General features: G+C 67.3%; 57 protein-coding genes (3 of these 57 only partly in view). 24 read left to right on the top strand and 33 right to left on the bottom strand.

Annotated elements, in window-relative coordinates:
• Positions 1-89, top strand: partial view of an aminoglycoside phosphotransferase family protein gene (locus BN1701_RS08920; protein WP_172803219.1) — the 3' portion only. It extends 892 nt beyond the left edge of the window; the window shows 89 of its 981 coding nt (coding positions 893-981); its start codon lies beyond the left edge, outside the window; it ends in the stop codon at positions 87-89.
• Here the strand turns inward: BN1701_RS08920 and BN1701_RS34090 are convergent.
• The 4 genes in view from BN1701_RS34090 to BN1701_RS08905 are tightly spaced (at most 8 nt apart) and all read right to left on the bottom strand, a layout consistent with a single transcriptional unit that may run on beyond the window.
• A protein-coding gene (locus tag BN1701_RS34090; RefSeq protein ID WP_197672067.1) for a hypothetical protein crosses the window boundary here: on the bottom strand, positions 1-714 show its 5' portion. Its footprint begins 9 nt before the window's first position; the window shows 714 of its 723 coding nt (coding positions 1-714); the start codon lies at positions 712-714; its stop codon lies beyond the left edge, outside the window. The genes BN1701_RS08920 and BN1701_RS34090 overlap by 98 nt on opposite strands.
• A gap of 8 nt (positions 715-722) precedes the next feature.
• Entirely contained in the window at positions 723-1,781 is a 1,059-nt protein-coding gene (locus BN1701_RS08915; protein ID WP_054047265.1) for a hypothetical protein, read from the bottom strand.
• 4 nt (positions 1,782-1,785) lie between these two features.
• Positions 1,786-3,069: a glycosyltransferase family 4 protein gene (locus tag BN1701_RS08910; protein WP_054047263.1), complete on the bottom strand. Its 1,284-nt coding sequence runs from the start codon at positions 3,067-3,069 to the stop codon at positions 1,786-1,788.
• Positions 3,066-4,046: an NAD(P)-dependent oxidoreductase gene (locus tag BN1701_RS08905; RefSeq protein WP_054047262.1), complete on the bottom strand. Its 981-nt coding sequence runs from the start codon at positions 4,044-4,046 to the stop codon at positions 3,066-3,068. The genes BN1701_RS08910 and BN1701_RS08905 overlap by 4 nt, the downstream gene beginning before the upstream one ends.
• 251 nt (positions 4,047-4,297) lie before the next feature.
• Here BN1701_RS08905 and BN1701_RS08900 point away from each other — a divergent pair, with 251 nt between their 5' ends.
• Entirely contained in the window at positions 4,298-5,782 is a 1,485-nt protein-coding gene (locus BN1701_RS08900; RefSeq protein WP_054055729.1) for a helix-turn-helix transcriptional regulator, read from the top strand.
• Positions 5,783-5,982: 200 nt separating this feature from the next.
• On the opposite strand, the gene BN1701_RS08895 is transcribed toward BN1701_RS08900, so the two are convergent.
• The 7 genes from BN1701_RS08895 to BN1701_RS08865 all read right to left on the bottom strand — a co-directional run bounded on the left by BN1701_RS08895 (position 5,983) and on the right by BN1701_RS08865 (position 10,602).
• Positions 5,983-6,846: an endonuclease/exonuclease/phosphatase family protein gene (locus BN1701_RS08895; RefSeq protein WP_157367854.1), complete on the bottom strand. Its 864-nt coding sequence runs from the start codon at positions 6,844-6,846 to the stop codon at positions 5,983-5,985.
• Between the two features lie 32 nt (positions 6,847-6,878).
• Positions 6,879-7,133: a hypothetical protein gene (locus tag BN1701_RS08890; RefSeq protein ID WP_157367853.1), complete on the bottom strand. Its 255-nt coding sequence runs from the start codon at positions 7,131-7,133 to the stop codon at positions 6,879-6,881.
• Between the two features lie 19 nt (positions 7,134-7,152).
• Complete coding sequence (locus tag BN1701_RS08885; protein WP_054047256.1) at positions 7,153-7,602, bottom strand: hypothetical protein; 450 nt, start codon at positions 7,600-7,602, stop codon at positions 7,153-7,155.
• Positions 7,599-8,081, bottom strand: a complete 483-nt coding sequence (locus BN1701_RS08880) for a hypothetical protein (RefSeq protein ID WP_054047255.1) — start codon at positions 8,079-8,081, stop codon at positions 7,599-7,601. The genes BN1701_RS08885 and BN1701_RS08880 overlap by 4 nt, the downstream gene beginning before the upstream one ends.
• A 143-nt stretch (positions 8,082-8,224) precedes the next feature.
• Positions 8,225-8,776 (bottom strand): hypothetical protein, encoded by a 552-nt coding sequence (locus BN1701_RS08875; RefSeq protein ID WP_157367852.1) that lies wholly within the window; start codon positions 8,774-8,776, stop codon positions 8,225-8,227.
• Positions 8,777-8,845: 69 nt separating this feature from the next.
• Complete coding sequence (locus BN1701_RS08870) at positions 8,846-9,901, bottom strand: hypothetical protein (RefSeq protein ID WP_157367851.1); 1,056 nt, start codon at positions 9,899-9,901, stop codon at positions 8,846-8,848.
• Positions 9,902-9,912: 11 nt separating this feature from the next.
• Complete coding sequence (locus BN1701_RS08865) at positions 9,913-10,602, bottom strand: hypothetical protein (RefSeq protein WP_157367850.1); 690 nt, start codon at positions 10,600-10,602, stop codon at positions 9,913-9,915.
• Positions 10,603-11,153: 551 nt separating this feature from the next.
• Between BN1701_RS08865 and BN1701_RS08860 the strand changes: the two genes are divergently transcribed.
• The 3 genes from BN1701_RS08860 to BN1701_RS35355 all read left to right on the top strand — a co-directional run bounded on the left by BN1701_RS08860 (position 11,154) and on the right by BN1701_RS35355 (position 13,713).
• Positions 11,154-12,371 carry a helix-turn-helix transcriptional regulator gene (locus tag BN1701_RS08860; protein WP_054047247.1) on the top strand — a complete coding sequence of 406 codons (1,218 nt, stop codon included), beginning with the start codon at positions 11,154-11,156 and terminating at the stop codon, positions 12,369-12,371.
• Complete coding sequence (locus BN1701_RS08855; RefSeq protein WP_197672066.1) at positions 12,368-13,243, top strand: aminoglycoside phosphotransferase family protein; 876 nt, start codon at positions 12,368-12,370, stop codon at positions 13,241-13,243. Before BN1701_RS08860 ends, BN1701_RS08855 begins: the two co-directional genes overlap by 4 nt.
• Positions 13,244-13,485: 242 nt before the next feature.
• On the top strand, positions 13,486-13,713 hold the full coding sequence (locus tag BN1701_RS35355; protein WP_157367849.1) for a hypothetical protein: 228 nt from the start codon (positions 13,486-13,488) through the stop codon (positions 13,711-13,713).
• A gap of 322 nt (positions 13,714-14,035) precedes the next feature.
• Here BN1701_RS35355 and BN1701_RS08850 read toward each other — a convergent pair whose 3' ends face one another.
• A complete protein-coding gene (locus tag BN1701_RS08850) occupies positions 14,036-14,971 on the bottom strand; it encodes a hypothetical protein (RefSeq protein WP_082859735.1) in 936 nt (311 codons plus the stop codon).
• 371 nt (positions 14,972-15,342) lie between these two features.
• Here BN1701_RS08850 and BN1701_RS08845 point away from each other — a divergent pair, with 371 nt between their 5' ends.
• A complete protein-coding gene (locus tag BN1701_RS08845) occupies positions 15,343-15,696 on the top strand; it encodes a helix-turn-helix transcriptional regulator (RefSeq protein ID WP_054047243.1) in 354 nt (117 codons plus the stop codon).
• Between the two features lie 235 nt (positions 15,697-15,931).
• On the opposite strand, the gene BN1701_RS08840 is transcribed toward BN1701_RS08845, so the two are convergent.
• From BN1701_RS08840 to BN1701_RS08815, 6 genes are all read right to left on the bottom strand, one after another.
• A complete protein-coding gene (locus BN1701_RS08840; RefSeq protein WP_054047241.1) occupies positions 15,932-16,366 on the bottom strand; it encodes a PP2C family serine/threonine-protein phosphatase in 435 nt (144 codons plus the stop codon).
• Between the two features lie 74 nt (positions 16,367-16,440).
• The gene (locus BN1701_RS08835; protein ID WP_054047239.1) at positions 16,441-16,860 is read right to left on the bottom strand and encodes a hypothetical protein; all 420 of its coding nucleotides are present in this window, start codon (positions 16,858-16,860) and stop codon (positions 16,441-16,443) included.
• 711 nt (positions 16,861-17,571) lie between these two features.
• Positions 17,572-18,105 carry a hypothetical protein gene (locus BN1701_RS08830; RefSeq protein ID WP_157367848.1) on the bottom strand — a complete coding sequence of 178 codons (534 nt, stop codon included), beginning with the start codon at positions 18,103-18,105 and terminating at the stop codon, positions 17,572-17,574.
• A 40-nt stretch (positions 18,106-18,145) separates the two neighbouring features.
• A complete protein-coding gene (locus BN1701_RS08825; RefSeq protein WP_054047235.1) occupies positions 18,146-18,997 on the bottom strand; it encodes a hypothetical protein in 852 nt (283 codons plus the stop codon).
• A gap of 236 nt (positions 18,998-19,233) precedes the next feature.
• A complete protein-coding gene (locus BN1701_RS08820; protein ID WP_054047233.1) occupies positions 19,234-19,902 on the bottom strand; it encodes a Crp/Fnr family transcriptional regulator in 669 nt (222 codons plus the stop codon).
• Between the two features lie 294 nt (positions 19,903-20,196).
• On the bottom strand, positions 20,197-20,643 hold the full coding sequence (locus tag BN1701_RS08815) for a hypothetical protein (protein ID WP_054047231.1): 447 nt from the start codon (positions 20,641-20,643) through the stop codon (positions 20,197-20,199).
• Between the two features lie 120 nt (positions 20,644-20,763).
• On the opposite strand from BN1701_RS08815, the gene BN1701_RS08810 reads away from it, so the two are divergent.
• Positions 20,764-20,916, top strand: coding sequence for a hypothetical protein (locus BN1701_RS08810; protein ID WP_157367847.1), 153 nt, complete (start codon positions 20,764-20,766; stop codon positions 20,914-20,916).
• A 1,016-nt stretch (positions 20,917-21,932) separates the two neighbouring features.
• Positions 21,933-22,199 carry a hypothetical protein gene (locus BN1701_RS08805; protein WP_054047227.1) on the top strand — a complete coding sequence of 89 codons (267 nt, stop codon included), beginning with the start codon at positions 21,933-21,935 and terminating at the stop codon, positions 22,197-22,199.
• A 155-nt stretch (positions 22,200-22,354) separates the two neighbouring features.
• On the opposite strand, the gene BN1701_RS08800 is transcribed toward BN1701_RS08805, so the two are convergent.
• Both BN1701_RS08800 and BN1701_RS08795 read right to left on the bottom strand, forming a co-directional pair.
• The gene (locus BN1701_RS08800) at positions 22,355-23,338 is read right to left on the bottom strand and encodes a DUF4192 domain-containing protein (RefSeq protein WP_231949831.1); all 984 of its coding nucleotides are present in this window, start codon (positions 23,336-23,338) and stop codon (positions 22,355-22,357) included.
• 157 nt (positions 23,339-23,495) lie between these two features.
• Positions 23,496-24,464: a DNA-processing protein DprA gene (locus BN1701_RS08795; RefSeq protein WP_231949544.1), complete on the bottom strand. Its 969-nt coding sequence runs from the start codon at positions 24,462-24,464 to the stop codon at positions 23,496-23,498.
• Between the two features lie 515 nt (positions 24,465-24,979).
• Here BN1701_RS08795 and BN1701_RS36385 point away from each other — a divergent pair.
• The gene (locus BN1701_RS36385) at positions 24,980-25,363 is read left to right on the top strand and encodes a hypothetical protein (RefSeq protein ID WP_172803218.1); all 384 of its coding nucleotides are present in this window, start codon (positions 24,980-24,982) and stop codon (positions 25,361-25,363) included.
• Between the two features lie 294 nt (positions 25,364-25,657).
• Here BN1701_RS36385 and BN1701_RS08785 read toward each other — a convergent pair whose 3' ends face one another.
• Positions 25,658-25,849: a hypothetical protein gene (locus tag BN1701_RS08785; protein WP_054047217.1), complete on the bottom strand. Its 192-nt coding sequence runs from the start codon at positions 25,847-25,849 to the stop codon at positions 25,658-25,660.
• 388 nt (positions 25,850-26,237) lie between these two features.
• Between BN1701_RS08785 and BN1701_RS08780 the strand changes: the two genes are divergently transcribed.
• On the top strand, positions 26,238-27,572 hold the full coding sequence (locus BN1701_RS08780) for a hypothetical protein (protein ID WP_231949543.1): 1,335 nt from the start codon (positions 26,238-26,240) through the stop codon (positions 27,570-27,572).
• Positions 27,569-27,772, top strand: coding sequence for a hypothetical protein (locus BN1701_RS35345; RefSeq protein ID WP_157367846.1), 204 nt, complete (start codon positions 27,569-27,571; stop codon positions 27,770-27,772). Before BN1701_RS08780 ends, BN1701_RS35345 begins: the two co-directional genes overlap by 4 nt.
• Before the next feature lie 178 nt (positions 27,773-27,950).
• Here the strand turns inward: BN1701_RS35345 and BN1701_RS35340 are convergent, their stop codons facing one another.
• Together BN1701_RS35340 and BN1701_RS38115 are read right to left on the bottom strand one after the other, a co-directional pair.
• Positions 27,951-29,162, bottom strand: coding sequence for a hypothetical protein (locus BN1701_RS35340; protein ID WP_157367845.1), 1,212 nt, complete (start codon positions 29,160-29,162; stop codon positions 27,951-27,953).
• A gap of 1,465 nt (positions 29,163-30,627) precedes the next feature.
• Entirely contained in the window at positions 30,628-30,870 is a 243-nt protein-coding gene (locus tag BN1701_RS38115; protein ID WP_172803217.1) for a hypothetical protein, read from the bottom strand.
• A gap of 831 nt (positions 30,871-31,701) precedes the next feature.
• Between BN1701_RS38115 and BN1701_RS08765 the strand changes: the two genes are divergently transcribed.
• The 8 genes from BN1701_RS08765 (at position 31,702) to BN1701_RS08735 (ending at position 38,971) form a co-directional block, all read left to right on the top strand.
• Positions 31,702-32,814, top strand: coding sequence for a hypothetical protein (locus BN1701_RS08765; protein WP_172803216.1), 1,113 nt, complete (start codon positions 31,702-31,704; stop codon positions 32,812-32,814).
• A 267-nt stretch (positions 32,815-33,081) separates the two neighbouring features.
• Positions 33,082-33,978 carry a hypothetical protein gene (locus BN1701_RS08760; RefSeq protein WP_157367844.1) on the top strand — a complete coding sequence of 299 codons (897 nt, stop codon included), beginning with the start codon at positions 33,082-33,084 and terminating at the stop codon, positions 33,976-33,978.
• Positions 33,975-34,583 carry an AAA family ATPase gene (locus BN1701_RS08755; protein WP_054047206.1) on the top strand — a complete coding sequence of 203 codons (609 nt, stop codon included), beginning with the start codon at positions 33,975-33,977 and terminating at the stop codon, positions 34,581-34,583. The genes BN1701_RS08760 and BN1701_RS08755 overlap by 4 nt, the downstream gene beginning before the upstream one ends.
• A gap of 5 nt (positions 34,584-34,588) precedes the next feature.
• Complete coding sequence (locus BN1701_RS34080) at positions 34,589-36,064, top strand: ASCH domain-containing protein (protein ID WP_197672064.1); 1,476 nt, start codon at positions 34,589-34,591, stop codon at positions 36,062-36,064.
• A gap of 206 nt (positions 36,065-36,270) precedes the next feature.
• Positions 36,271-36,423, top strand: coding sequence for a hypothetical protein (locus tag BN1701_RS35335; RefSeq protein WP_157367843.1), 153 nt, complete (start codon positions 36,271-36,273; stop codon positions 36,421-36,423).
• Between the two features lie 7 nt (positions 36,424-36,430).
• Positions 36,431-36,802 carry a hypothetical protein gene (locus BN1701_RS08745; protein WP_157367842.1) on the top strand — a complete coding sequence of 124 codons (372 nt, stop codon included), beginning with the start codon at positions 36,431-36,433 and terminating at the stop codon, positions 36,800-36,802.
• The gene (locus BN1701_RS08740; protein WP_054047202.1) at positions 36,799-37,809 is read left to right on the top strand and encodes a site-specific integrase; all 1,011 of its coding nucleotides are present in this window, start codon (positions 36,799-36,801) and stop codon (positions 37,807-37,809) included. Before BN1701_RS08745 ends, BN1701_RS08740 begins: the two co-directional genes overlap by 4 nt.
• Before the next feature lie 307 nt (positions 37,810-38,116).
• Positions 38,117-38,971: a hypothetical protein gene (locus BN1701_RS08735; protein ID WP_157367841.1), complete on the top strand. Its 855-nt coding sequence runs from the start codon at positions 38,117-38,119 to the stop codon at positions 38,969-38,971.
• A gap of 323 nt (positions 38,972-39,294) precedes the next feature.
• Here BN1701_RS08735 and BN1701_RS08730 read toward each other — a convergent pair whose 3' ends face one another.
• Complete coding sequence (locus tag BN1701_RS08730) at positions 39,295-40,251, bottom strand: hypothetical protein (RefSeq protein WP_157367840.1); 957 nt, start codon at positions 40,249-40,251, stop codon at positions 39,295-39,297.
• A gap of 215 nt (positions 40,252-40,466) precedes the next feature.
• Between BN1701_RS08730 and BN1701_RS08725 the strand changes: the two genes are divergently transcribed.
• Positions 40,467-41,027 (top strand): GIY-YIG nuclease family protein, encoded by a 561-nt coding sequence (locus tag BN1701_RS08725; RefSeq protein ID WP_054047196.1) that lies wholly within the window; start codon positions 40,467-40,469, stop codon positions 41,025-41,027.
• Between the two features lie 161 nt (positions 41,028-41,188).
• On the opposite strand, the gene BN1701_RS08720 is transcribed toward BN1701_RS08725, so the two are convergent.
• The 3 genes from BN1701_RS08720 to BN1701_RS08710 all read right to left on the bottom strand — a co-directional run bounded on the left by BN1701_RS08720 (position 41,189) and on the right by BN1701_RS08710 (position 44,010).
• Positions 41,189-41,782, bottom strand: coding sequence for a hypothetical protein (locus BN1701_RS08720; RefSeq protein WP_054047194.1), 594 nt, complete (start codon positions 41,780-41,782; stop codon positions 41,189-41,191).
• A gap of 129 nt (positions 41,783-41,911) precedes the next feature.
• Positions 41,912-42,709 (bottom strand): hypothetical protein, encoded by a 798-nt coding sequence (locus BN1701_RS08715; protein ID WP_054047191.1) that lies wholly within the window; start codon positions 42,707-42,709, stop codon positions 41,912-41,914.
• 323 nt (positions 42,710-43,032) lie between these two features.
• Entirely contained in the window at positions 43,033-44,010 is a 978-nt protein-coding gene (locus tag BN1701_RS08710) for a hypothetical protein (RefSeq protein WP_157367839.1), read from the bottom strand.
• 501 nt (positions 44,011-44,511) lie between these two features.
• On the opposite strand from BN1701_RS08710, the gene BN1701_RS08705 reads away from it, so the two are divergent.
• Entirely contained in the window at positions 44,512-46,095 is a 1,584-nt protein-coding gene (locus BN1701_RS08705; RefSeq protein ID WP_054047187.1) for a hypothetical protein, read from the top strand.
• A gap of 301 nt (positions 46,096-46,396) precedes the next feature.
• Here the strand turns inward: BN1701_RS08705 and BN1701_RS08700 are convergent, their stop codons facing one another.
• The 4 genes from BN1701_RS08700 to BN1701_RS08685 form a co-directional block, all read right to left on the bottom strand.
• Positions 46,397-48,955, bottom strand: a complete 2,559-nt coding sequence (locus tag BN1701_RS08700) for a S8 family peptidase (RefSeq protein ID WP_054047186.1) — start codon at positions 48,953-48,955, stop codon at positions 46,397-46,399.
• A gap of 18 nt (positions 48,956-48,973) precedes the next feature.
• Positions 48,974-49,960, bottom strand: a complete 987-nt coding sequence (locus BN1701_RS08695; protein WP_054055725.1) for an AAA family ATPase — start codon at positions 49,958-49,960, stop codon at positions 48,974-48,976.
• Between the two features lie 257 nt (positions 49,961-50,217).
• Positions 50,218-50,430 carry a hypothetical protein gene (locus BN1701_RS08690; RefSeq protein ID WP_157367838.1) on the bottom strand — a complete coding sequence of 71 codons (213 nt, stop codon included), beginning with the start codon at positions 50,428-50,430 and terminating at the stop codon, positions 50,218-50,220.
• A gap of 35 nt (positions 50,431-50,465) precedes the next feature.
• Positions 50,466-51,164 (bottom strand): hypothetical protein, encoded by a 699-nt coding sequence (locus tag BN1701_RS08685; RefSeq protein WP_054047182.1) that lies wholly within the window; start codon positions 51,162-51,164, stop codon positions 50,466-50,468.
• A 371-nt stretch (positions 51,165-51,535) separates the two neighbouring features.
• Here BN1701_RS08685 and BN1701_RS08680 point away from each other — a divergent pair, with 371 nt between their 5' ends.
• Entirely contained in the window at positions 51,536-53,638 is a 2,103-nt protein-coding gene (locus BN1701_RS08680) for a hypothetical protein (RefSeq protein WP_157367837.1), read from the top strand.
• A gap of 798 nt (positions 53,639-54,436) precedes the next feature.
• Here BN1701_RS08680 and BN1701_RS37805 read toward each other — a convergent pair.
• Positions 54,437-54,562 carry a hypothetical protein gene (locus tag BN1701_RS37805; RefSeq protein WP_255364621.1) on the bottom strand — a complete coding sequence of 42 codons (126 nt, stop codon included), beginning with the start codon at positions 54,560-54,562 and terminating at the stop codon, positions 54,437-54,439.
• 439 nt (positions 54,563-55,001) lie between these two features.
• On the bottom strand, positions 55,002-55,394 hold the full coding sequence (locus BN1701_RS38110) for a zinc-binding dehydrogenase (RefSeq protein ID WP_369800509.1): 393 nt from the start codon (positions 55,392-55,394) through the stop codon (positions 55,002-55,004).
• Positions 55,395-55,460: 66 nt separating this feature from the next.
• On the opposite strand from BN1701_RS38110, the gene BN1701_RS36370 reads away from it, so the two are divergent.
• Positions 55,461-55,676, top strand: coding sequence for a hypothetical protein (locus BN1701_RS36370; protein WP_054047179.1), 216 nt, complete (start codon positions 55,461-55,463; stop codon positions 55,674-55,676).
• 5 nt (positions 55,677-55,681) lie between these two features.
• Positions 55,682-57,671, top strand: the 5' portion of a protein-coding gene (locus BN1701_RS35330) for a hypothetical protein (RefSeq protein ID WP_054047177.1). The gene runs 143 nt beyond the window's last position; only the first 1,990 of its 2,133 coding nucleotides appear in the window; its start codon is at positions 55,682-55,684; its stop codon lies beyond the right edge, outside the window.

The raw sequence follows: 57,671 nt of genomic DNA, 5'->3' as shown, positions 1-57,671 counted from the left end.
CCGCGATGCGGGAGGACTACCTGCGCAGGTTGCGGGCGTGGGTTCGCTCCGATGGCGCTGGTCATGTGTGGCCCCAAGGGGTTCGGTGATCAGTTCGGCCACCCGGCTGGCGAGGTCGTCCCAGTCCTGCCTGTCGACGTCGATGATGTGCGCAGGCATTGGGGAGGTGTCCGCCCAGGCCAGCAGCCGGTCCTGTGCCCGTCTGATGTGCGCGGCTCTCGCGGCGTCGTCGGCGCCGAACCGGTCGAGGTAGACGCTCCACCGCTCGCCACGGTGGCGGCGGGTGCCTTCGACGCAGTGACCTCGGATCAGCTCGTCAGGAACGTGCAGCACCACCAGGTGCAGGCCGATCGCGGCGAGCCGTTGTTCATGGTCGAGCAGGGTGTCGCGGTGGATGGGCGGCTCGTAGACGGGCACGTCGAACCCGAGCCCTTCCAGGACGGCTGTCGGGGTCCAGGCGTGGGCGAAGCGGTGTCCGGGCAGCGTGCTGTTCTGGAACCGGCGGTCCAGGTCGGTGAGGAAGTCGGTCAGGGCGTTCAGCCAGGACAGGATCGCGGTGGCGTGATCGCCGCCGCTGCCGGGGGTGTAGGTGTGGGTGGTGATCGTCGCGGCTTGGGGCATCGCGATCAGGGACTGGCAGCCGCCCTCGGCCAGTTGCGCCAGGACGCGCTGGTAGATCGAGGTTTTCCCGGCTCCCCACACTCCTGCCAGCACACAGCCCCTCACGAGCGGTGGCCCGAGGCTGCTCCGGCGACGGCGGCGGCGACCCGGTCCAGCTCGCACGGGTGAGTCCAGGACAGCACCCGGGTCGGCATGGTCGCTGCGAGGTGCGCCCACCAGTTCTCCTGCTCGACCGGCGACGCGGTGGCTTGCCGTCCGGGCAGGTGCGCTGCGATTCCGAGCCAGTCTTCGGCGAAGAAGTCCGATACGCCGAAGTCCAGGCGTTGGCGGACGAACCCGATGTCCGGTGGGCCGGCCGCGTCATCGGGGAGCCGCGCGAGGATGACCAGCCGGCCGATCATGGTCGTGGCCATGGCGCGGCAGGCGAGGGCCTCGTCGACCTCGTGCGGGGTCAGCTCGATCTTGCCGTCGATCAGGCGGTGGCCGCGCTGCGGGGTTCCTCGGCTGATGCTGGTGGCCAGGCCATGTGAGGCGTGCAGGCCCTCGGGGGTGAACCGCCACGCCAGCGGCACACCGACCGCGCGCCAACCCGGCTCTCCTGGGATCAGGACTGTGCGGTCGTTGGAGACAGGGCGCGCGTGGTGGGTTTCGAGCAGGCGGGTCACCACGGAGGATTTGCCCGCGCCGGGGTAGCCGCCGATGAGGATCCCGGTGCCGTCGAGGTCGACCGCGGCGGCGTGCACGGCCCGTCCGCCCCGGTTTTCGCCGCCGCGCATGATCAGTTGCCGCACGATACGGACACCAACAGTCGCCGCCACCTCGGCCCGCTGCGCGTGCACGAGGATGTGGTGGCCGTCGACGGTGATCGTGTGGTCGCTTGTCCGGGCGGGAAGCAGCACGGTGGCGCTCTTGTCGGTGGCCCAGGCCCGGTAGCGGTGACCCGGGTGGCTGCGGCGCATTTCGCTCGGGGGCACGCTGGCCCATGTCTGCCGTGTCGCCGCGACAGCGGCTGGGTCGACGCGGACGCTCACCTCGACGTCGGCCTTTCCCGGCTGCGCGGTGGCGACACTGGCGAGGTAGTGGTCCATAGCCGCGTGGACGGCGGTGTCGGCGCTGATCGAGCACGCGCCCACCGCGAGGTCATAGTTCCGAGTGTCCATCGGGCTACCCCTTCCTCGACGCAGTTGGTGACGATTCGCGCAGCCAGCGCGGGTGCCCCGGGCTGGTGGTGTCCGGGTCGCCCAAGGCGTTGTGTCCGGCGTGTTCGGCCAGCCACCGCGGACCGGACACCCCGCCCACAAGGCCCAGCGGCGGTGTGGTCGAGGTGGCGGCCAGCCAGGTGTGGGTGTTCCTGAGCAGGTCGGTGCCGATCTGCTGCCAGGACAGCCCCCGCTCGACGCACTCCCGACCCGCCTGGCCGACCTCGCGCAGCGCGCCCGGGTCGCGCAGCAGTGTGGTGATCAGCGACGGCCACGCGTGCAGGTCGTCGTCGACCAGCACCCCGGGATGATCCAGCGGGAGGCCGGTGACGGCTTCGCTGGTGCCCAGCACGGGAAGCCCGGCCGCGAGGTAGTCCAGCACCTTCATCTTGGCGCCGGAACCAGCCTCCAACGGAGCCAGCGCAAGCGACGCCCCACGCAGCGCCTCGTCGATGGTGTCCACGCGGCCGGTGAACTCGATCCCCTCGGCTGGCCGGGTCAGCGCGGCCGGGCCACGACCGACGACACGGACGCGGACATCGGTTCCGGCCGCGTGCAGGGCGGGCAGGATCGTGCTGCGGATCGACGCGAGTGCCCGCGCGTTGGGTTCGTAGAACAGGTTGCCCAGGAACACCAACGTGCCGGCGTCCGGGTCGGGTCCCCAGCAGGTTCGCTGTGTCGGGTCGGCGCCGTTGGGCAGCATCGCGGTCCGCTCGGCGGGAACGCTCGCGCTGGCGGCGAGGGTGGCCTCGTTGCGGGTGGACACGATGACGTGATCCGCGCCGGCCAGCGCGACCCGCTGGGTGGTGCGGTATTCCTCGACGACATCGGCGGGTTCACCGAGACTGGCCGCGACCGCGGACTCGTCGTCGTGGACGTCGTAGACCAGCCGGGCACCGAGTCGCCGCGCCAGGTCGCGGCCCCGGGCGGCCAGCGATTCGGCCTCACACAACAGCAGGAAGTCCACCGACGGCTCACCGAGAACCGTCACCAGGGCGGGCGGGGTGTAGAAGTCGGCAGGGTGCACCAGCACCGTGTCCATCGGCCAGTGCTGCTCGGTGCCGTAGTCGGCGCCCCGGTCGCATAGCACCAGCGTCACCTTCGCGCCCGCACGGTGGCTGTGCTCGGCCAGGGCCAGCACGCGGGCCGGTGTGCCCGCCAGGGCCTGGCCGCGCCAGATGTTCGGGGAGTCCAGCAGGAACATCAACGACGGTGTCACCGTCGATGTCAGTGTTGATGTCGTTGTCATGACGCCCTCGCTTCGGTCGTGGCCGTGCCGTCGGCGAGGGTGAGCGCGACGCCGCCGCGCAGCGTTGTGTGGGGCCACCACGGCAGGACCTGCCGTAGCCGATCCGGGACGGCGTACAGCACCGGCCGGACCCGGCGGCGCAGCCGTTCGGGGTCCAGCTCAACACTGATCTTCTGGCCGATCGTGTCGGCGACCAGGCCGACCAACTCGCGGCCGGACACCGCGTGCCCGGTGCCGACGTTGAACACCCCCGAGTGCCCGGTGTCGAGCAGCGCGACCAACGCCTCGGCGACGTCATCGACGTAGACGAAGTCGCGGGCGGACTCCAGGTCACCCAGACGCAGCACCGCTGCGTGCTGGAGTTGGCGAATCACCTCCGGCAGCAGGTGCGGATTGGGGTCGCCGGGGCCGTAGACGTTGAACAGCCGGGCGATCACGACGGCGCATCCGGGCAGCCGGTGGGCCTGGTCGCGCAGCAGCCGCTCGCCGAGCAGCTTGGAGCAGCCGTAGACGCCCAGAGGGCCGATCGGGTCGTCCTCGCTGTGTGCACGGAGATCCGCGGCGTACACGTCGGCCGTGGAAGCGAACACGAACCGCGCCGGTGGATGGGCGGCGCAGGCGTCGAGCAGGTTCTGGGTGCCGATGACGTTGACGGCCAAGGTCTGTCCGGGCTCGCGCTCGCAGTCGGGGATGAAGTGCCGAGCAGCCAAATGGATCACGGCCCACGGCCGGGTGGCAGCGACCAATCGGGCGAGCTCGTCACGGTGACGGATGTCGACCACCCGGATGGCGACATCCAGGCACCCAGTGAACTCCCCCAGCCTGCCCAGCGTCCCAGCGCTGCCGTCATCGACCGCGACGACACGAAATCCGTTGCGGCGCAAGCACCTGAGAACCGGCACGCCGATCAGACCGGCTGCACCGGTGACCAACACCGTCCGGGTGCCGCGCTGCTGATGATCAATCAACAACTTCACCTCCGATATCGACTGCGGACAAGCGATGCCTTGGCCGCTACTGCTCAACCCAGACCGGGTGCGGCATGGTCGGAGCGTCAACAAGCTGGCGAGACGGCCGCGGCCCTTCAGGCTGGTAAAACTGCGACAGAGTGAGTCCACCAGCCCGTACCATCGGAAACGACCACGCCCGGAACCCACCCTGGCCCCAAAAAGGGGACATTCAGAGGACAAACCGGGACGGAGCGTGGTTGAGCGTCTACCGTGTGCGCATGGTGCAGCGTGTCGACGCCCGCATTCCCAATGCGGCCCTAATCCGGCTCCGAGAAGACGCGGGGCTCGCCCAACAGGACCTCGCCCAGGAACTCAACGACCTCGCCGCGAGCAAACACGCGAAGCACCCACAGATCACCAAGAAGACCGTCGGCCGCTGGGAACGCGGCGAAGTCGCCCTGCCTCAACCGTTCTACCGTCGCCTGCTGGCCGAGTACTTCGACGTCGCAGTCGATGAACTCGGGTTCCGCCGAGTGCGCCGAGCCGCGCCCATCCCCGCCACCAGTTCACACGAACTGCTCACCCTGGTGGCTGTACCTGGCCGCCTCGAACCGCGTGTCCATGATGATCAGCGCCAGTGGCGCCACGTTCGGACCGGGCTCAACGCCCACCGGCACGGCCTGGCCGTGCTGGCCCAACAGCTCTACCCCGACCACCAGGTCCCCGGCCTGGAAGCCACCGGTGTCATCGCCCACCCCTCGTGGATTCCCGAGCAGCCGGTCCCCATCGGCCGCGTCGCACTCGAACTGGACACCAGCGCGTTCGAGCCGGTCATCGTCGGCGACGAACGGGAAACCGCCGCCACCCGGCCGCTCGCGTCGACCGAAGCCCGCTACCGCCGATACCACCACGCCGTCCGCGACCTTGCCACGCCGAGACTCTTCGAGAACCGGCTCTGTTTCCGGCTACTCGGCCTCGACTGGGCTCACCCGACGCTGCGGATGCAATTCGGGCAGATGGGATTCTTCGACTCCATCGACATCAACGAAGCCCTCGCCCACGAGACCGCCCTGCACCACCTCGGCACCACCGACCAAGACTCACTTGCCAGCAAGGGGTCCTGGCGTCGGCTGGCATTCCGCAAACTCATCGGCGACCCCGCAGACCTGTCCCGCAGGCCACTCATGGGCGCGATCGGCACGCTCACCATCCGCGGCGGCGACTCACCCAGAGTCGTTCTGCACCAACGCGACGGCACACGCGTGGCAGGGGGAGGCGGCATGGCCCACCTGTTGCCAGCCGGAATCTTCCAACCCTCCAGCTACGTGCCCGCCGCAGTCGACGCCGACTTCAGTCTCTGGCGCAACATCCAACGCGAGTACGCCGAAGAACTCCTCGGCCACGACGAATACGACGGCAGCGGACGCCCGATCCACTACGACCAACTCGAACCGTTCATCACGATGGACACAGCCTTGGCCGACGGACACATCCGCGTTTGGTGCCTCGGTGTCACCCTCGACGCGCTCACCCTGTGCGGGGACATCCTCACCGTCGCCGTCATCGACCCCGACCTCTACGACGACCTATTCGGTGCCGCCGTCAACAGCAACGCCGAAGGCACCGTCCCCGCCCACGCGTTCCCGTTCGAGGCCAACACCCTGCTCCGACTCCGCGAACTCGGCCAACTCTCCCCTGGAGCCGCAGCCGCCCTCCACCTCGCCTGGCACCACCGAGCCACCCTGCTCCACACGCAGTCGTGAACCCCGGGAAATCCCCTGACTATCGAAAAGCCCGTTGGGTGCACGTGCCCGCGGCACCGTGGTCAGCCTGGACCGCGTGGTTGACGACGAGGCCGCCCCGGAGTCCGTGAGTGCTAATAGCCGTCTCGTTAGAGCAGGTTCATCTACTAACGATATGCGTTAGGCCCGGAAATTCCGGGAGGGCTCGCCGTGTTTCCAACCTATACGAATTCCCGCACATTGCTCGTGTCGATCAAATCCGTGTCGATCGTGACCTCGATCCCGTCATGGTCGCTGGCGTCGTCCGGGTCGGGATGGCGAGTGCAGTCCCGGACGGCCGAAGTCACCGGCTTGGTCGCCCACGCCTGATCGACCCGGTCCATGCGCGCGGTGTGCGCCAAGTAGGACTTGTCCCCGGTGCGCTTAGCCATCTCCGCAGCGACATCCGTGAACCCGTTCCGCATCAACGTCCATGCCACGCCGCGGTACGGAGTCGGCTCGATCCCGGCGCCGGGGTCGACCAGTTCGGTGCGCGATGCCGCGTTGTACGGGCGCATCGCCCTGTAGTCCGGCTCCACTCCATCGGCGGGCGGGAAGTTGATGTCACCCACGATCAACGCGTTGCTGGTCCGCATGGTTGCTCGGGTGGCCATGATGTTGGCCTCGTCCGCAGGGCCGTAATACCGGTACGGATCAAAGTGCGCCGAGGCCACCGCCAGCGGTCCGCCTGGCATCCCCAGGTCGAAGAACGCCACGCCCAAGCCGTGCAGGTTCTCGTTAACGTGGCCGGTGTCCCATCCGACCCACCGTCCCATTGTCTCCACCCGGTAGAGGATCAGCGTGCCGTTACCGGATCGGCCGGGTGTCAAGGGCATCGCAGTCAACCCCAGGTCGTGCATAGCGCGGGCGACGCGTTTGTGGTTGTGCTCATCCCACCTCCACGCTTCCGACAACAGCAACAGGTCTATCGGTCGGCTGGCGCGGTCGAATCGGTCCAGCAGTTTCGGCCACCGGTCCCCATACCCGGTGGCCGTCTCGTCCAGGCCACCGCGCTTGAGGTTCTGCGCGAACACGGTCAATAACACTATCGAGTACCTTTCTCATCGTGGGATCGTGGCTAGATCTCGTGCTGATACAGCTCCAACGCTTCGCGGGCATTTTTGAGATTCTGAATGAGATGGAACAGCAGCGTTCGCTGCTCGGCTAGTATTCCCGCGGCCTGAAGTAGGATGTTGCTCTGCGTCTCATACGCCAGCGGAGCCAGCGCCGGTACCACCGCGGTTTCCAGTTCGGTGTGAATCTGCTTTGCCAGTTCGAGTGGAACCAAATCACGCAAGCGCGCCACCTCGGCGCGTAATTGTTCTACCGACATCTCAGTGCTGACTCCGAGATCACGCTGATCGACTCTCGAACTCGCAGGCGGCGGCTTTATCAGTGTCGACGACCGGGATGATGGCGTGCTGTTGGGCGAACCAGGCGAGCAGAGCCAGCCCGCGTTCGGTGAGGGTGATCAGGTGTTGGGTGTGGTCGTCGCCCGCCGCGACCGGGTGAACGCGGTCGAGGTAGCCGCAGTTGTGCAGTCGGCGCGCGGCGTCAATTTCGCGGGGACCGAGGCGACGAAGCCGGTGCTGCAGAACGAAGTGCTTGTGGACGATGTCCTTGTCCGCGGCCATGCGCAGCACACGGTGCGCGCTGGCGTCGTAGGGCTCGCGTGCTGGGTTCGGTGCAGCGTGCAGGCGGGCGAGTCGCTCGGTGAAACCGTGTGCGCAGTTGATGCGGCCCGCGTCGTGGGTGTAGATGCGGCAGCGGTGACCTTTGGGGAAGACGTGGTGGTGGTTCACGCGATCTGGCTTTCGGTGGGCTGGGTGGCGCGGGCCAGCGGCCTGATCATGGACCACATTGATGGCCCACTCGGGGGCAGTTGGAGTGGTGCGCTGGTGCGCCATCCGGCGGTCGTGCAAAAGGCGACGGCGGCCGAGCTGCCCGCGTACAGGTACACGGTGTGGTTGCGGGCGTCGAGGGCCGGTTCGGCGGGTGCGGGGCCGGTCATGTCCAGCCACACTGCGACACCGGCGAGGTCGCCGTCGATGGCGGCCATCGCGACGAACCCTGGCGCGAACAGCACCAACATGGCGCCTACGACGAGAAACGCCGCGGCCATCGCGGTCTGCCTCGTGGTCGCCACGGCGGTGGGCACCAGCGCGACCGCCACCGTCAGCGGTGTCGCCGAGCTGGCGACCGCGAACGCGATCATCGGCGCGCCCAAGCGGGTGGCGGCCACGGCCGTGGCCGTGTCGGGCCGAGCGTGCAGGGTTGACATCAGCGTGGTTCTCCCTCATACGACGGGGTGTAGGGGTCAGAACGGGCGGGGTGCGGCGACCCGGGCGGCGCTGCGGGCCGGCAGCGCCACAGCGAGGTGGTGGTGATCGGGTAGAACCGCGCGGGCCAGGTCCACGCCGTGGATCAGCCCCCACAGCAACAGGTCCTCGCCGTGCAGTGGGGCACCGCGGTCCAGTGCGCCGGAAAGCCTGGCTGCGGGCGGCTGCCCGGTTGGGATCGACCGGCACGGCACAGCCTGACCCGAGACCAGGGATGCGCCGCCGACGCCTCGCGGCGCCGATTTCGACGAGCCGTCGGGTCACCTCCGCACTGCTGCCGGGTGCCAGCGCCAGCAGCCAGCAGCCAGCCGCGCACCGACCGCATCGAGGTGTCGGCGTGGATCCGGTCGTGCAGGTCCAGGACCGGCTTGTGGCGGGCGGGGTCGGCGGCGATGTCGACACGGCCGGTGGACAGCAGCACACCCATCCAGGCCGAAGCCATCAGCAGGTCGAAGCGGTCCCCGGTGAGGCGCGGGCGGCCGGTGAAGTCGTCGACGGCGCGGTACCACGCGTCGTCGACCAGCGTCGCCGGTGCGCGGCGCGGTGCGGGCGGGGTCAGGGCCTGAATGATCTTGGTGTCCTGCAGCGGATCCGCCGGTGACCGCACCCCGCCGCTCGGTGCCCACCCGTTCGTCACGGGCGCCGCCGCGCCGGACGGCGAGCCGGGGGTGTCTGAGTGCGGGGCGGGTGGGCATGAGGGTGGAGGTCACCGGTGGCCGGTCCACAGCAGTGCCGGGCCGGTGGTCGCGGCCGGGACCGCGCGGGCCAGCACCCAACCCATGGCCGGGTCACCGGCGAGGTGTCCGAGGTTGATCCGTACGCCGTCCGGGCCCGCCAGCACGACCCGGTTGCCCGGGTTCGCGGTGGCCGGGACGCCGCTGAGGCGACCGTTTCCGTCGATGGTCAGGGGCTCGCCGGTGATCGCCAGCTGCGCGCGCAGGGTTGCGGGCAGGGTGGACATGGCGGTGTCCACCTGGTGGCCTTCGCCGACAACGCCGAGCCAGCCGGTCCCGGTGATCACCCAATCCCCCGGGCTGCCGTCGCTGACCTGCGGGCCCGTTCCGGTCGCGGTCACCGTCACCGTCAGTGTCGCCGGATCGCGAGTACCGGCGGCGACCGGATCGACGTGGGTGGCCTCGCCGCGTCGACTGTGCACAGTGGAATTCCACGCCGCGACCCCCGACTGGACGACACGCGTCGCGACCTCTTCTCCCGCGTCGGTGTCGACCAGGCCCATGTCCAGGGCCGAGGACACCAGCCAGGATCGGGTATCCGGCGCGGCGAGCACGATGCTCACCGCTCCTCCGCCGCGGATCGCCGCGTCGCCAGGAAGTGGGGCGGTCGCGACGAACCCGATCCCCCAGGCGTCGTCCGTCACCGTCGTGACCGCGCGAAGCAGCAGCGGGTCTTGCACTGCGGGGGCGCCGGTGGTGGTGGGTGTGCTCACCCACGCCACCTGTCGTCCCGCCGCCAGCACCACCGAGACAAGGTTGACCGTGCCCGGGGTGGAGCGGTCGGCGTAAAGGACCCGGGGATCCCCTACAGGACGCGATGTCGGATCCGGCGCCTGCCGCCACGCCGCGACCGCGCGTTCGATCAACCCGGTCGACGAGGCCAACACGCCGCGCGACGACCACGACGCCGGCCACGACCCCAACCACGTGCCCGGCTGGTCGCCGGGCACAACTGCCGAGGGCCGCATCACGGCGCCTCCCGCACTGGCCGCCAGCACGGCCAGGACCGCCGCCACGACCGCTCGCATCCACCGCCCCCTCATGCCGTGCCCGCTCCCCGAGTGGCCCGCGCCGCGATATCCGAAAGGAGCGAGGTCCTGGCCGGCTGGCGCAACATCGGGACTACCGGCGGCCCGCCAGGCGCCGGAAGCGCGACGTCGTCGCGCGAGCACCAGCCGTGCCGGGTGTGGGTCGCCACGGTCCGCGAGTCCCAGGCCACCGTGTGCACGGGCAGTTGCCACTGGTCGGCGTAGCGGTGCACCTGGTCGAGCAGCGACAGCCCGACGTCGTCGTGGGTCGGGCGCACGGCGACCGCGAGCAGGTGCAGGTGCAGGTGCAGGTGCGGATCGCAGGGCACCGTGCGTTCGATTTGCTCGTCGAGCGCGGCGAGCCTGGTCACGGTCGCCGACTTCAGCAGCGAGGTGTCCATGTCTGGGAGGGCGAGGAAGTCGGTGCCTTGGCGCTCCAGAAGAACCGCGACTCCGAGTACCCGCTCGTCGTTTGGATCGGTGGCGACCAGGACCTGGCCGTTGGCGCGGGCCTGTGCCAGGCGCGCGGCGAACCACGCGGTCAACGCCGCCTCCCGCTGCTCGACGTCGCCGTCGACCCATACTGCGGGCTGCAGCTGGACATGGGCACGGGCAAGCAGCTCCGCCAGCACCGCGTCCCGGGGATCGGCGGACTCGGGAGTGGACGGCGGGAGGGGGCCGAGCCGGGAATGCAAAGGCATGCGGGACTCCGACAAGTCGAGAACGCGACGGGCAGGGGTGGTCGGGGTGGGTGCAGCGCCGGTCACCGCGTACGGGTGCTCGCGCGGTCGTGGCGGCACCGCTGTTGCCGTCATCGGCGTCATCCGGCGCGTCACAGCGCCGACCCAGCGAGACGCCAGCGGCGGCCCCGTGCTGTCGCGATTCGATTCACGGGCACGACAAATCCACCACCAATCGCGCGTTGGGAATGTGGGTCCGCCTCGGGACGCCCCTGGGGGAGGCGCGTCCCGAGGCGGCGATGGGCCACTTCGCATGCGACAACCGACGCGTCTAATCGGCAGGTCTCGCGGCCCATCGGGTGCATCCGTTCGAGTTCGACCCGGATGCACACGTCGGCGCCGACATGTGTTGTCGGTTCGCCCGGACGATGGGGTCCAGACGGGGCACTGCCAGCGCCGATGTGACGGACAACAGTCTGTCGTTACCGCGAATGGGTGACCACGGCGTTCCTGACGCGTTTCGGCCGCGCATACGCCGCATTTCGCGGCGGCGGCCCGCCACAATGTCGGCTATGGGGATCACGCTCGCCGATCTGCGTCTGCGCCGCGGCCTGAGCCAGGAGAAGTTGGCCGCCGAACTGGGCGTCGAACGAACCACGGTGCAGAGGTGGGAGGCTGGGAACAGCACGCCGCGGCCGAAGACGATGTCGGAGTTGGCCAAGACCCTCGAGGTCACGGTGGCGGACCTGCGCGAGGTTCTCGGCGACCAGGGTGACATCGGGCGCCTCGACTCGCGGTTCGCCTCGTATGGCGACGGCGATGACCGGTTGGCCATGCTCGCGCGGGCCAGCAACCTTCACAGCGGCCAGGTCGAGCAGTTGTACTGGCGGATCAGCGCCCTGGCAGTGGACTACGTGCACGAACCCGTCGATCGAGTGCTGCCGGACCTGCTGGCCGCCCGTGACACCATCACCGACCTACTCGCCGGCCGCCAAGCCCCACACCACACCCGCGACCTGTACGTGCTCGCGGGCACGACGTGCCTGCTGCTGGCCCATGCCGCTCAGAACCAAGGCGACCACCGCGCGGCGCTCACCAGGCTGGCCACCGCCGCCGACTGCGCCACCGCCGCCGACCACGACGCCCTGCACGCCTGGACCCGTGGATCGGTCGCGCTCATCCACGAGTGGTCACTGAACCCGCGCATGGCCGTGGACATCGCCGCGCGAGGCGCGCAGCACGCCGCCTCGGCGCGCTCGCGGATCCGCCTGGCGGCCATCACCGCCCGCGCCGCCGCCCGCACCGGTGACACCGGGGCCGCCGCGCAAGCGCTCCGCGCGATCGAGACGATTCGCGACGGCGCCGACGACCGCGACGACATCACTGACTTGGGCGGTCTGTTCGACTTCCCCGCGGCCAAGGTCGACTACTACCTGGGCTCGGTGCACGGCCTGCTCGGCGACCACACCCGGGCCCGGGTGCACGCCGAGGCCGCCATCACCGCCTACGAGACCGGTGACCCGGCCGCGCGCTCCTACGGCGACGAGGCCCTCGCCCGGGTCGACCTCGCCAACGCGCACCTCGCCGACCACGATCACCGCGCCGCTGCCGACGCGCTCGGCCCCGTCCTGGCCCTGCCGCCCGGGCTACGCATCCGCCAGTTCGGGATCGCCCTGGGCCGCACTCGCCGGATGCTCGCCGCGGCCACCGCACCGACCGAGACTGCGCTGCGGAAGCGGATCACCACGTTCGTCGACCCGCTCACCACGGCGCTAGCCTCGACGCGGTGAGCAGCATCCCCATCCCTCTCCCGCCCGCCCTCATCGACGCCGCGACCGCCGCCGGACTCGACCACCGCGACGCCCGTCTCCTGCACCACCACGCGACCAGCGTGTACCTGCTGCCCCACGCCGACGCAGTCGCCCGGCTCTCCCCCGCGACGGCCGCCGAGCGCGCCCACACCGCGGTTGCCATCACCCGCTGGTTGCGCGGCCACGACTTCCCCGCCCCCGAGCCTCTCAACGCGCCACACGTGACCGGGTCGGCGCTGATCACCTTCTGGAGCTACTACCCCACCGTCGACCAGCCCACGGAACCGGCCGTCCTCGGGCACCTCCTTCGGGTCCTGCACCAACTCCCCCACCCGCCCGTGACGCTGCACGAGTACCGGCCGCTCAATGACCTGCTCGCCACGCTCGCCACCACCGCGGACGCCGTCCTCGACTCCGACGGCCGAGACTGGCTCACCGACCGCGCCCACACACTCCTCGACGACTACCAGCACCTGCAGAGCGCACTCGGATCCGGCCTCATCCATGCCGATGCCTACCCCGGCAACCTCATCCGCACCCCCAACGGCACACTCCTGGGCGACTGGGATGAAACCTCCACCGGACCCCGCGAACTCGACCTCGCCAACACGATCCAGGGCAACCTCCGCTTCGGCCGCCCCGCGCAGCACCTCGACGCGTTCACCCACGCATACGGCCACGACCCTCGCACGTGGCCAGGGCTGACCACCCTCGTCGCCATCCGCGACCTGCACACCCTCGGCAGCTACCTACGCCGCGCCGCCACCGGCGACAACGCCGCGCACACCGAACTGCACCACCGCATCCGAACTCTGCGCGGGAACACACCGGCAAGGTGGCACACGGTCTAACCCCACGATGCGCGAGCGCAGTCCCAAGAACGGGACCGTGGTCGAGCTCGGCCTGCCGGAAGGCCAAGAGCCCCGCGCCCGCGAGCACACCCGAAGCGGTTTGATTGTCTACATCGGCATGGCTGGTGAACGTCGCGGCAGCGAGGCAGGTCGGTCGAGATGCCCGAGCACCACGGGGATACTGTTGGTTGCTACGCGACCACCGTCCAGTCCAAGGAATGAGCTGAATGCAAGCTTCCCGCTTGACCAAGTTGGCTGCGCTGGTTGCCTTTTGCGTCGCGGTTGGATTCGTGTCGGTCGCCGCTGCGATCCTGCTCGTCGATGTTGTCGGCCTCGCCGGCGTGGCCTGGGACGTGGGCATGTTCACGGTCGCCAGCGCCCTAGCGATCGGAGCGGGGCAGGCGTGGCCTCATCTGCCGCGTTGTGCATCGACAATTCTGCGTGTGGCCCGTCCTGGCCGTGGCGCCTGAGCGGGCGATGGACTGAACCGTTACTCACCGGGTACGTTCTTGACGACTTGCTGTCCGACTTGTATTTGCAATCAGCTCGAACCGACTGTGCGTCTCGATGGCGGCGCTTAAGAGTCCAATGTGGACCATCAGTCGCGGCACGGACTCGCAGTTCGAGAGCACGAGCGCACACTGCCGGCCCTGGCCGCTGGCGGGTATCGCAGCCGATGTACCTTACGGCGACCTACCTTGAGCTGGCCGGGTAAGCGCGTCCTGGCACCTGCGCGATCAAGGCGTACAGGCTCGCCGAAGCGACCAGCCGGAACGACTCATTGCGAGGGCGTCAACCGAGATCCTCGACGGTCGGGTCGGGGCGGGGCGGAGCCGATGCACGCGCGGGCGGAGCCGGGAGGTGAAGTTCTGCACGCTCGCCTCGGCCTGGACCTCGACCACCAGGGTCGGCGTGGACCGGCAGGTACTCGGTGCTCGGCTGGCCGAATCCGCCGCCGGACACCCGCCGCGGCGATTCCCCCGTCGACCTCACATGCTGTCCGGCCTGATCGCGCAGCTTCGGCGGCAACGGCTGCGACAGTCCGATCCACCGCCGCTCGCCGCTCTCATCAGGGCGGGCGAGCACCAACTCCAGAGGACGCGCGAGCGAGCCCGTCACACCGATCACCACCGCGTCGACCAGCCTCGTCTGCCGCACCTTCAGCCAGTCCCCGGTCCGACCGGGCCGATACGGGCGGCGCACATCCTTGATGATCACGCCCTCGATACCGACGACCGCCTGCTCGGGCTCCATCCACGCCAGAGCCTCGGCCATGCCGCGCACGCTCGGGGCCAGCTGCAACGGCGGAGCGGCCCCGGCGAACAGTTCCTCCAGTCGGGCGCGGCGGTCGCCGTAGGGCAGGACGCGCAGATCGTCCTCGCCGACGGCGAGCACGTCGAAGGCGACGTAGTAGATCACCACGCCCAAGTCCGCTCGCCGGGCCGGGGCCACGGTGAGCGATCCGAAGTCCAACCGGCCCTCGCGCAGGGCGACGATCTCCCCGTCGAGCACGACGTCTCCCAGCCCAGCCCCCGCGCGGATGATCTCCGGGAACCGCGCCGCGAGATCGTTGTCCCGGCGCGACTGCAGCACCCCCGCCATCGCGAATAGAGCCCCGCGCCAGCCATCGAATTTTGGTTCGAGTGCCAGCCGCGCCGGGTCAGGCGCAGGCAGCCGCCCAAGCGAGCGAGCCAGGGCCAACCCCACCGGGGGCCCGAGCACCGCCATCCGCGTCACACCTCACCCGCGGCGCAACCGGCACGGGCCGGAGTGGCCGGCATCGGTGGCGCCGACGGCGGCGACTGTCCCATGAGGACACCGTCGCCCCGCATCCGACTTTGGGCCATTCGGGTGATGCCAGACAACGCGGCTCGACACCCCGCCATGCCGCGTCCAACGCGGTGACCTGCCATGTCGGCGCCCCGGCCGAGAGCGCAGTACGGAGCCCCGGGAGTCGACCGCGCCAGCGATCGACCTGGTCGCGCTGGTGCTCGCGTGGCTCGATGGCTGGCTCGGAACTGTCCTCCTGACCGGCGACACTTGGCCCCTCGGAATCGTGGTTTACATCGCCGGTGACATGGCGGAGAGATACTCGCTATATGACGACAACGACTCATCACGAAATTCACGAGCCAGCTGATGCCGCGTGGCCGTTGAACGCGTACCTGCGGGAGGCGCGGCTCCGCGCGGGGATGTCGATCAAGCAGACCGCGCGGGCAGCGGGCCTGAGGGTCCGCGACGTGGAGTGTTTGGAGACCCGACCTGCCGCGTTGAGGTCGCGGGTCGAGGCGGTCGTGGCCGCGCTCGGCGCCGATGTCGATCACGCGCTCGCGCTGGTAGGGCTCACCCCCGAGGTGATCGCCGACGCCGAGCAGCGGTTTGGTGGCAGCGCGCCCGGCTGCGACCGGCCGCCAACGCGCGGCGAGCGGTCCCCCACAGCGGAACAGGACTGAGACGCCTGGAGTCGTTATCCGGTATCGGCGGCGTGCCGGCCCACGGCGATCGTGACTTAGGCAGCCGGGGCGGGCGGTTGTGGTGCGTGTTGCCGGGTCACCGCGTGTTCTTCCAACAGGCCACCTCGAACGCGAGCGCCCTGCAGGCGTGCACGCCCGCCGAGGCGCTGCGGAACTCTGGCGATGCGCCCCGGACGATCGCTGTCCGACGGACGCCGTAGCGTGGGCAGCCAGGTCAGGCGCGGGTGTCGATGACGAGCGCGGTGGAGTTGTCGGCCGTCGGGTGGGCGGCGCCGAGCTCGACGAGGCGCTGCGCGCAGCGTTGCGGGCTGTCGATCTGGGAGAGCGTCTCGAGCAGTTCAGCGGGCTTCAGCGTCATGCCGACACCGTCGCTGGTCAGCGCGAGCCGCCCGCTCGCGGTGGTGGTCGTGGTGGTCCCGAATTCAGAGGGGTCGGCGGTTCCGACCGTCGTGAGCACGATGTTGTCCGATCCTGCGGCGACGTTCTCGGGCATCCCAAGGTCCCGCATCCACTGTCCTTGGGTGTGCGGCGTTGTCAGCGGCGTCAACTGGTTGTCGTCGACCAACCATGCCTGGCAGTCGCCGACCCAGACGAGGTCCCAGGTGATGCCCAGGCCCGAGGTACGCGGGCGGCTGACCGCCAGAACCATGACGGTGTCCCCGTTGACAGGTCGTGGCGTTCGAGTGCGTCCCGCGCGGCCGCCATGCCGGTGACCGCCCGGTTTCACAGGCCGCGAGCGCGGCTGACAACGCCGTGGTCACCGCGACCGCGGCGGCTTTCGCTGCGTCCGGGAGGCTGCCGATGCCGTCGGCCACGGCGAACGCGGCAACTCCGGTGGAAGTCCACGGCGGAGCCGAAACTGTCGGCGTTGCGGTGTCGGGTACCGATCGCGGTGTGCGCCCCGACGTGGTGGACCGGCAAGCTGGGGTCACGCCGGAGGTGGCTGCCTGCGGCGGCGATCAGGTCGACTGCGTTGTGGGTCCAGCCACAATGGCAGGCGGCGAGATCGCTGGCGGGCGGGTCGATGCCGAAGAGGCGTCGACCCTCATAGCCGTCGAGTTCATCGGCCGTAGCGAATCGCACGTCGTGCAGCAGCGCCCCGGAAGCAGCGGTGAGTTTCATCCGATGCGAGGTGTCGATCATGGTCTGTGCCTCCGCCCGTCGCGGTGTGTGGACGCGCTGTGCGCAGCGCGCCGGGGCGGGGCCCGGAGGGGCGGCGGGGGTTGCGGCTGGTCGGGGCGGGTGGCCCGCAGCGCAGCGAGGACTGTCACCCGCGCTGATCGGGCCGTGTTCATCGCCGCGAACCCCACCCCGGCGTGCTGGCCTGGAGGAGTCCACGAATGCGCGGACGGGAGGCCTGCATCCGGTCGGCGGACGGCCGATTTGCTGGAGAGCGCCGATGCGGCGGATCGACATGCTCATCGTGCGGGCTCAACGTCGCACGGCGAGCGACGGCGGTCGGAGCCGACGCACCAGTGCAATCCGGCGAAGCCCACTGCGCCAGCCGGGTGGGCCAGCACCGCCATCTGCAGGCCGGGGCGGTGAAGGTCGCGCCGCAAATGCCCGCCGCCGAACGTCAGGACACACGCCCGTTGCCCTCCGGGCGGCGACGACAACGACTGTCTTATCAGGATGCGCTGCGAACATCCGCAGGATGCGTTCCCCGTCAGCGCGGCACAGTGGGACGGCGTGAGAGTGGGCGGGTCCGGTCTGCTCGGGAGGGCTGGAGCGATGGGCGAGCGTGCGAGAGCAGACCACTGTGCGGGCGCGGCGGAGCGGTGAGCCCACGGGGCGTGGTATTAGCTGGAGCGCTTGCCCCCTCATGGCTGAGGTGACGGTGCGGGTGTTCTCCGTTCACGGGTGTGACGGGGTTGGCTCCTGGTCTTGTGTGGTTGGCCTGGCATCGCGGCGGTGGAGGTGCATGTACACCTGGAGTGCCAGGAAGGGCAGCGTCGGCGGGTAGCGGTGAAGGCCGTGGAGGGCCGGGTCGTCGGGGTGCGAGGGGGTCTCGCCGTCGATCGTGAGTTCCCAGTGGTCGCCACGAGGACCGTGGGGTGCCCATTCCGCGCGGGAGACGATGGTGAGCGAGTGACCGTCGCCGGTGCGCAGGCGGGCGGTGACGTGGTTGCCGACTGGAAGGTGCGGCGGCGCGGTGAGTGGGTCGTGCGGGTGACGGGCGAGTAGTTCTTCGTAGTGCAGCGACACCAGGGTGCCGCCGAGGCGGCGGTGCAGTTCCACGAGCAGTCCGCGAGCCCACGCCCAGGCGCCGTGCTCGCTCTCGGTGCCCCAGCGGGGGATGTTGCAGTCGACGTTGTCGTAGAGCACGTAGCAGCGGCTGGCATCGTGAGGGGTGATCCAGCGTGGGCGGGTGTTCCAGTTCTCCGACACAGTTGGCTCCTGGTTGGTGGGTGGACGGCTTGCAGTCGGGTCAGCGGACGCAGATGCGGTAGAGCTGCGGAAGGCAGCTGATGCGGCCAGCCCAGTACCAGGCGACCGGACGATCAGCGGCGCGTTCGTAGAGGCGGACGGATACCGGCGCGGTGCGGCGGGCGTCGGGCTTGATCCAGGTGTGCACCTGCCTGCCGCCGTCGGAGTCGGGATCCGGGACGCCGTTGGCGTCGCAGAGGCTGCTGGCGGTGAGGGTGAAGCCGTAGGTGTGCAGGTAGGAGGTTGCCTCCTCCCAGGTCATGTCGTTGGTGGTAGCGGTGTCCTTCCCCCGGGGCCACTGGAACGGGACGTGCAGCGGGCCGGGGGTGTCGCGGGAGGTGATGGCGGCTTTGACCTCGCGGGTGTCGCGCAGAGGGCCTCGGCCGCTGAGCGCGGCCGCGGCCAGGGAGGTGGGGCTGGTGAACCACAGGTTCAGCACGTGGGCGCCGCGGTGGAAGGTCCGCAGCCAGCCCCGCTCGTGTCGCACCGACGGGTTGGCATCAGCGGTGGAGCCGGGCTGCTCGGACCAGTGGTGGCTGTCCAGCTCGGCGGTGATGTCGGGGTAGACCATGTCGCGCTGGTTGAGGCCGGTGTAGCCGTCGGCACGGTGGACGAGGTCCCGTGTTGCCGCGAGCGGGCCTGTGAGGGCGGCCGTCACCTTGTCCGCGGTCGCTGCCGGGCTCTTGGCGAGCAGCGCGGGCAGGTCGTCAACGGCTGCCAGCAGGCCTGCGTAGACGCCGCGTGCGGCGTCGCGAACGTCTTGGAGGGCGTCTTCTCGCCCGTTGGCGAGTCCGCTGGCAATGTCGAGGTCAGCGCGCAGTGTGGCAGAGGTGGTGTGGGTGTTCTCGGGCATCATGTTGCTCCTGGGTGTGGGCCGGGCGGTTGAGGCGCGCGTTGCAGCGCCCCCTGCCCCCGGCTGTGCGCGGTGTTTTGGTGCGAAGCCGGGGGCAGGGGGTGCTTGGCTTGGCGCGGCGGCCGCTCGGGCGCTGCGGCGAAGGCGCTTTTGCCGCCGTGTCGCGGTCCGGGCTGGTGTTGGTCCGCCCCTTGTTCATGATTCGTCGGCGCTGGCACCTCCGCGTTGCGGGTCGGTCAGCGCACTCGCCGGGCGAGGCGCTCCGGGTCGAGGATGAGGACGCTCTTGCCTTCCAACCGCAGCCAGCCACGGTTGGCGAAGCCGGCGAGCGCCTTGTTCACCGTCTCGCGGGATGCTCCGACGTACTGGGCGAGTTCTGCCTGTGTCAGGTCGTGGGTGACCCGCAGCATGCCCGTCTCGCGGCTGCCGAAGCGGTGGGCGAGCTGCAGCAGCGTCTTGGCCACCCGGGCGGGCACGTCGGTGAAGATCAGGTCGGCGACCATGCTGTTGGTGTGGCGGAGGCTGTGGGAGATGAGGCGCAGGAGCTGCTCGGCGATCTCCGGCTGGCCGGCGATCCACTGGTGCAGCGCGGGCCGGGGCACCACGACCGCGCGGACCACGGTGAGCGTGGTCGCCGTGGATGCGCTCGGACCCGGGTCGAAGATCGACAATTCGCCGAAGATGTCGGACGGGCCGAGGAGGTTCGACAGGTACACCCTGCCGTGAGGCGACGTGCGGCCGAGCTTCACCTTGCCGGACTGGATGAGGTAGAGGCTGTCCCCCGGCTCTCCTTCCTTGAAGACCACGTGGCCGCAGGGGAATTCGACGGTCGATCCGCCCACTACGTCGAGGAGGGCATGTGCGAGGTCGGCGGCGAGCGGGTTGGTGGATCCGGTGGCGGGCATGGGTGACTCCCTGGTGTGCCGGGTGCTTGCGTGGTGACGCACCCGCTGGAGCACGCCGCTCGCGCCCGCCTGCCCCCAGAGGGTCTGGTGTGTGCAGAGGCGGGCGGGCGCGAGTGGTGTGCTGGGCTGAGCGCGCCCGCATCGCATCCCGGCGGCGGTGATCAGTTCGGTGGTGGCGTGGGTGTCTGCGACGGGCGTCGTTGAAGTCGAACGCGGCTGCGGCGCGGCGTGACGCCGCGAGGGTTCGCGCGGCGAGCGCTTCGTGGTCCAGCGTTGCGGCGTCGGAGGGCAGGATCACCCATCGGTCCAGCGCTGCGGAGGGAATGTGAGCATGTTGCGCCAGGGGTGCACGTCGAGCATGGTCAGCGTGAGCGGCCTGTCGGGCCTCACCATCAGTACGGCCGGATTGGGGGCGGGGTTTGCCGCCAGGGCGTGCAAGACCGCCGCGTGGTGCAGATCGCGCGGTCCGGGTCGGCGGCGGCCGCGGGTGTCGGGCCGGACCTCGAATACGTGGTCGTCGTCGCGTGTCTGTGGGCCGCGCCAGCGGCCGATCTCGACGTGCAGCTCGGCCGCCGCGGTGGCCCAGTCGACGGGGGCGCCGTGGTGGCCGGGCGCTCGTTCGAGGGCGTCGACGTAGTCCATGACCGCCTCGTGGGACAGGTCCAGCTCGGCGTTCTTGGCAGCGGTGCTGCCCTCCAGCCGTAGGTCGCCGAGCCGGGGCAGGTGAGTCGCGGTGGCCACGTGGACCAAGTAGGAACGGTGCGGGCGGTTGCGGTGCGTACGTGAACGAAAGACGAGGAAGTGTGCGGCTGGGAGAGTTGCACGTCGTCGGCGGAGTGGATGACGCTGAGGGTTTCGCTGATGACGTCGCGCCACGTCGCCTGGTTTACGGCGGTGGGTGCGACGGCGGCGCGCAGCGCGCGCAGCGCCGTCTCGGTCGTGTTCCAGGTCGCGGTTGACGCGGCGCGGGATGCCGGGTCGCGGCGGGTCAGCAAGGGCGTCTGGTTGGAGTGAAAATTGGGCATAGGCATCGTGGGTTCCTCTGGTGTCGAGTGTGGCAGTCGGCTGCCGTGCGGATGGGTCAGGAGTTGGCGATGGCAATGTCGAGGTCGCCGGGTTCGAAGTGCTGCTGTGGCGGCCGGGGCGGATCGCGGGGAGGCGGACCGGCGCGGCGAGCGGGATCGCGCGAAGCGCGGGCTCGGAGCGGTCGCGGCGGCGAGTGCGCCGTGACCGCCGGGTAGCCAGCGGTGTGTGCTGTCCGGCCACAGCGGAGTGGCGAAGCCTCGGGTGCGCTCCGCCGCCGTGATTCATGGTGTCTCAGCCTCGGCGCGCAGACGGTCGATGACCGCGTTTGCGGTGCGCAACGCCTCGCGGAGGAAGCGCACGTCCTCGGTCCACGCCTCCTGGCAGACGTCGCAGGCGATGTACGAACCTGCGGTGTCGTCGTAGTAGCGGCGAGTTGCCCCGACACACGTCGTAGTGGGCGCGCCAGCAGCGGCACGCCGGGGAACTGGCGCACCAGCCCTCGCTCTCGCAGCTCGGGCACCAGCACTGGTGCTGGCCTCCGGCGGTGTGCGGGGCAGGGGCGTGGGGTTGGCTGCCTGGGGATCGAAGAACTGTGCGTAGGTCAAGCCCCCGAAGGAGACCAAGAGTTCGAAGTGGTCTTTGCACTGTTCGGACTGCGGTGGTGTGAATATGCGGTGGGGTCCCTCGTCGACGTGGCTTCCGCGGCGGCGTGACCGGCTCGCGGTGCTGACGGGCGCGTACTGTGCTGGTCCACCTCGATGCGGCGCCAGGGTTATCGCGTCAGCGCCTGGCGCCGCATCGAGGGATCTGCTCCGCTCCGCGCAACTCCGCATCCGACGCGGGGCACATGTCCGGCGGAAAGGGCGACATGCTTGGCTGGGGCAGGGACGGCGAGTTGCGCTGGATTCTTCAGCCGCCGCGCCATCCCGGTGATCGGGCCCGTCGCACCTGCCCACAACGGGAACGGTGGCCTGCGTGTTCTCGCTGCCAGGAAGGACAAGGCCGTGAATGACATCGATAGCATCCCCAGCGCACACGAGCTGCGGATCACCGACCTGGGAACGCCGCAAGCGGCGTGGGTGGTGGGCGCAGAACACGATGAGACCGTCGGGTTTACCGCCGAAGGGTCCCTGCCGATCACGGGGGAACAGCGGGGCGAGCCCGACCAGGCGGTGGCTGACTGGGTCTCCGACGTCATCGAGGTCGAAGCGGTGGTGTTCGTGGCCGATCCCGTCCGTCCGCTGGTGTGGCTGATTCGCTACACGGCCTGACCCGCGTCGCGGACAGACCGAAAGAGGCGGTACCCGGGTTCATCAATTCGACCGCGTCAGCGACGCCCGCTTGGACGTCGCCAGCGTCCGGCATGAATCTGCGGCACCCGCCCGCCACACCGCAGTGCCAGGTGGACCAGCCGCCAGGACCGCCGCTACGGGGTGAAGCGCGAAAGAATCTTGTGCAGTTCTCGGGGGGTGACCCCGTACTGGAAGGCTGTGCTGAGCAGTGTGATCAGATGGTTGCTCGGATCAGCGGTCCCGGCGACTCGCAGTGCGCGGTTGGCCTGCACGCCGGCTCCGGCGAGATGCTGCGCGACCGCCAGAAGGAGCGCGGGACCTGTCCGTTCCGGGCCGTCGGGCATCGCTTGCACCAGTCGCGTCCACAGGACTGCGGACTGGGTGCGGGCCTCCTCGCTGGCCAGGTCGAGGAGCCACTGGCCCAGGACACCTGGGCCCGTCAGCGCACAGCCGATGCGCACCAGGGTGTCATCGTCGAGATCCTCGGCGCTGGCGCCGGCCGAGATCGCCTCGATCGTTGCCGTGATCAGCTCGTGGCAGCGATCGGCGCACGCTGCCACCTGGCGAAGAACGGTGATTCGGCGCGCGCGCCGTTCCAGGTCCTCCATTGGGTCCTGCGCGAGAGCGGCGTCCAACTCCGCAATAGACGGGTAGGGCTGCAACCCATGAAGTTCCCTGGCAGCCGCCACGGGCGTGGCGGCGGGATCAGGAAGGAAACCGTGGCAGTCGCCCACGAGGCAGGTCCACCGTTCGCCCTCGGCGATGGCGAAGACTCGCCATGCCCCTGCGGTCTCGACTCCGGCATCGTGCAGGTCGCGGATCAGCCGGTCAATCAGTTCGCGCAAGGGCATGGTGGTGTCATCCTCGTCGCCGCCGATGGCGGTCAGGATGACCTGTCGCCCATGGCGTGAGACGACATCTGCGGCATGTCGGGTGAAACCGCTGTGGCCTGCGATGCCCGGCAGATCGACGCGCAGCGTCGGGCCGTCAATGACGTGCAGAACAAGCGAGTTGGACGGCGTGAAGCCGAGGAGGGCAGGGATGCTGGCGATGAACTCCCCGGGTTCTTCGATCAGGATCGAGGCCGCGGTGTCGGACGACCCTGCCTGGCTGAGCATGGACACTGTGTTCTCCTTTGGGCTGGACTGGTTTGAGCGGAGGCGGAGCCTCGGTTGGGAAGGCACCACTGCGGGCCAAATACTTCGAGAGTTGGAGACGCGTCGTACCGGCCGGGTGTCTGGCCGGTACGACGCCTATGTGGCTACGGCCGAGCGCTCAGAGACGGCTCAGGACTTGTGCGGCGGAATCCACGACTGTCGCCGTCCCGTCACGCAGCAGGTCGTGGCACCCCTTCGACATGGCCGAGGTGATTGGGCCAGGTACCGCCAGCACGGTCTTGCCGAGAGCCTTCGCGCTGCGGGCGACGTTGCGGGCACCGCTGCGAATCCCCGCTTCCACGATCACGGTTGCGGCGCTGGTGGCAAGCAACCTGTTCCGGACCGCGCACCGGTGTTTGGCCGGAGGTGTCCCGGGCGGGTACTCGCTCACCACCGCTCCGGTCGAGGCAATGCGGTCGAGCAACAAGCTGTGGGCGGCCGGGTATCGGACATCGACCCCGCATGGGAGCACCGCGATGGTGGGGCCCTCCGCGTTCAGTGCGCCGCGATGAACCGCGCCGTCCACACCGTATGACGCGCCCGACACGACGGTCACTCCGGCAGTGCCGAGATCAAAGCCGAATTCGCCGGCGACATGCTCGCCATATCCGGTCGCCGCCCTCGCGCCGGTCACCGAGACCGCCCGCTGCAACGCGACTCCGATGTCGACCGGGCCACGAACCCACAACGCCACAGGCGCCGCCGCCCAGTCCAATCCAAGAGCACCGCCGCTGTGCAGGGACAGCGCCATGGCGGCAGGCCACTCGTTGTCCTCGGGGATCACCAGCCTGGCGTCGACGGCAGCCGCGGCGGCGAAGTCGCTGTCGGCCAGCTCCGCTGTGGCTCCCTGGGCGAACGTCGCGTCCAACAACGATGTCGGCGCCTCACCCGAGCGCAGAAGCTCGGCTGCCTCAACTGGACCGTGAACCTCCACGAATGCCACCAGCGTGGGTGCTGGCGGCTCAGCGACACGCAGGAGATACGCACGGGCCCGACGCACGGGATCGTCTGTCGCGTAAGGACTCATCAATCGAACTCCCTGTCTGGGATGGCGAACGTCGATGCCGCACAGGCCGTCGCCTGCCATCAGCTGGTGCCCACGGCCTGCGGCGGTCCTGTGGACGCGGCACTGCGAGCAGGGACACCGGCGGCGGCGTCGCACTTAGCCAGAGCCGATCCGTAACCGGCTCGATCGACGCCGTTGCCGGTGTCCCTGCTTTGCTTGGCCGAGCTATGGACCCGACGCAGAGGGGTTGCTGGTGGTGGCCCGCGAGGCGTGCGCACTGCGCTGGACGAGGTGCATGCACTGGCCGATGAGCCAGCGCCGGACTATGCCGTCAAAAGTAAAGGTGCCTTGGTGAACTCATCCGGATCGTCACGGCGCGGTGAGGTTCCACCCTGTGCCGAGTATGTCGCCGGACGTGCGCCGAAGCGGATGGTCGCCGGGCTGCTGTTTCGTGATCGGGCGGACCGGGTGCTGCTGGTGGAGCCGTCATACAAGGCGGTGCGGGGAGATTCCAGGCGGGCCGTGGAAGCTCCCCGCAATATCGCCCGCCTCGTGCGCGGGTACTTCGGCGACCCGCCACCTTCGGTGTGCTCACCATGCGCACCGACACACTGCCGCCCGAGCTGCGCCAGGCGCTCGACGACTCGATCAGCGCAGGCCCGGAACCGGAGCCGGTCCGCGCCTCGTGGCGACTGTTCACCCTGCAGCAGGCCCTCGCCGAGAACGCCGTCGCGGCTGGTGTTCGCGGCGGCTGCTGGGCGCTGCGCCCCGAACCGCACTACCAACTCATCGAGGAACACCACGAACCCGACCTGCTGCGCGGCGACGACGTCGACGACATCCTGCGCCTAGCCAGGCACGCGCAGAGAGACCTGCCCGCCGAGCTCGCCAACGGCGCGATCCATGACCGGGCAGTGACCTTGTGGATCGTCCGCGGCGACGGCATGGGGACCCGCGGCGTTCCTGCTGCAGACCGATGACGGGCTGCTGACTCCGCTTCCTGTGGACTTCCGGCAAGGGCGCAGAATTCGGCTTGGTGGCTCGCGTGAGTCGCTGCCGACCAACCGCCGCTATTCGGGCCCGGCGACACCCTTCCGGCGAGTTCGCCGCTCGTTGACGTCGTGCGCAACGCGATCGACCACCCTGTCAGCGCGATCCCGTGGTCGCGGGTCGTCAGCCTTGCCGCTCAGCGCGAGATCACCTGAGGTAGCCCGCACGCGCGGCGACGCCTCCGTGCGCCCTCGGGGACCGCAGACGTGTCCGGCCCACCTTGGCTACAGGGTGGGTAGCCCAGCGGCGTGCAGGACATGCACTGTGCGGTCGTCGAGTTCCTCCACGGTGTAGTTGACGGCGTAGAGGATCGCACCCGGATGCTCGTGGCACCAGGCCGCAGCCTTCGCGAACATCGCGGCCAGGGTGGCGGTCTCGAAGGTGAGGAGCGTGACGTCCTCGGCCGTGGGTGACATGGGAACGACCGTAGCCAGCCGGGGCATGTTGCGGATATGGGAACGTCGCGACCGATCGGGTGTTGGTCGGGGCGTTCGCCGCGGGGGTGGCGGCGTCGGTCGCAGGAGCGCCGCTCCCAGGCGATCCAACCCGTCCTGGATCTTCGCGGTGCACGCACCTGCTCGGCGGTACATCCTCGGCCGGTGCACGTGGCATATCCCATGATCACCCCCGGAACGGGCCGCCGTGTTGGAGGCGCCCCCAGCTTCCAGGGCTTCCCCCTCGCTCCGCGCGCCCTAGTCACCGTGAGCCGCCAGCGGCACTACCCTTGACGCCACTTGACCGACGGAAGGACAGACCGTGGCGGTTGATCTGGAGGCATTGGTCGCTCAGGTCTGGAGTCCGGACGTGCGCCCGCTGGTGGACGAGGCATGGCGCTGCTACAACGCTGGCGCGATCCGCGCGAGCATCGCGGCGACGTGGTCGGCGGTCAGCGCGGACATCATCGTGAAGCTGATCCGCCTGGCCGATGAAGGCGATGGGGCCGCGCAGGGGTTCCGGAAAAAGATCACCGACGCGCAGAAGGATGGCCTGAAACCCACTGGGGTGAGCGCCATGCAGAAGATCGAGGCCTCGCTGGTTGACGAGGCGGTGGTGTTCGAGTTGATCGACACGATCGGCAAGCGCGACCTGGACCGGGTCCGCGAGGACCGCCATCTGTGCGCGCACCCGTCGCTGCGCAGCGGCGGCGAGGTCTACAGCCCCCGCCCGGAGACCGCTCGCGGGCATCTGGCGATCGCGCTGTCCACCTTGCTGATACATCCCCCCACGCAGGGCGGAGCCCTGGTAGAGGAGTTCAAGAACTTCATCTGCGACCCACTGTTCGCCGCGTCCCCGCTCCACATTCGGGCTGCCTTCCACGACCGTGTCCGGGCCGCGACCCGCCGGAGCATCATCAGGCTCGCGGCGAAGGCTGCGATGCTCGAAGTCGACCCTGAGGGTCGGATGCCTGCGGACTGGCACGCCGACCGGATGGCCATCGCGCTGCGCGCCTTCGCGGAGACGGCACGCGACGCGGTCCGTGACGCCGTGGGCGAGACACGCGAACGACTCCGCGTGCTCGACGGCACGACCCAACTGCGAACCCTGAGCCGCATGGCCGAGGACGATTATTTCTGGGCGTCTGTGGATCAGCCGCTGGCCGACCTGTTCGACACCCTGCTCACGCCACCGATTCCGGGCGGCGAGTGGGACCCGTTGCCCCCGGAGATCGCCTCGAATCTCGGGATGGTCGGCAACGACATGGCCAGGGAACACCTTCCCAACCTGTCTATCCGCTTCGATCAGTTGAGTGAGTTTCACCAGCAGCAGGTCATCGCGGCTCGTCCGAGCGAGTTTTTCGTGCCGAGAGTGATCGAGCTCCTGCGGGCCGCTTGGGGTTGGCGTACCGGCGAGCAGATCGGACGCCTGCTGGTGCAACACGCGTCGTTCCTATCAGTCGAGACACTGGGACAGGCTCTGACCACTTGGTACGGCAACGATCAATGCCGGGAAGCCGCTGCCATGCCGGGCATGGCCGTGGAGTTGGCCCACGCCACCTCGCACCTCGGTGCGGCCCGCGGTCCACTACTGCTGGACTTCGTCACTAAGTGCGAAGCCAAGGCGGGCCCGGGCACGCACTACAGCTACACCGAGCTCAAGACAGCGCTGAGCACCCTCGGTCTGCACCCCGCCGCCGGATGAGCCATCCCCGACGCAAGAACTATGTCGGAACGATCTCCTCGTCGCACCTGGTGAGCACGGCCCGGTGGCCCGCCGACGCGTTCGCTCGTGGCGAGGGCGACAGCCGAGGGCAATTCGACGTACTGCGTGATCATCACCAGGCCCGCCGCGACCTGGAGACCCGCACGGAGGCTTTCCTGAGGCGGTTCGGCAACCTGTGACCATCCCGCCCGACACGATGCCAGGGTTGGACGACATGCCGCGGCATCGCCGCGAGGCGATGCTGTGGCTGTACGCGAGAACGGGCCTTGACGGTGATGTCATGGCTCAAGGCTCGGGTGTCGTTCGACAGTGGATCGGTCTAGGTCATCACAGAGGATTGGGCCGCCCTCCTGAGACCTATTTCGATCGTTCAGCTTTGTCAGGATCCTCTGCAAACGCTCCTGGGTTCAGCGCACCGCGCACCGCCGCAATGGTCAGGCCGAGGACCGCCTCGACGGGGTCACAGCCTACGTCGGGGGCCAGTTTCCGTACCCAATACAGGAGATCGAACGAATCCATAACGTCCCACGGACTGCGTCGACCGACATGTTCCGCTTGCTGGGTCATCAGACCAACAGCGAAGGCGACGCCTGCGGGCCACAACTGATCAACCAGGCCATCCGGCGTCATCACCGCTCGAGTTCGAACCTCGGCGCGCAGTTCAGGGTATGCCGTGTCGATTGCAGTGATGATCCGTTGCAAGGAGGCGCCACAGCCAAACTGAGCCAGCACCGATGGCCGCACACCTGGAGGTAGCCATATCCACGCCTTCGCAGGTTCGGACCACCATTCCATGGGCTCGTCACGAATACCTGCGCGGCGCCAGGCCCTTAGCAGGCGGTCGGCAAAGCCAGCTCCTGCCAGGCACGACAACAGCGTCTGCGGTCCTACCCAGCCCGCCGAGACCGCCAGGTTCTCGATGACAGCGAAGTTCAGTTGCAATGCCAGTTGGAAAGGCTTCACGTCGAGCAGCTCACCGCTGAACACGCAGCAGGGGCAGACCCGGATCTGCTGTGAGGTGGGCTCAAGGAGGTCGCGCGCGCTGAACTGATCGCCGCAGATGGCACACTCGGCGTTGGTGGGCATCGTCACTAGTTCGTGCCGGGTGGTGGCGAGAACCGCATCGATGGCGGCGACGATATTGCAGACAGGTTGGTCGAGGGAGACTTCGTGGCAGTCCAGACCTAGCAGACGGCCCACATGATCTATGTCGACCAGACGTGGAGCGGTTACGCCAACCGATATCGGAGAGGTCAAGTCGAATACCGTCGGATCGTCCGGATGCGCGTTGCTAGCTAGGTCAAGCGGCGGTCCATCAAGCCGGCAGGTTTGGATGACTGCCGGTCCTGCGTAGCCGAACAGGACTCCAGCAAGGGGATCATGCTCGAAGTCGACCGGCCATCCCGCCGCGTCAAGTGCTTTGGCCAAGGCTTCGTGCAAGGGCGCTGCGAGCATCCCTTGCGGGTGGCCCGCATCTACGGCGATCTGACGGGCGGCGTCCAGGTACGTTCGGCCGGTGGCAGACGCCTCAGCCCGGATCTGCTTCTTGCGGAAGTAGTTCTTGGTCATGCCGGATCTCCACGTCGGCGCAGTTCCCACGCTCTGCGCCTCGGATCACTGACACGATGCAACCTAGCGCGATCAGCAGACCTTGACCGTATTCAATCCGGTGCAGCGTGGGCACAACCGGGCCGGTTCGGGCCAGCGCTTCGGCCCTCAAGGCATAGTAGCGCGACGAAGTCAGCGGGCGCGAAAGCTCGGCCCCCTTCCGCCCAGGTCGATAGGGAACCCGGCGGCCCGATCTCTAGGCCGTTCTATACAGGGCACACTGGCCTGACTGAAGTTGCTCATGCCGGGTCTAGTCAATCAGACATCTTGATAGTTGATACGAAAGAATTGATTTCACCCGATCGGATGTCAGCAATCATGACATTATGAGCCTCATGCGGAGCGACTGGAGGCTAGACTGTCGACTAGAGCAACATTCAAGACAGGGCTCGACGACCAAGCGCTACTGCCGCGCCGCAGCAAAGTGGGGGATCCATGAACATGACATCACGTTGGGGTGACGCGTTGTGACCGGCCCGGGCGTTACCCGCCCAGGTCCAGAACACCTTCGTGGCGCAACTTCACGGATCGCTCGTGGCGTCATCGACGCGCTGATTCCGGGCCACAGTGCTCGCGGCGGACTCATCGTTGAACCGTCCCCCCTGGCAGCGATGCATTTGCCGTTACTGTCTGACGACTCGTTGACTTACTCTGCCGGGCGCGTAGACACCTCCGGCACCATCCCAGCCACCTATGCGCTGGACGCCCTCCAGTGGAGAGCGGGCGACCGCTTAGCGATCACCACATCACACAACGTCGTTGTGATCCGTTTCGACTCGGCGGGACTACACGTCGTTCCCAAGAAACGATCATTGGTGATCCCCGTCTCGGCGCGGCGGGCGTGCGGAATTCGCCCCCGCGACACCCTCTTGCTTGTGGCAGCGCCCCAGTTCCAGGTCCTTCTAGTCCATCCACCCTCCGTGCTGGACCGGATGATGACCCTCTACCACAGCCGGGAGCGTGGGCAGTGAACCCGCCAGACGATCCGGTTCGACTGGCCGCCGCCCGTCTTGTGCTGGAAAAACTCGGATTTGATCCCGCTGAACTGTTTGCGGCCAGCCCGGCCGGTCCGCAAGTACCAACCTTCGAGGAGTACATCCCGGTCGTGACAGCAGCTGTCAGTGTCGGGACTCGTCGAACCTACGAACCGTACTGGAGCAAGATCCGGTTGGACTGGGGCAGCCGTCGCTTGGATGAGCCGACTCCGTCCGAGATCAAGCAACTCGCCGAGGTCGTGAAAGCAGGCGTCGTCGTTCGCCGAAACTCTCGGAACGGTCGCGGCGCGGTGGAGCTATTCGTCTCAGCTCTCCGGTGTCTCTACAGTCACGCTGTCGCTGACGGCTTGGTGGACGACGACAATCCATCCACAAAGGTCCAAAAGCCAGCCCGATTGCCAAGCGGCCGACACGCACTACCCGCTCATCGCCTAGTCGAGATTAACCACACCGCGGCCACGACTGGCAACGATCCAGAGCTCGACACTCTGCTGCTTCGGTTCCACACCGAGACGGCGGCGCGACGTGGTGGTGCTCTCGCTCTGCGGACACCAGGCGACCTCGACGCAGAGCAGTGCCTGGTACGTCTGCATGAGAAGGGCGAGACGGTCCGCTGGCAACCAGTTTCGCCGACGTTGATGGCCCATCTCCTCGCGCATGCCAAGCACCGTCAAGCGCCGCACGGTGGGCAACTTCTGCGCTACGAGAACGGGAGGCCGATCTCGGGGCGACGCTACGACTATCTCTGGACTCGACTTGGGCAGCATCTGCCTTGGGTAGCCACTCAGCAGGTCACGGTCCACTGGCTGCGATACACCACGTTGACATGGGTCGAGCGAAACTTCGGCTATGCTATCGCCCGGGCATACGCCGGGCATTCCAGCAACACTGGAGCCGTTGGCGCAACGGCAACCTACGTGCAAGCAACCCTCCAGGAAGTGGCGGCCGCACTTCAGGCTCTGTGTGGCGAGGCCCATCCTCTAGCCGCACAAGGGGGTTCTGTGGACCACCTTGGAGCGCGGGGCACATAGCTGGTACGGTCCCAGCCATGAAAATCTCCCGGATTCCGGGGGATTTCCACTGCTCTGGGTTCCTCCCTCTAACAGGGAGATGTCCCACTTGTGGGGGTTCCCCCCTCGGACACCACTCTCGATGAGAACTCACCAGTTCAGTCACATTACACAAATCCCTGCCGACGATCAATTCGTCCGCGGGATTTGTGCGTTGATGGCTGCCGCGTCGCCTGCCGTCGAAACTCGCGCCTCCGCGGTGCCAGCGTGTCATTTCGGCCTACATAAGACTGCGCCTCCGTGAGTACCGTCGGTGCGCGGCGCCGGAGTCAACCGTGTTGGTCGCTTGCCGTGCGAGCGCCGCCCCGTGGCGCTGAAGGGTCGTGCGGGTCGCAGAGATCTACGCCTGGACCGGGTGCATGGTCAGTTGCTCTGCCGGGACAGAGCTGCGATCATCCCGCTCATGACTGAGAGAATCGAGTCCTCCGTCCGCCGATGAGCGAGACGACCGAGCCACAGCCGCTCGGATCCCGGACCACTCTGTTCCAACACGCTCTGCGTCTACACCAGCAAAACCCCGACGCACCCCTGCCGCATGACGGCGAGCCGTATCCAGACGACGAACATTTCCGCGGCCGTCGATCGCGGCCCCAGAAAGACACACGGCTGCGCGGCGCCGATGTGGCCGCCATCCTCGACCGCCACTTCGGCGACCCCGATGCCACACCACGCGAACTCGCCGATGCGTTCCACGACGTCGCCGTCCCGATCCATCAGAACGACCACATCGCCGCCGCGGCGCTGCGCGCCGACCGGCGACGCGTACGACACACCGGCCGATGGCTGGTGCGACACAGCACTGATCGCGGCGCAGCCCTCGTCGGATTGGCGCTGCTCGCCACGGACTGGGCCGAAGAGGACATCCCGCTGATCCAGACCATCGGACTGCTGTCGAACACTTTCGGGCCGCTGGCCGCCAAGGCACTGCGGCGTCGCACCGGCGGAGGGCAGGCCCTGCTGTGGCTGGCCCAGCGCGTCACCGGCTGGGGCAGGGTCTACATCATCGAGGAACTGTGCGAGTACGGGCACGGCGCGGGCCGTGCGTGGTTGCTGCGCCACGCCTGCGACGGGGACTACCTCAACGGCTACTTCGCAGGCAAGGTCGCCACCGCGACCCACCTACACGAAGCGATCACCAACACCGGTGGGATCGACGACGACCTGATCGACCACACCGGTCGACTACTGCACACCATGGCTCATTGCAACGGCATGGGGATGACCCTCGAACACTATCCACCAGCCCCCATTGTCCTCGCCGCGCACGTAGCGCACCTCAGCAGGCAGACGCCGACCGCGAACAGATACGTCAACGCCGCGCTCATCGTCGACCGCCTGACGACCAAGGCCCCAGAGCAATGCGGATGCACCACCGAACAACGTGACGAAATCGTGCGCCAGTACCTCGCGGTACTCAACCGCCAGGACTGGTGCGCCGCCATCCAGGCGAACGACCGGGACGACGACTTCGCCTCCTGGTTCGCAGGCAACGTGGCAAACCGACTGCACCTGCGGGCGTTCCCCAACCCACCGGGCGATGACCGATGACACCGACAACACCACTCACTCGCTCATCGACGCAAAACACAGACGAGGTCGCGTAGGCCATCGACGTTCTGCAGCCCTACCGACCTTCCCTGGCTCGAAGTGGTCCGCAGAACGCTCCGCAGGCACCTTTGCCGGAACACACACGATTCCGGCGAGCAACCGGGCGAACGACGCATTGAGCCGCCCGGCCCACGCGGCTCCGTCAGAACACCATGTGCGCGGGCTAATGGGCTGGGCATTTTCTGGGCATCATGGTTGACTACAGCCATGCCCACAAAAAGCCCAGTCGAGGACGAGGTGGTCACGGCGGTCACCAGACTGCTGCGGCGGGGCCTGCCGGTGACCCCGGCAGGCGCAGATCCGGTCCTGCTCGACCTGCGCGGGATCATCGCCAGGGCAGCCGATCCGGCCGACCCGACCAGCCGGACGGCGGCGCTGGACGGCACGCTACGCGGGCTGCTGGCCCGTTTTCCGGACACCCGCTACGCCACCGCTGCGCGGGCATTGTTCGGGTTGCCGCCCGCCGGGCCGGGTCTGAACCTGACCGCGCGACGAGACCTGGCGGCCGAGCACGCTGGACACGAAGTCCACCACTTCCGCAAACGGGTCGAGCCCAAGCTGGTCGAGCGAGTGGCTTGGGAGCTCATCGCCGACGCCGAGCGGTTCACCCGGATGCCGATGATCGCCCCACGGCTGACCCCGGCGAATGCCCGGCAGCTGGTACCGGCGGACCCGTTCGCCTGGGAGGTCACTGAGCACGAGGAGCAGCTGATGCGGCTGTGGTCGGCGCTCTACGCCGCCCGTGCCGAGCTGCTCGCCGTCGAGCGGCTGGTCAGCCTCGAGGCGGATCGGGTCGACCTGATCCGCGCTGCGGTGACCGCCGCCTGGCGGTGGGCCGCGGCGCGGGCCGAGGCGATCAGCTACACCGCCTACGCCGAGGACGATCTACCGGTCAGTGAACTGGTCACGTTGGCCGGGTGGACGCCCGCGCTGACCGATGCGCATGCCTCTCGGCTCACCGAGGCCGCCGCGGGCGGGGTCTCCCGCGAGCAGTTCGTGCACAACCTGCACAGCGAAACCGGGTTGAGCGAGATCTGGATCGACGGCCTGCTCCGCCTCGACCCTCCTCCCAACATCACCACCGAGAACGGACCTGACCAGTGACCGACATCCACCCCGACCCTCTGGCCGCCGCTCTCGCTGCCGCCGCGGACGGCCCACCCCGCCGCCACGTGATCACCGGCGGCCCGTCCTCGGGCAAGGACGATCTCATCGAGGCGATTCACCTTGCCGGGATTCCGTGCATGAAGAACGAACCGGGCCGGGAGATCTACCGCAAGCACCGACAACGCCTCGGCCGTCATCTACGCAAGGAAGACCGGCGCGAGTACTCGCTGGAGGTCCTTGCGGCGTTCGTCGCCGAGTTCGCCGCGCATACATCCGGGATCAGGTTCTACAACCGCGGGATCCCTGACGGCTTCGGCTGGGAAGGATTCTTCGGACTCCCACCGACGCCGCAGCTGATGCAAGCCACGCGGGAGCACCGCTACGACACGATCTTCGTCCTGGACCCGCTGGACACCTTCGAGGACCCCGACGACATCGTCTGGGCCAAGGACCGCGAGATCCGCCGAGTCCACGAGCTCGTTGTCCAGGGCTACTACGACGCCGGATACGAGCCGGTGTTCGTCGCGCCGGATTCCCCGGCCGCCCGGTTGGACTTCATCTGCGCCAACCTTCGTCTGCCCAAGCCCAGCCGAGGAGCGTGACTCTGTTGAGCCGCAACGGGAAATCAGGACGGTCGCAGCTGCTGCTGTCACCGAACAGTATCCTGGCCAATGCCCTGCTGCGCACCATCGACATCCTGCGTCCACGAGTCCACGCCGCTCGGCCCAAGCGGATTGAGTTCGTCGTCGGAACCCAGATCAACGGCGCACCCCACCTGGGCACCAACCTCGTCCAGACCGCCGCGTTCCTACTCGCCAAGACCGCCCGCCGCGAGTTCTCCATCGACACCGTCGTCCGCTTCGGCGCTCTGGACAACGCCCCGCACGACGTCGTGCTCGACCCGGAAACCCACCACGCCTACCAGCAGACCTACTTCCACGCCCTCGGCAAGGACCGCATCGCTGAGCTGATCGACAGCTACTACGTCGCGTTCTTCGACTCCCTGTCCGAAGCCACCGGCACCGCCTATCAGATCGAGACCTACACCGACCAGCAGGCCACTCCCGGTTTCCGGGCCGAGTTCCTGCGCACCCTGGTCCACCTGGAGGACATCCGCTGGTGGATGGCCCCCTCACATGGCACCGTCCACATCCGAATCCCCTGCCCCGATTGCGGCTGGGCGGAGAAGCGCGCCGACCGCACCAAACTGGTCCGCCTCGACGAGGACGGCGCTACCTTCGCCGCCGTCTGCCTCGACCACGGCCCCTACGAGACTCATATCGATCCCGAGGACGACGAGCCCTACCTGGACCTGGCCACCCTCTACCGGAACCTGGTCAAGGAACGCGCGCTGGGCCGCGACACCTCCACCTTGCACGTGATGATGAAAGGTGGCGACTGGGCTTTCGGCTGCCAACTCGTCGACGGCGCACTCGGCGCGCTGGCCACCCCGGCCGCGCAGATGCCGGTCCGCATCTTCACCCCGCAGGTCCTCGCCCCCACCGGGGCGAAGCTGTCGAAGTCGCTGCTGCGCGAGCAAGGCCGCGGCGCCCTCCCCGACGACGTCGAACCCTGGATGCTCGACACCACCACCTGGCCAGGCGACACCGACAACTACGTCGACACGCTCGTCTGGCTCGTCGGGGAACTACTCACCGACCCCAAGCACTTCTTCCGCTCGTTCACCGTCAAGGAACTCGGCCGCCTCATGAACTCCCGCCCCATCACCCTGCCCGTCCGCGCCCACGAAATGGGCATCTACAAACGCTACTTCGACCTCATCGCCACCGGCCGCAAAACCACCGAGATCCGCGTCAACGACTCCAGCCGCAAAAAGATCAAACCCGGGTCACTCATCCGGTTCCGCTGCCAAGGCGACGAAGTCCTCACCCGCGTCACCCGCGTCGCCCGGTACACCAGCTTCGAGGAGATGTTCGACCACGAGCCCATCGCCTCAGTCAACCCACTGGCCACACGCGAGGACCAACTCGCCAACATCCGACAGATCTATCCACCCGAACGCGAAGCCATCGGCGTCGTCGCCATCGGCATCGAACTCGTCGACCCGCCCAGGCCCACCTGACCGGTTCGCAGGCCAGGAGTCCTTCCTCAGCGCTCGACCCGGTCCGGGCAGGCTGCCACGCAGCGACGCGGCAACGGGCTGAGCTGTGCCGCAACGGGTGCGGACACATCACAACCGGGTGATCGTGGGTTCTTCCCCGCTACCGCGGTCGAGACGACCTCGAGGATGAGAGTTGCGTTTCCGCCATACAGGATCACCATGGCCCCATGAGCCGCGTCAGAGATGTCGCCTGGCGGCCAGGACGAGTACACGAGCGCCTGATCGCCGCCCTGATCCCACAGCCCCGCGACGACCACGGCACAGTCGCCGCTGCGCCACTGCCGGTGCTGCCCTCCCTGAGCAGGCTCGCCGGCCATTGACTTGCTGGTGTCGACGACGCGAATGGACCGCTCAGGCCGCATCCACGAACGCCTTCTGCTGCGCGAACTCGGATGGGAACCAGGCCGGCGCCTGGAGATGGACACCCTGAACGGCATGGTGCTGATCGCCGCCGAACCCCACGGTCGCCACCTGGTCGACCCGCGCGGCGCGATCGGCCTGCCCGCGCCACTGCGGCGGATGTCCGGGATCGAGTTCGGCCCGCCACTGATCCTCACCGCGGCCGTACCCGAACAGGTGATGGTCGTTCACCCTTCCGCCACGGTCGCCCGCCTGCTGGCCACCCACTACACCGAACTCATCAGCACCAACCCAGCCCACACCGGCTACTCCCCCGCCGCTGAGCCTCAATCGCCATGACAACCGACACCGACCGCATCGCCCAAGCCCACCAAATTCTCGCCGACCTCGGTGTGACCGTGGCCGACCTACAGGCACTCGAGCCCGGACCACGTCCGGTTCCGACCCTCGCTACATATCTGCCACACGTCCGCGCCGCTGCGGGGCCCGGATCCCGCCGCACCTACGGCTCCTACTGGGACCGCATGGCCACCGAATGGGGCCAGCGGCCACTCGACCAGATCACCGCCAGCGACATCGAAGCAATGCACCGCACCGCCGCGGCCTCCACCGTCAAACGCCGCAACGGCCGCAATGGGCGCCATGCCGGAGAACACGTCATCGCCGCCGCCCGCGCCATCTACAACCGCGCCATCGCCGACGGCCACATCGCCCCCGACGCCAGCCCAGCCCACCGCGTCGCCAAACCCCGCCGCCTGCCCAGCACCCGCCGCGCCCTCACCACCACCGAACTCCAAGACATCAACGCCGCAGCCCGACGCAGCGGCAACGACGTCATCCTCGACGCACTCCTCCTACGAATCCACACCGAAACCGCGTGCCGCCGCGGCGGTGCGCTTGCCATCACCCTCGACGACCTCGACCACCACCACTGCCTCCTCAGACTCCGCGAGAAAGGCACCACCCTGCGCTGGCAACCCATCACCCCCGCCCTCACCAACTGCCTCACCGACCACGCCGCCGCCCGCGGCGCGGTCCTCCCCACCGACCAACTCCTCCGCTTCCGCGACGGGCACCCCGTCACCAGCCGCCGCTACGACCACCTCTGGCACCGCATCGGCCAACAACTCCCCTGGGTCGCCACCCAAACCATCTCCACACACTGGCTCCGCCACACCACCCTCACCTGGGTCGAACGCCACTTCGGCTACGGCATCGCCCGCGCCTACGCCGGACACACCGACAACACCGGACCCGCCACCACCACCTACATCAAAGCCAACCTCCAAGAAGTCGCCACCGCCCTCACCGCAATGACCGGACAACCACACCCCCTCGCCGACTAGACCCAATGCAGCACAACGAAAGTCCGGCACGGTCGCCCATGGACGGACGGAGCCGTCGTCACCGAACATCACTCACCCCGCCGTCGACGCACATGAACCGCCGTTGGGCACGCGCGCTTCTGCTCCACGACACGGTGCTCAAACTGCCGACGTGAGGCACCGCTCCTCAGCACCTGCCATCGCTGACCCTCGGTTCCTCACTAAGCTCACGACCAAGATCACGGGGCACCTGCCGAACCGACTGCGAGGCACGATGGCGGAACACGAGCCGGATCCGACGCACATGTCACGGTTCTGCGAGGACGTCGTGCCCGACATGCTCACCGAGGTGTGCCAGGTCGACCCCAATCTCGCCCGGACGATCGGTCAAGACATCCACAATCGCGCCACAGCGTTCGCCGCGCTGGACAGCGCCACGCGGGACATACTCATCGCCCCGTTCATGGAAGAGGTCTTCGACCACGAACCACACGGCGCGCCCATGGAACTCAAGGGCGCGGTTACCGTCGTCGTACGCAACAGCATGCTCGAACTCGCCCACACCGACGGCGAACTGAACGAGGGCGGCATCAAGGCCATCACCGGTATGGCCACCGGCCCACTCTCACACCTACTAGCGGCGGCACGACGCCATGGCGTCGACGAGCCCGCAGACAATCTGTTCCACGGCGTCGATGATCGGTACCCCCGCGCTTGGGCGTGCCTGAACGCCGTCGTCGCCGCGTTCAAAGACGGCGGCCGGCACGGCTACCGCCTGCCACACGCACCCATACCGGAACTACCCGCCGACGACCAACTCGTCGACGCCAACGAATCACGATCAGATCCAAACATCAAAGTACTCAGCGCCATCGACGCACGCCTCGACCGCACCCTGGCAGAACAGCTCCGCGTCATCGCAGCCGAGAAGGCAGTCCTCGCCATCTCGGCCCTCAGTCGAATCTCACGCAACCAAAACAAGCTCCTGTGGGTGATGGAGTATGTCCTAGCCCATGAGTCCACGATCGTCACGACGAACTACATGCTGCGCCCCGGTGACGTCTGGGTTCGACGCGGCGCCCTGATCAAACCTAACAGTGAGAATCCATACCCTGGGATCTTCAATGTCGACGGGCTAGCCGGTGCGCACCGCCAGGTCGTCCGAAACCTCAAGCTGAGCTGATCGTTCAACGCTCCGCTCGGCCAGTTCCACGATGACGGCCTCGTGATCGAGGATGCGGCCGGACTGTCAACTTCGGCGCAGCCGACGGCGACATGATGCACTTCGACATGAGCCACTGAGTCTCAGCCGGGCGCAACGCACGAGGTCGAATTTGGCGTCGTTGACGGCGACACTTAGACCGAGCCGGCGCCGCGCAAACCCGCCTCCGTGCACCGCCGACACCCGATCTTACGCGTGATCACGGACAAGCTGGACGCGCAGGAGAACCCATAGCGCCCGTCCTCGTCGTAGCCGACAGGGACATGATCACCAGCCGGCCATACCTAAGCAGACATTCCCAGGCGGTCCGCGCCATCGGAGGAGTCGACAGTCGCGGTGATCAGACCCACGATCGAGTCGAACGACAGGTTGTCCTCGACCGCGTTGTGCAGATACGTGAGGATCTTGATCCCGGCCGGAGACATGATCTCGCCCGAGGACGCTCCCCACGCCTCAAGTTGAGCCACACTGCCCGCCATCCGTGCGTCGTGGATTGCGTTGCGAAGCACCTGGAGTTCTTCCTTTGTGGCGCGACGGCGCTCGGCAATCAGGCGTCGGACGATCTCGCGCACCCTCGGATGATCGCGGATGAGCGAACGACGCCCGGCGTAGTTCGCCGTGAGTCGATTGTGCCCGTGCTGGATCCCGATCTCGGCGATTAGCTCTGATGGATGCGCGGCCTTGATTGATGTGCTACCTGGCAGCACTAGCCGGTCCATGGCCGCGTCGATGGACGCTTGCTTGTCGCGGGACCGGTTGATCCGTGCCATTGGGTCGTTGTTGGCGCTACGAGCTCGAGCACGAGCCTCAGCGCGCGCCTGTTCTCCGTGCTTGCTGAGCGGACGATACTCACGCTGACCCGACTGCCGTTGATTGCGTCGGTTGATGCGATACCACTGCCCAAGACTCTGCCCTGGGCGTGGCGGTTTCCGTACCGCGATCACGCTGTCGGCGTCGGGATCGTCGTCATACCACGCGCGCAGCCGGTCGCGGACATAGCTGGCGAGGTCCTCCCCTGTGCGTTGAGGGGGCTGTCGGGTGTTGTCCGGGAGCCGGTCGAGCGCGACAAGTACCGCGTCGGCGCTCCAGTCGGCGTCGAACCACCTGACCAGTTCGCTTGTGACATCAGTCAGCACGGTGCCAGTCCACCCGCAGCGCTCAGCGAGCGCCCGCACTGCCATCTCGACTTCCTCGGGCTCACTGGGGATCACGTTCATCGGCCATTTGGCTAATTTGACCATCCCGACCGCCTATCGGATCGACATCGCGATCGTCAGACCCTACCGGGCACAAGCGGGCGATTGTGGCAATACCAGATCGACACGCGGAGCGACGGGTCCCTGTTCGGCTGCACCCCAGGATTGTCGGGGCGAGTCGCTAGCTTCATCGAGTGCCACGACCATCCCACCGCAGGCGCACGGCCGCTCCGGCCCGTGATGCGCACGGCCACCTCTACGTGCTCCAGTTCGACAACGGCGTCATCAAGGCAGGCATGACCGCGGACCTCGCGACCAGAAGCAACGAACACGCCAAAGACGCAGGGCGGTTCGATCTCACCATCGTCAACCGCTGGAGTTCCGAGGCGCAACCTCGAGTACATCAACTCGAGCGACGGCTCCTCGCCGTGCTGAGCATGATGGGCACACGAACACCGGCTGGACGCGAGTACTTCCGCGACATCCCCTTCACCATCGCCCGTCACCAGGCGATCAACCTCCACCACACATCCCGTGCCCAATGCTGCTGCGGCAACTGCGTAGACCCCATCGACATTCGCCGCATGCAGGCGACCGTCATCAGCGACCCCGACATCTCGGGGTCCCATGACTTCACCGAGTACAAACTCGAACTTGGCTGCGGCAGCCGGATCCGGACAGCCATTTCCGACCCGGACTTCGCGCCGGACAGTGCCTACGCACTACGACCTGACGACGACATAGAGATAGACATCGACTGCAGGCCCTGGAACCGCGTGTGGACCACCTACGTCGCCCAACTACCGACACGACTGACATAGCCCGCGACGGCACGCCCACGCCGACCTCCACCACCGCGACGCGACACAACGCGGACCCCCATTTGAGCGGGTCATTCTGAAAGTGACGACTGACGGTCAGGTGCGCCGTGGGCGAGGAACTCAAGCGGGCCTTGGCAAACCTGCGCGATCGGTACCTAAGATCAGGTCGGCCATAGAAACCGACGGGTTTTGGTGAACACCTGCTGCTTGACGTACGTGCGGCGGCCGACCCGGTAGGCCGGTGCCACCGCAAATTCGATCACCGTGATGGGGTCGCACTGGCCCCACGGCTGTTGCAGCTCGGGATCCATGACTCGTCCTGGCACTGCGTGGAGGTCCCATTCGACGTCAGGTGCGCGCTGGCACAGAACGCTGACCTTGCCGATCAACTCCCGCATACCCCCACCCCGGTCCGCAGGGTCCATCCCGAGTCGGCGACACACGGTCGCCGGGTCCCTGCGGCCGTCTACGAACAGGTCGCGAGGCAGCGAATGAATCTGTCGAGCCAGGAGCTGCGGGGTCGACCGGCCGATGGTGGTCCGCTGGTGTTCGCGCAGCAGGTGCTGTACGTCTTGAGCGATCAGATCGCGGAACTGGTCTGCGAGAACCGTGTGCTCGGCCTGGTCGAGCGTCACGGCGTCGTGCGTGGTCGCGGACCGTTCGCTGAGTGCTTTGGCCAACCGGGATCTCAAGTGCCGGTTGACTTCACCAGCCTGCTCCAGCTCACCGACCAGGCGATCGCACTCCGTCCGCACGCTTCACCTCAGCGGCCAGCCATGTCTCGCCCATGGCGGTGTGCTCGAGGGCAACTATCTCCGCGTCGGAGAACATCGCGGCCAAGAGAGCCGTCGGCCAAGGGTCGGACGGTGAGTCGCTGTACCGGGTCACGAGGTGAGAAGGTCGAACGAGTGCTCCAGTTCCTGCCCAGTCGCCTCCAGCACGACGCGGGATCGGACCTCGGTCTCACCGAACCTCATGTACACGCGGATCCCTCGATCCTGCAGGTGCAGGTGCATCACCGGGGACAGGTCAACCTTGACTCTTCCCAAGTACTCGCACTCTGGCTCGTCGACATAGCGTGGCACCGTGCCACGGGCGGCGAAGAACTTGACGTTGATGAACTTCTGGTCACCGTGGATGGGGTGGCCGTCGACCCATACCTCACTGCCATTGGGAACCAGGTCTCCCTTCGCCACGAGCACGGCGAACCGGTCGGTGCACCGGTCGGTTCCATCCAGGGCATCGTGCTCACGTTTGGATTCGAGGTCCACGCCCTCCTCGAACTCCATGCGCATGGCGATCCCATAGGTTCGCCGCGATCGACGAGCCCTAGTCTCAGGCCTACACGCGAAGTGAACCGCACCGGCTAACACCGCCACCTGCGGATCCGGCGGGACCAAAACCACAGCCTCGCCGCCGATGTGGTCGATCAGCCGTTGCCGCAGATAGGGCGAGGCGGCGAACCCGCCCACCAGGAGGACGACGACCGGGCCGTGATCGGGTTCGGCCTCGGCGATCAGGGACCGCAACTGCTCGGAGACCAGGGCGCAGATGCGTTCGACCACGGACTCGAACGCTGTCGCGACCTCCGCCGGGGTGATCACGATGGCGTCGTCGACGCCGTCCTGGCCCGCGGCGAGTGCTCGCTTGACTCGGGGAGGGATCTTCTTGGCCAGGGCCATGGTGATCGGCAGGTAGACGGGCCCATGGCGCTACAAAGGTCGGTGACCTGTTCGCCAGAGTCAGTGAGTTGCTACAAGCGCGTGGACCGCTGGTGTGGCTTGACGTTGGCGACGTCAACGAAGGGACCGCCTCGAGCATGACGTGCGCGCGGTGCCAGACCGTGAGTGCAGAGGCTGCGGCGAACCGCACGCCGGGTCAGGTTTGCTCGCACGACCCACTGCAGTGGCGCCGCGGCGAACCTCGGCATCGCCGGACAACGCTGGAGGAGGCACGTATGGGGACTCTCCGCAGCAACTCAGCGGCAGGCTTGTAGGCGTTGACGTCAATGTCCATCAGATCCGAGGTTCGATGTCGCTGACGTCGCGTGCCAGCCGGCACGGTCAGCGGACCGGATATGCGGCCCGTCAAGTTCAACGCTGGCCCGTTCGAGTGTGAGCACGCAACTGTCTTCGTGGCTTCGACTGTCGTCGATGCGGGCGCCGGGGATCCCGACGACGTGATCGGTGAGGTGTCGGGCGACTTCGACGGTGGAGCGGCCCCGACGCCAGCTGATTCGTGTCGCACAGTCACTGCGCTTGGAGTGAGCGACCGTCGTATCGTGACGGAAACCTGTCCAGAACAGTGTCGCGCGGGCCATCAGTGCACTGAGGATTGCGCTCTCGCGGCGAGGGCTCCACCGTGCATACATGGCGGACTCGTCGACACCCATGTCGCCGGTCGTGATGTGCTCTGTGCCGTCGGTTTCGGAGGCAAAGATCGCCCGCAAGGCGTACGCGGACGTTGCGCCGCCGCCATGGCGTAGATCCAAACGTCCGCCCGTGGGCAAGTGGGTCAGTTCGACGACGGCCTTGCGGTAGCCGGTGATCCGCAAACCAGGGATGCCTCCCATGATCGTCGCGCCCGCTGCAAGAGGTTGGGTATGGGGTAGCAAGTGCGCGACCACCCGCGGAGCATGGGTGCACTCGATGACCAGGCGGTCTGGCTGTGGCGCAACCCAGTTGACGTAGAGCCGGAGCTCACGCATCGAGCGACCGCGCACTCCGTCCCACGGATGATCCCCCTCGCTGTTGAATCCCGCGAACAGCAGTGCCTGGAACGCCCGCTGGCCAGGCGCGGCGGCGTCGAGCACCATCCGCCCGCCAGAACGGCAAGGCACGTACGCGGTGATTGGCGCCCCGAGAATCCGCGCACACTCACGCAGCCGGGCACGATCGTTGACGTGCGGCACAATGACGCCTCTCCAGGTCACGCCCGGGGCCGCGCCGACAGAGGGTTCACACACCGTGATATGCGCGAACATGCCTTGGGAGGAGGCTGGGCATCTCACCCAACAGCCAACCAGTCGCCCCGGGGGTGTCGTCGACGGTCAGCCCAGGGTCCGCCTCCGGGACCCACAGCCGACGGTATAGGCGTGCAGAGCGGAATCGCAACCGCAGCGCACTCAACTCGGCCACGTTCACCGGACCGGGTGATCAACAGCCAATCGCCGAGTTCGTTCGTCTTGCCGCTCGGTTCGGGCGACATGTTCCCGACGCCCACTCGGCTCGACCGAGGACTGGGATGGCCCGTTGCGACTGTTGAAGGCTGACGTAGGTCGGCGACACCCATGCGCGCCCAGCGGGCGTGCCAAGGCATCCCGCAGCCAGCCACCTAGCCAGCACTGTCATCACCCGAATGCAGGGCACACCGGTCACTGTCCGCGTCCCTCTACGGTGACCACGTGTCGATCTCCGCGCAGCAATGCCCGACGTGCGCTGCCCACTACGATGAACGATGTCGAGGCAGGCAAGGCTCTCCGCGGTTGGCCCACTTCCGTCGGGTGCTCGCCGCCATCATCGTTCCAGTCGTTCCCATCATGGTCGGCTGGATCAGTGCCGACGACCGCGAAGAGCTGACCAACCATCTGATTGATGACGTGCTGAGTAAGTCGCTGTCCGACGCGGACTCCGGCTCGCGAGATGACGGTCGGGAAGACACCGGCTCAGACACGAGGAGCGTGGACGTCGAGTACGTCTGGCGGCGGCTGTTGTACGCGGAACGGGTCGCGTGGCGCCTGTATCGCTTGATCACCGACAAGCACTTGGGCCTCGACCTGTCAGATGCCGGTGTCGATGCCGACCGACTCGCCAGGAAGGTCGGCGACCTCTACGGCCTCGTGTGCGACGCGAATCGCACCCAGGCACCGATGAACCCGGGCGACACGCCAGCGGTGATCACCACAGCGATCAACCGGGTCCGCGGCGCAGCCGTGGACGCCGAACTCCCGCCCGCGCCAACACCAGCTCCCGACGCCCCGACCTGGACCATCCGCTACCACCCGCACGGCGGGTACGCCGCCACCCTCACCGCCGGGCGCAGCGACACGGGCCCGCACCGCGGATGGGGATACGCACCGACACCGCGCTCCGCGGCAGCTACCGTCGCAGGCTTCACCCCGCACCACTCCCCCACCATCGTGCTCTCCCCGCAACCACCCGTCCCAGTCCACCTGGTCGACCCGTCCACCGACTCCGATCTGTCCACACACGGGCAATACGTGCGAGACCTGCTGGAGGAACGAGGAACGATCTACGACCAGCACCTCCACGCATGCGAGGACGCCGCTCGACTACTGCGCGCACGCGGCGTCGACGAATACCTGGCTGAACGCGTGGCACTCCTCAACGCCACCGAGCCGCAACTCGAACACGCCCAGATCGTGTGCGAAGACCAGGATCCCGCGAACCACGACCACAAGGGCTCCTTCAACACCACCCTGTGGGTCCCCACCCGCCTCGTCGCCGCCACCGACCACCCGACCTGGGGCGACTTCAGCGGCCACCGCCAAGACATGCTGCGCCAAATCACCCAAGGCCTCGCCGACGCCACCGACCTCCACGCGTTCACCGCCAGACTGTTCACCGACGAGATCAACCTCCTGCACACCCCCGCCTGGGCCGGACCCATCTATCGCGTAGGCCTCAACGGCAACCACCGCGTCCACACCGCCCGCCTGCTCAACCTGCCCTGGCTTGCCGTCACCGTCATCCACGCCAAACCTCCACCCGCCTGGCAATCCTGGAGCATGGCCTCAGTCGAGTCCCGCTGGGCACAAACCCACTGGAACGAGAAGTGGTCACATCGCAGACACGCCCTCATTGAAGGCCTGATCCGACGCGGCATCATCGACGCCGAATTCGACGACAACCCGAACCTGTTCAGCCGGACCGTGCACTGCACGCGGCTGCCAGCACCCTGGCTCGTCCGCGCACCCGAACTCGCGGCCTCGGCCAACGCGTTTTACGAGAACCTCTACCCCGGCGCACTCGCCACACTCGGCATCCCCCAACACATCGGCACCGATGCCAGCGCGTGGACGAGATGGCTGACCAGTGACGCGCACTGACCCGCGCGCTAGCGGAGAGCATGCGACCGCGGTAACCAGATCAGGCGACCAATACGATTCGCGCCGGGTCAGGCCCCTCCCGTGACATTGACACTCCCGCCCGCCGACCGAGGGGCGTGTCGCGCCTGGCCGCCAGCCAGGATCTGCGCCGCCGGGACTGTAAGAACGCTGGTGTTCTTCGAAAGTGCAGCAGGTCCCAACGTCGTGTCGTGCCCCCAGGCTCACGTGATCGACCAGCAGTCCTGGCGCATGCAACACCTGGCCGATCAGCGCCACCTGGCCATGCCCCGCGTGAGCCTGGTCAGGTGGTGACCGCGACTGTGGTCAGCACCTGGATCTGTTGAGCTACCGGTGTCCAGATGTCAACGTCCTGTTCCGGAGTCTCGATCGAGACGACAAGCGCGTACCGGGCGCCGTTGTCGCTGTTGTCCCGGCCGGGATTTTCCTTCCACCATCCCGTCACTGGAAAGACGGCGAGTTCGCTTCTCTGCGCCAGGTCGGCTGCGTTGCCTGTCCAGACATCGGCGTGCAGCGATCCTGGCGCGCTCCGATGTTCTGCGCCGAAGAACCACTTGTCGCTGTCACTGGTCGAGGTGGATCGCGGTTCCCCCGCCTCCCGGGCCTTCTGGTTGACGCGTTTCTGGAACTCAACCGAGGACTCTGTCGGCCGGCGAAGATCGAATCGGACGCCGTGGGATGCGTAGCTGTAGCGGCGCTTCCACCCTCGTCGACCAGGGTTGGGCTCGATGAAGTAGGACAGGGTGACACGCAGCCGCACCTGGGCGGCTCCGAGTTCCGTGAGGATGTCGGTCGGCCATGGCAGTCGGTGGAAGTGGATCTCCCGCATCGCCCCGTCCGCGAACGGGTGGATCACGTCCTGGACGATGAGGGTGAGCGCGTCGGTGGCGCTTCGTGTCGCGCGACCCAGGTTCGGCACACCCATTCCGTAGCGGCGCGCCCGGTTCGCACGGGACCGCTTGCCCCCGTCGGCGGGGAACTCGGCGCGCATGGCTGGCGTCCATTCCGCGGAGTGCACGATCAGGGCGCGAACCGTCTCCGGCCACAGCTCTGGATACTCGGCCATGACCGAGGCCGCCAATCCCGCAGCCTGCGCGGTGGCCGCGCTCGTCGCCCCCGTGGTGGTCAGGAGCCGGGGCCCGTTGAGCGGTGCGTCGGTGGTCAGTAGCTGCAGGTTGTCCGGGGTGTCGAAGTCGGTGCCGTCGGGTGAGCGGGCGACGTTGCCGCCCTCCATCACCACATCCGGTTTGACCGGCCAATTCCTTCCGAACGACACCCCGGTGCGGCTGAAGGGTGACAGCTGGCCACGCGAGGCCAGTGGGGTCCACCCGTTGAAGTCGCTCGGCGCCTCGGTCATGGTGTCGATCTCGGTGTAGGCGCCGATAGTCAGGACGTTCCATGCTTGCGCGGGATCCTCGACCGGTTCGAGGTCGCTGCGGGCCAGGTGGTCGTCGACCCACTCCCGTACATTGCCCGCGCACACGACGAAGAGTCGGCGCGCGGTGTCCTCGGCGTCGCCGAGGTAGACCAGCCCATCGTCATCAGTGGTCACCGCGCGGCCAGCGGCGAGCGCATCCAACGTGGCAGACCACGACGACGGCTGGCCGTGCGCCGTGGTCGGCTGAGCGGTGTTCAGGTCGGGGTCGATCGGTGCGGTCACCGCGATGGAGAAGACACGGGGCCGCTCCGGCGCCTGGATCTCGGCCCTGCTGACCCCGGCGGCGGTGATCGCCCCGTAGAGGTGTTCGGGGTTCTGTCGGGGAGGTGGAGGTAGGAGTTTGACCGACTCCAGTCGATGCCTCAGGCGGATCGGGGCATGCTGGGCCATCGCGCTGCCGAGATCGCCATACAGTGCAAGGCCCGCCATCTGCGTGCCGTGTCCGTCATGATCGTGCACCGGCCACCCCGACTCGGCGGCGTGGCAGTCGTCGGGGTCGAGCGACCCGTCGAAGAGAGGGTGGTCTCGGTACACCCCGGTGTCCACGATGCACACGGCCGGTGCGTCGGCCTCGGCCGGTTCCACTCGCCGGGCAAGGTCGGCGACCCAGTCGGCTTGGTCGATCGCCTCGGCCGCCGCGAGGAACTGTGTCGGGTCGTGCGGGCGTCGAAGCTCGGCGAGGTCGTCGAGCACGTCGACAGCGGACGCGAGCTGTTCCGTACTGGCCTGCAGAAGCATGATCGTGCGGTCGCCGAATCCCAGGACCTGCCGTCCTACCCGCAGTCCGGCGACCTCGGCGAAGCTACGCAGCCGCGCGGCTTCACCCCCGTCGCGGTTGCGAAGCCACACCTCCCACCAGACAGTCGCCCCGTCAGGAGGAAACTCGTCCACGTGGTCGGTCCACATCGCCTGGATCGAAGCCAGGCGGATTGTCTGGATCCGGTCGATCATGTTGCTTGACCGCGGTTTGCTCTCTTCCACAGTCTCCAGGTACCTGGTGACACGGTCGACGAAGTAGTTGATCTTCCCCTCGGGAATGAAGACGGTGGCACGCTCAACCACCTGTCCATCGCCGAGGTGAACCTCCTGAACCGCCCTCAACTCCGGATGCACAGTCCCTGCGCGGGGGTCCAGGCTCTCCAAGGCCAGCTCGATGCCCGGGAAGCTGTCGAAAGACGCGTAGAACCCTTCGATGGTTCCCACGACCGTTATCGACTGCTCCTGGCGACGTTCCAGGGCGGCGGCCGCGGTGTCTTCGAGGTCGGCCTTCAGCTGGGTGCCGTGCGCGCCACGATCCGCTGGGGCAGGCAGATCCGGGGTGTCGATTTTCCGCTTGGGCGGTTGGTATGCGCGCGCGGAGGCCGGAGTGGGGATGATCAAATGCGGCTTGTCGCGTTCGCGCATAATGCCTTCTGTCGCCTGTCAGCCGGGATGATGTGCGCGTCGGTCGCGCAACGATGTGCACAACGCCGTGGTTGTCACCTGGCCGTCGCCGGACAGGATCGCGTCCTTGGCCGCCAGTTCGGCCGCTGTCGCGACCTCGCCGTGGCTCAATCCCACCGCGGCCTCGTCGATCTTTGCCCAGGCCAGCCGCCCTGTCGGGACGGCGGCCAACCGGTTCTGGATGACGTGGCGTACCACCTCTGAGCTGGGCAGCGGGTAGTCGATGACCATGTCGAAGCGTCTGAACATCGCCCGGTCCAGCAGTTGAGGATGGTTGGTCGCCGCGATGACCAGGCTCTCCGAGGTGTCGAGCTCCAGGAACTGGAGAAACGAGTTCAACACCCGCCTGATCTCGCCGACATCGTTGGACGCGCCCCGCTCCCCCGCCAGTGCGTCCACCTCATCGAAAAGGTAGATGCCTCGGGTTTCTGACAGCGCGTCGAAAACCAGCCTCAGTTTAGCGGCGGTCTCACCCATGAATTTGGTGATCAAACCGTCAAGGCGGATTACGAACAGCGGCAGCCGCAACTCCCCGGCCAGAACGTGAGCCGACATCGTCTTGCCTGTGCCGGGAGGCCCAATCAGCAGCAGGCGCCGCAGCGGATGAAACCCGTGGGAGCGCAGACGATCGCCTTGACGCTGCTCCAGCAACACCCGCCCCAGCCGCACCCGCACATCGTCGTCCAGCGACAGATCAGCCAGCCGCGCCTGCGGGTAGACCACCGTGAGAAGCTGGGCGAGCTCACCCTTCGGCTGCGCCACCGGAACGGGACGCCCATGCCTGGACGGACGGCCACTCGTGCGCTCACGAAGCGTATCGACCAGGTCGCGGAGATCCTGGGCGAACTTGTTCTGACCGCTACGAGCAGCGCCAGCCGCGACCTGCAATGCAACCGAGTAGAACCGGGTGTCATCACCCTCGGCATGACTCTTGACCAGGGCCTTCACTTGATCAGCTGTCGCCAACGACCTCACCTCCCCTGCACGCTCACGTGAGTATCTCCACCAGCACTGACGATAGCGGTCCGTCAGATCCGCGCACGCCCAGGATCGAGACCATCCCGCAACAACGCACTCGGTGGGCGCCGCGGTACACGCTGCGCCAGATCACTCAGGTATGGCCGACACCGAAGTCCTCGACGTGTTCACCGCCAAACTGTTCGGCGTCCAGATCGACCTGGGGACAGTCCAGTTTGATTGGGCGGAGGAGCCCCTCACCAGGGTCACTCGCGGGAGCGGTCGATAACGACATGGCTGGGCAGCACCTTGGTCCATTGCCCGAGCAGCTCGGCGAACGCGTCGTCGTCGTCAGGCTCCACCTTGCCCAGAGTCGCCCTCTCACCGTCCCGGTAGCCGTTGACGATGAGGGGTGCGAACGGATCGGCGTTCTCCTTGTCCCACTGCTGGTCGTGCACGTGGACGTAGAAGATGTCCACGTCGTCGAATGGGCTGTCTGCGGCGCGCGGAACCACTAGTGCGCATAGGTGGGATTCTCCTCGACAAATGCCCTGCCGCCGAAAGCTCTGCACGCTTCGACCAGTTGCTCCAGGCGCATGAGCCGGTCTCGCGCGCCCCAGCGGCTGGCGGGTGAGCCCTGCGTGTCCCACACCCGGTTGATCCAGCCCGCTCCACCTTCGGGCAGCGGACCGGTCTCACCGAACCCCATCGACCGGGTCACCTCGCACATCTGCCATGCACGAGAGGTCGCCGACTCCGGATCCCACCCAGTGACAAGAAGCTGAAGCGCCGCTGCCCGCTCGGACGTGTCCAACAGCAACTCGTCGGCGACGGAGTGCCGCTGGGCGCCATCCAACGCCCCCAACACCTCCGGCAATCGGGACCTCAGCAACTCACCGACATCCTTGTGGGCCCATTCCTTGGCGTGCCGGTGATCGACATCGGCCAACTCCACCGGCCCGATGCTGGACTCGACCGAACGCAGGCGCTCGACCAACTGTGCGATGCCAGCCTCGATGGCCGGGGTTGTGCCCAGCCACGCCGCCGCCGACCACGCCTGCTCGGACAATCGGGTCAACACATAGGCCAATGTCGCCGATTGGTCGGCATCGCCCGAAGAGGTGGCTTTGGCACTGGAGTCGCAGAATTCACTGGTCCAAGTCGCGAGGATCGAAGTCTTGGAACCCGCGTTCAGGACGCTATAGCTGGTCAACGGATCACCCTCGTCAGTCGACCGCCAACCACGGCGCCTGCCAGCGGCAGCACGAAGTAGACGGGAAGTGTAAGTGTCCGGTAACCCCGAGGCGCCACCACAAGGCCGATCCGTGTGCAAAGCATGGCCTACGTCGCAGGACTTCCGCGTCACCCCGCTGGCTTCTGCTATTTGCTGGCTGACCCGTGCGCTCTGATCCTGGGGCTCCCGCCACTCAAGGGAGTGGGCTCTCACCAGGTTCGCCCACCCCAGCCTGGCCAGGTTCTAGGCAGTCCCGCCAGCGACTTGGCCAAGCGATGGCTGAGGACCTCGGTGCCCGCACTTTGCCCGCTAAGATCATGTAGTTCCTTCTGCGACTGGGGGTTTCCGCGATGCGCGCTCTAACGGGTGACATTCCGTTCGGACCGTTCGAGGGGACGATCATCGATGTGTACGTCGGCGGCAAAAGCAAAACCGCGCGGATCCACATAGATCTTGCGTGCGTCCCCAGCGCTGAGCACACGACTATGCCGCTGAACCCGGAAACCGTGAATCGGATGTGCAAACAGCGCGCACGTTCGGCCAGGTGGGCGCGGCGGGACACGGCGCTCGGGATGTTCCTTCAGGCGATCACATCAATGCCGGACTACTCCACTGACAACCTGGAGCATGACTTCCCGTCCGAGGAGCGCGCGCGTGCGGCTGAACTGCTGCAGGTGGGCGAGTATCCGCCGGATGATGATGAGGAGGATCTGTGGGACGAGTTCAGACAGGCCCGCGACCTTCGCGACTCGCTGCACGAGTCCTGGGGCTACGCCCGGCGATACGCACGGGACGCACACTGCGTTGTCGCCGCGTACCCGTGGTTGACGTCGTGGGCCAAGCCGATCATGTCGGCCGTCGGAGCCGAGGCGGAGTGGTTGCGAGCAGCGATCGCCCGGACCATCGATCCAGGACGGCTCGTGGCCGGTGCGGCCGCACTGTCATTGATCGAACCAGAGATGTCGGGGGACCAGCCAGAGTTCTCCGTCCTCGGCGACTCCAGGCGCGTCGTTGAGACAATGAAGGAGTGCTGGCGCCGGTGGCGTGACGCCGCGGCGGAGGGGCTCTCCCCCGGCGATATGGCGTCCAGTGCGGAGTACGTCGTGGAGTCAGCGATTGGTCGCAAGCGAAATGGCCGCGATGCCGCGATGTCGGCCGCGAAGACGCTGGTCGACGGCTGGACGAACCAAGCAAAGGCGGCAGCGAACATCGACGCAGCGGTGATCCTCCGCGACGTGGTCGTCCGGCTCCCCGAGCGCCGCGGGGCAGACACGGATCCGTGGAAGATGCTGACCCAGTGGGAACTTGCCGCTGTTGCCCAGCATGCGACGGCATTCAGCTGGGCCCACGACGCGGTTCTGCTCAAAGTTCCTGGCCTGATCGCGCAGCACTTGTTGGCCCACTCCGGTGGGCTGCGGGCTGCCGAACTCGACAGCATCAACCCACTGGAGGCGTTCACCCTGTGGGTGGCCGAGCACGTTCCGACTTCCCTTGGTGTACTGCCTGGGACGCTCGACGACACACCTATCAGCGAACGACGGACACTCACCTCCAACGACATCGATCAGCTGCGACGGTCCGGCGGCGCGGTGTACCAAGTGTTCTCCGCGAGCGATGGAACCGAGGTGCTGCACATCAGCACCATCGCCAGACGCTGTGCGAACGGATGGCGAGGTGTGATCGTCGCCGGCCCCGACGATCTGCCCGCGACAATCATCAAACCGTGGATGGATGAAATCGAGCGGGGACTAAACGACGAGGCCCACCCACTGAGCACCCGCGCCGGAGAGCAGAGCGTCGTCGAGTTGACCCACAACGGGAATCGCGACGCCATGGAACGGCGGCTCAGGACGCTCGCCTTGGTGCGAACAGTTGCCGACCTGCGAACCCTCACCGAGCGCTACGAACATTCCGACCGCGACATCGACTGGCGCGGCGTGCTGACCGCCCACCCCTTGGACCTGACGCCCTTCAAGCCTCCCAATCACTTTGGTGGGCTGGACCTGCCGCTGGGAGTCCTCTCCTCCGTCCAGATCTACACCACAGACGGAAAAGCCCAGTACCAAGGAAAAGGTCACTCGCCGTTCTGCTCATTCGCACGATCCGGACGAACATCGCTCGACGACCGCTTCGACCTCCTCCACATGCAAGATCTCCTCGACACCGAGAAACCGGATTGGTGTTCAGTATGCGGCGGCTACGCCGCCCGCCGCCTCGACGACACCCAACTCCGGTACTACCTCGCAGCACACGAACTATCGACACTTGGCCGCGAACTCACCACTCACCCACGATTCTCGCGTTCATCCAGACCGCCAACCGAACTCAAATCCAGCCTTGAAAAGTTGAACGACATCGACCCAGATGACTGCGACCTACCGTGCAAAGCATCTACACAGTGGCGATCCACGGTCGAACGCCTATTGAATGCGCACGCCCTCAACAACCACTGAGACACCCGCGCCAAACCAGGCACATCGCCACCTCCGAACGCCGGCCTCGACAGACCTCATTGCGTACCGATCCCATCAGGACGTGGCGTCGACACCGAGGGACCCGGCCGTACCCGACCTCGCTATCGAGGCCATGCTGGCCCACCTCACCCTCCGAACTAGACACAACCCCCTTGGGCCGCCTGTCGGCTTGACCATCGCGACGATCCTGCTACAGTTCTCTCATGCAAACCTCCCGGATACCGGGAGATTTCCCACACGAATTTCACCGAGCGGCGATGGACTCTTTCTCGACCACGTGCGCGGGAAATTTCCCGGATTACGGGATATTTCCTTCGAACACGTGTTCATCCCCCCTCGGACACCACTCTCGGTGAGAACTCACCAGCTCAGTCACATTACACAAGCCCCCTATGGACGATCAAGTCGTCGATAGGGGGCTTGTTTGTTGCCAGGACGCGTACCCGGGTGCCGAGGCTAGGCACAATCGCGGCTGGCTGGTGTATGTGCCCGGTCCGTCCACGCGGTACAGGCAGGCGTGCAACCGCCCGCACCGCGGCATCGACGATGGCCGTCACCGCAAGATCTCATTGAGCGCACAGCGCGCCGCGCCGCAGTCGGAGCCGCCGAAAGAGCGGCAGCGTGGCCACGCAGCGACGCGGCTGGTGAGTCCGATGTGCCGCGACGAGTACGTCGGTGGTGTCGTTCGAGTGACGGTGAATCCCATTGCGTGCCCAGTCCCCGATCGCCGGGGGCTCGAGTGGGCGACTCAGGGTGCCAGCGTTCGTGAACTGATCTCTAGCCGGAGTCACGCTCGTAGCCTGCGCAGAAGGCGCCGATCTGGAGCCTGAGAATGAGCACCGCCAGTACCGCCCTCTGCAGGAAGTCGGTGGACACCTGACCGTTCTCAAGGATACCGATCACCGCGCCGAGTTGGATCTTCCTGTCAATCGACGGATCGTCTATCAGCCACCGAGCGGTGTCGCTTCCGCAGATCAACTTCTGGAGCTCGGTGCGCTTGTTTCCGAACCAGCGCTTCGCGAACGTGCGGAATCGCTCTCGGTCGGATGCGCTGAAGTTGGGGGCAGGTTCAGGCGGTCGCGCCCTCCGCGAACACGTCGTAGGGCTTGCTCTTGCTGGGCGTTGCGAATGGAACCATTCCGACGCCGGCGACCGCCACCCCGGTCGACCATTTCCGCCTCCATACTGATCAGACCACCGAGTCGCAAATGACCCCTAGTGGCATGGCGTGATTTTGCCGAACGTGAACCCGAACTCCAGGTATGCGTGGGCGGCGGCCGCATTATCGAGAGCGAATGTTTGTCGATCATCGGTGGCGCGATCGAATGAGTTCTCAACAATGTCAAGAGGCCTGCGAAATCCGCGATACCGCCCAGCCTCGTGCCGAGCAGACTGAAGTTCCCAAGGAATAAGGGCCCAATATCGATGCTGCTCGATGGACGCGTGATACGCCGAGTACTACCAGACGCCCGCCTCGGTTCAGTACCTCTATCGACTCACGCCATGTCCCCACGGAGTCCAAGACGACATCGAAAACCTCTGCCTCCGGGCGAGAGCACCTTGGCCTCCGCAACCCATCCCGGGCCCGGAATAGAGCACACCGTCGTGCGCCCAGTTCACGCGAGCGCTCAATCTTTTCTCGTGATGACGATGTTACGACCACCGTTGCCCCAATTCCCGCGGCCATCGCGACGGCCGCACCTGCGATGCCCCCCTGCCCGGAGTACGAGGACACACGCACACGTCCTACTAACCGTCCGTTAGCATCTACTGCGGACGTCTTTGCTACCGGGAGGTAACTGTGGACGCGGGCTTCGGTCTCTACCGGTTGGGCGACGAGCACAACGCACCGTCGGCTAAAGGTCCGCGGCTGCAGGTCGCCACCGGCGGCGAGAACGTGTGTGGTTCCGTCACAAGGGCCAGCGGTGGCTCGCCCGTGCTCGCCACCGCCTTCGGCGAACGTCACATCGTCCTCGCCGCGATCACCGCCGTGCGTATTGTCGAAAGCTGCCCCTGAATACCATGGAGAGCCCATACGACGCGGTACTTGGCCGCAACGCCGCCTTTGACAACGGAGATATCGCCGCCGTGCTCGCCCCGGAAGCGCTCGACGCCGCCACGGCGTTGCTACGGGCCGCGATCTCCGACGACGGGCCCGACCCGGCCGCCGTCCACCAGGTCGCATCCCTGCGCTGGCGCCGTGCACAGGCCCGACCCGGTGCGACCAGCGGCCCCGACCTGGTGTTCTGCCATGAACTGTTCAGCAAACTGGAGACCCTGGCACCAGAATTGGTGCCGACGCGGTTCTCCACCGTTCCTGCAGAAGGCGCCCCGGCGGAGTGGGCGGTCGACGCGGCGACACTGTTGGAGTACGTGCAACACAGTGGCGACGACCGGGCGCTCGATTGGGCGATACGGCTGCTAAGGCGCGCTTTGGCGACCGCGCCACAAGCCGACCGCTGGTCGAATCTCAGCACCGCGCTCCGCCACCGCTACGACCGCCATGGCAACGAGAGCGACCTCACCGAGTGCGTCGACGCCGCTGAGACCTCACTGGTCGACATCGATGGCCATCATCCGGACTGGGCGGCGTGCATGGGTAACCTTGCCGTGGCGCTGCAAACCCGCTATGAGCGCGACCGCATGGCCGACGACCTCAACCGGGCCATCGCCAACCTCGAAGCCACGATCGACGAGGACCGCGACCCGCTCGACGCCGCCATCCGCCTGACCAATCTGTGCCTCGCCCGGCACGATCGATACCTCGCGCGCGCCGACCCGGCCGATCTCGGCGCCAGCGAGGAGGCCGGACGCCGCGCGTTACACCTGATCGGCGGTCACCCTGAGCGGTATTCGGTGCACTCGACCCTCGGCCTAGTCCTCCATACGAAGTTCGAATCCACCAATGCGCCCGCTGACCTGACCGAGGCGCTCCAACACGCTACCGCCGCCGCGAGTGCCCCCGCGGAGCACCCTTCGCATGGCCGATTTCAGGCGAACCTCGCTAACACCCTGCGCACCCGCTTCGAGGACGACGGCGACCTGGACCACCTGACTGCCTCGATCAACGCTGGCCGGTCCTCTCTCGCCAGCAACGACCCCGACACCACGTCGCGGCTAAACAACCTCAGCCTTGCCCTGCTTGCCCGATTTGACCATTTTGGTGAAATCGCCGACGTCAACGAGGCGATCACCCACGGCGAACTGGCGTTAGCTGGGCTCGGACCGCGTCACACCGACTACGGACCGTGCGCGACGAACCTCGCTCGGGCTCACCAGACCTGGTTCGCCGCCCACGTAGCCGACCGATCAGCCGAGGAACGCAGGGGGCACATCGACCGAGCGGTGAAGCTCGCCACAGATGCCGTCGAGGTTACCGCGCACACAGACCCTAGCTACGCTGGCAGACAAGCCAACCTCGGCATATCGCTGCGCTACCGCTTCGAGGCCCTAGGTGCCGAGGTCGATCTCGACGCGGCGGTCGCCGCGGCCACCGCTGCGGTCGGCGCCGTCGGTCCCGCTCACCCCCAGCGGGCTGGTTGGTTGACCAACCTCGGCAACACGCTCCGCGTCCGATATCTGCGTCGCGAGGATCCAGCCGACCTCGACGCCTCGATAGCGGCAGCCACCGAGGCGGTGCGGCTTACACGACCCGGCCAAGCGGACCTCCCGCGACTCATGTCCAACCTCGGGAACGCGCACGAGTTGCGCTACGCCACGCGCGGCCAGCGCCGCGACGCCCGCACCGCACTTCGCCTATGGGGTGCGGTCGCCAATTCGGCGATTGCACCGGCCGGGATCCGGGTCGAGGCGGCCCGCGTTCGGGCCCGCCTCGCATTGGCGATCGGACAACGCCGCCTATCGGTGCGCGCATACACCGAAGCGATCAGCCTGCTGCCGTTGGCGAGCTGGCGCGGACTGCGACGGGCGAGCCAGGAGCGGACGCTCGTGCGTTGGCCGCAGTTGGCCAGCGATGCGGCGGCGGTCGCGATCATCCGACACAGGCCACGCC

This window comes from Alloactinosynnema sp. L-07 (assembly GCF_900070365.1).
Taxonomy (GTDB): Bacteria; Actinomycetota; Actinomycetes; order Mycobacteriales; family Pseudonocardiaceae; genus Actinokineospora.
Note: the sequence above shows the minus strand (reverse complement) of the source record. Positions and strands in the feature narration are given on the sequence as shown.

Coding starts and splice junctions, on each gene's coding strand:
- BN1701_RS08760 (WP_157367844.1), top strand. CDS start 33,082: ATGCCCACAAAAAGCCCAGTCGAGGACGAGGTGGTCACGGCGGTCACC.
- BN1701_RS08915 (WP_054047265.1), bottom strand. CDS start 1,781: ATGGACACTCGGAACTATGACCTCGCGGTGGGCGCGTGCTCGATCAGC.
- BN1701_RS08730 (WP_157367840.1), bottom strand. CDS start 40,251: ATGGTCAAATTAGCCAAATGGCCGATGAACGTGATCCCCAGTGAGCCC.
- BN1701_RS08740 (WP_054047202.1), top strand. CDS start 36,799: ATGACAACCGACACCGACCGCATCGCCCAAGCCCACCAAATTCTCGCC.
- BN1701_RS08710 (WP_157367839.1), bottom strand. CDS start 44,010: ATGTTCGCGCATATCACGGTGTGTGAACCCTCTGTCGGCGCGGCCCCG.
- BN1701_RS08840 (WP_054047241.1), bottom strand. CDS start 16,366: ATGGTTCTGGCGGTCAGCCGCCCGCGTACCTCGGGCCTGGGCATCACC.
- BN1701_RS08800 (WP_231949831.1), bottom strand. CDS start 23,338: ATGCTCAGCCAGGCAGGGTCGTCCGACACCGCGGCCTCGATCCTGATC.
- BN1701_RS08845 (WP_054047243.1), top strand. CDS start 15,343: ATGACGACAACGACTCATCACGAAATTCACGAGCCAGCTGATGCCGCG.
- BN1701_RS35345 (WP_157367846.1), top strand. CDS start 27,569: ATGAGCCATCCCCGACGCAAGAACTATGTCGGAACGATCTCCTCGTCG.
- BN1701_RS35335 (WP_157367843.1), top strand. CDS start 36,271: ATGAGCCGCGTCAGAGATGTCGCCTGGCGGCCAGGACGAGTACACGAG.
- BN1701_RS08890 (WP_157367853.1), bottom strand. CDS start 7,133: ATGTCGGTAGAACAATTACGCGCCGAGGTGGCGCGCTTGCGTGATTTG.
- BN1701_RS08795 (WP_231949544.1), bottom strand. CDS start 24,464: ATGGCAGGCGACGGCCTGTGCGGCATCGACGTTCGCCATCCCAGACAG.
- BN1701_RS08900 (WP_054055729.1), top strand. CDS start 4,298: ATGGTGCAGCGTGTCGACGCCCGCATTCCCAATGCGGCCCTAATCCGG.
- BN1701_RS08880 (WP_054047255.1), bottom strand. CDS start 8,081: ATGTCAACCCTGCACGCTCGGCCCGACACGGCCACGGCCGTGGCCGCC.
- BN1701_RS08835 (WP_054047239.1), bottom strand. CDS start 16,860: ATGATCGACACCTCGCATCGGATGAAACTCACCGCTGCTTCCGGGGCG.
- BN1701_RS08700 (WP_054047186.1), bottom strand. CDS start 48,955: ATGCGCGAACGCGACAAGCCGCATTTGATCATCCCCACTCCGGCCTCC.
- BN1701_RS08785 (WP_054047217.1), bottom strand. CDS start 25,849: ATGTCACCCACGGCCGAGGACGTCACGCTCCTCACCTTCGAGACCGCC.
- BN1701_RS08910 (WP_054047263.1), bottom strand. CDS start 3,069: ATGACAACGACATCAACACTGACATCGACGGTGACACCGTCGTTGATG.
- BN1701_RS36385 (WP_172803218.1), top strand. CDS start 24,980: ATGCGCACCGACACACTGCCGCCCGAGCTGCGCCAGGCGCTCGACGAC.
- BN1701_RS08715 (WP_054047191.1), bottom strand. CDS start 42,709: ATGGCCCTGGCCAAGAAGATCCCTCCCCGAGTCAAGCGAGCACTCGCC.
- BN1701_RS08865 (WP_157367850.1), bottom strand. CDS start 10,602: ATGCCTTTGCATTCCCGGCTCGGCCCCCTCCCGCCGTCCACTCCCGAG.
- BN1701_RS08820 (WP_054047233.1), bottom strand. CDS start 19,902: ATGCCCGCCACCGGATCCACCAACCCGCTCGCCGCCGACCTCGCACAT.
- BN1701_RS08765 (WP_172803216.1), top strand. CDS start 31,702: ATGAGCGAGACGACCGAGCCACAGCCGCTCGGATCCCGGACCACTCTG.
- BN1701_RS08680 (WP_157367837.1), top strand. CDS start 51,536: ATGCGCGCTCTAACGGGTGACATTCCGTTCGGACCGTTCGAGGGGACG.
- BN1701_RS08810 (WP_157367847.1), top strand. CDS start 20,764: ATGACGTCGCGCCACGTCGCCTGGTTTACGGCGGTGGGTGCGACGGCG.
- BN1701_RS08860 (WP_054047247.1), top strand. CDS start 11,154: ATGGGGATCACGCTCGCCGATCTGCGTCTGCGCCGCGGCCTGAGCCAG.
- BN1701_RS35340 (WP_157367845.1), bottom strand. CDS start 29,162: ATGACCAAGAACTACTTCCGCAAGAAGCAGATCCGGGCTGAGGCGTCT.
- BN1701_RS08870 (WP_157367851.1), bottom strand. CDS start 9,901: ATGCGAGCGGTCGTGGCGGCGGTCCTGGCCGTGCTGGCGGCCAGTGCG.
- BN1701_RS08825 (WP_054047235.1), bottom strand. CDS start 18,997: ATGCCCGAGAACACCCACACCACCTCTGCCACACTGCGCGCTGACCTC.
- BN1701_RS08850 (WP_082859735.1), bottom strand. CDS start 14,971: ATGGCGGTGCTCGGGCCCCCGGTGGGGTTGGCCCTGGCTCGCTCGCTT.